Origin of the sequence: Pseudomonas sp. AP42 (genome assembly GCF_001728935.1) — a bacterium.
Taxonomy (GTDB): domain Bacteria; phylum Pseudomonadota; class Gammaproteobacteria; order Pseudomonadales; family Pseudomonadaceae; genus Aquipseudomonas; species Aquipseudomonas lactis.
In genome coordinates, this window is sequence record NZ_LYSO01000029.1 from 1 (window position 1) to 56052 (window position 56052).

Genomic DNA, 56052 nt, shown 5'->3' on the forward strand with positions numbered 1-56052 from the left:
CACACAATCCGTTGACTGTGAGGCCGTCTTCGCAGGCAAGCCAGCTCCCACATTTGGACTGCGGTGCGTCAGGTAGATAAGCATCGGCTATCAGGCCGTCGCGGGAGCAAGCTCCCTCTCCACAGGTTCAGCGTCATACCCAAGTTGTGTAGATACCTATGCGCCGATGAGGCCATGACCTTGCAGGCGCTCTGCGATGAACCCTTTATCCTGACTGAAGCCGGCTCGTCGGAGCTGGTGTTGCTCAGCACGTTGGAGGCGGTCAGCCGGGGCGATGGTTTGTGTGTGGTTGCGCAGGCTCCCCTGCCGGAACATGCCGGCTCGCATTATGTGGCGTTGCCATTGGCACCGCGGGTACCGCGTCGGATCGGGCTGGCGGTGCTGGATCGGCGTCAGTCTTCCCCGGCTGCCCTGGCATTCATCGCGCTGGCACAAGGGCTGTACCCCTCGCCTACTTAGTTACCGGCCTATGCGCTGCGTCCTCTCCTGCGTCGCGCCATTGTCATCCAATGTAGTGAAACGCAGCGTCGGCGTACCTCGCCACGGTACAACCCAACCCGGCATGCTCAACTCGACCGTTGAGCGCGGAGCCAGCATCGGTGGGTTTTCGTGGCGGTATGCGACGCCCTCAAGATTGAGCGCCACGCTGGACAAGGTCACATGAAAGGCACTCGGGTTGCGCACCCGCAGCACCGGGCGGTCGTCTGCCAGTTGCCATTGCAGCGCCGCCACGGCATCTTCCGCCCTGCCTGGCAACGCGTTGGGGCGCAGGAACAGTTTGATGCGCGTGCGAAACGCCAATTGCAGTTGATGGCTCGCCGCGTCAGTGGGCCGGATCCCCAGCACATTCAGCCAATACACCACTTCCTGGGGATCGGTCGTGGCAGTCTGCGGAACCGGATGATAGATCACTCGCAATGCGTGCGATTTGCCCGCCTCCATCCTCAGGATCGGTGGCGTGACGGTAAACGGTACGTCACTCAGTTCCGGCGACGTCTGAGGGTCGCCTTCATCGATCCAGACTTGCACCAGCCTCGGGCTGTCCGCCTCGTTGCGCAGGTTGAGAGTTACCCCCCGTGCGGTGGCCGGGTAAATGAGCCGGGTACGATCTATCACGATTTCGGCCTGCGCTTTCGCCATAGATGCCGACAGTGCCAGACCGAGCACGCAGTTCAATAACACTCGGATCATCACGCCGACTACCGATAGGCCAAAGTGAAGGTCGCCAACCCGTTGGCCGTGCCCGGGCGGACGATGGCGCCGGTTTGTATGTAGCGCGCGGTCAAGGGAATCTGGAAGGTGCCGTTGCCGGTGCTACCTGCCAACCATTGATTCGGCGTGCCGATAGCGGCGGCGTCGGGGCCGTAGCTGATCAGGCGATTGCCAAACAGCAGTTGCAGCGCCACGCCCTTGGCGGTGGAATTGGCGGTCAATGTCAGTTGGTCACTACGATTGGCCGGTTGGGTCTGGTCGGTCAAGGTCAACAGCACATCGCTGTCAGCGCCCCCGCCACCCGCGCATTGCAAGGTGATGGTGCGGGTGGCATTGCCGGCCACGCTGCCAATGCCCTTGAATGCACGGCTCTCCACCGCCCCCAGCGGGATCGCCACGGAGGGCGTGGAGACCGTGCAGGTTGGCTTGCTCGGCGGGCCTACTTCAATACTGCCGAAGTTGAACGCGTGGTGCGTCTCGCTGGTGTACAGGTACAAGCCCGCGAAGGTCTGCGGCGTAATGGTGCCGCCCTGGATCGGGCCGGTTACTACCAAGAACAAGCGTCCGCGCAAGCCCCACGTAGGCAAACCTGGATGGATCGGGCCACGTAACACTGTGACCCCGGTAGTCACGGTTTGCATCGGTCCGACGTCACGGTCCTGCGCCATAAACGCAAACCCGACACCTTGCACGCCGGTCAGATGAACCGGCATGACGACCCCTGAGTGGAAGAAGTTACGTCCCGTCCAGGGAATCTCCCGAGCAATCCGCGTGGACGACCAATAGCGAACAATAAGGTTGGGCGGATATGTGCACCTCAACCCGTGCGCTACCTCGACGGGGTAGCCATCCGGGTTTCCCAGGGCCTGGCCGACCACAGGGTTGGCGGGCACCGTAATGCGCGGCACCGACAGCACCGTCGGCGGCGCGGGCGTACACGTCGCCTTGGCCTGGACATGGGGCGCGCTGGCAAGGGCGATGCAGGTCACCATTACAAGCCCTACCAAACGTTGCCTACCGGGGCTGATCATCGGCTGCTGACCTCATCGTTGGCGGTGTTGGCGTGGCACCGGCTGACCAGTTGGTCGGCATTCTCCTGGCGGTGCCCCGGTGGCCGCGGTGGCAGACGGTATGGGATATAGCAGCGGTCACTTGCCGCCTCGGTCCACCGCACGGTCAGCGTGCCCTGGTCGGCCACGCCGCGCACAAACGCCTTGCCGGCTTGCCCAATCACCCCGACTTCCCTGCCCTGCTCGTCGAACACCTGAGCGGCAAAAGGCAGCGGCTGACCGTTGCGATGGGTCGCCTTGATCACCACCGCACGGCCACTGACGGTCTCGAACTTGACCAGCGACACTGCGCCTCCTGTCGGTACCACCGAGTGATTCGATTCCTTGAGCTCCACATCCATGGGCATGCCTTCGGGGTCGATATCCACGTCATTGGGATGGTAGGCCCGCAAGCTCGGCAACACGCCATAGCCGTATGAGTCGATGCGTACACCCCCGCCGATCTGCGCGCCCTGGGCATCCGGTGCATACACCAGTGCCGACGCTTCACCGAGGCTTTGCGAGAGGGTCACGCCACCGCCATGGGCAATCAGCCCGCCGTCGGCGCTCATGGACACTTGTGCGTTGTTGCCACTCTGGCCGTAACCGGCGCGCAGGTTGGCCGTGCTGCTGCGATACCCGGCGTAGGCATTGAAGCTGGAACCGGCCTGGCTCCCCGTGCCCTGGCTGCCGGCCAGGCCGTAGTGCCCCTCTGACGCCTCGCCGAGCAAGCCATTGATACCCACTTGCTGTTGACTGCCCTTTGACTCGCCGGTGTCGCGCGACAACGCGCTGCTGAGAGTCGGCGCCGATGTGCCCTGGCCCAGCGGCATCGACAGGGTCAGTGCCAGACGATTATCGACGCGACCGGGTTGCAACGCGCGGCCGAAAAAGATCGCGTCACTGTGGTCACGATCGCTGGGTGGGTCGGCGGCGCTAACCCTTGAGCGCTGCGCCGAAATGTTCCAGTTGAGCCGCTTCCAGCGTGATCCATAGCTGAGGGTGAAGGATGTCTGGCGACCTTGCCGGCTCGCCCAGTAGTCAACCGAACTGCCGTACAGGCTCAAGGTGCCTTCGCCCACTTGCTGGCTGATCGTCAGATCGAGACGGCTTTTCTGTCGGGCATAGCCCTCGATGTTCCCCTGCTGACGCGCCAGTTCCTGCACATTCAAAGCATCCGGCAGGCTCAGATAGCCGACCGTGGAGAAGCGGTAGGCGCCCAGCGCAAAATGGGTTCCGGAAAACGGCAGGTTCTTGTTGTAGGCCAGGCCCCAACTGTGTCCGCCAACCACCCCGTTGCCCTCGATGCGGGTGCGCGAGTGCGTGGTGTCCAGGGCAAACGCGCCGATGGGCGTACTCATCGCCAGCCCGGCCTTGCCCTGCAAGTATCCCTGGGAAACCGCGCTGCCGCCGTACAGGCTCAGGCCATCGGTAAGGCCATGTTGCAAGGTGCCCTGAAACACCATGGGGCGGGTCTTGCTGACCCCGCGTTGCTGCACTTGGCCCAACGTGGTGCTGTAGTGAGTGGCGCCCTGGCGCAATAACTGTGGGGCCACGGAATACGGCACGACAAAGGTGGTGCGGCGCCCGTCCACCTCGGTGACGCTGACATTGAGGTCGCCACCGTAGCCCGTGGGGTATAGGTCGTCGATGACAAAGGGCCCCGGGGCAACCTGGGTTTCGTAGATCGTGTAGCCGTTCTGGCGCACCGTTACCGTGGCGTTGCTGTCGGCGATGCCGCGAATCTGCGGTGCATAGCCTTGTTGCGACGGCGCCAGCATGCGGTCATCGATCGACAGGGTGATGCCCCGCACCCGCACGCCGTCGAGGACCTGGCCGTTACTGAAGCTGTCGCCAAGGGTCAGTTGCGAACGCCAGGCCGACAAGGGCCGTTGCAGGTACGTGGCGGTGTGTTGATAAGGCAACAGACCGCCACGGGAAGTCCAGGCCTGGCCGCCTTGGTGGCGCAGGCGCCAGTCGCCGAGGTTGACGCCGCCGTTGAGGCCCAGGTAACCCCGACCTTCCCCCGCCCCCGACGTCACCGCTGCGGCGCTGAAGGTGTAATTGAGCAGCGCAACGTCGAGCCCTCTGTCCCAGCGGGCCGGGTCAACGTAACCGCGCGCGGCACGGCTGAGGTGGGCTTGGGGAATACTGACGTCGAGTGTCAGGGTCTCGGTGTCGAGTTGGCTGCTGGCCAGGGGGATCCATTGGGTAAATTCACGGCACTGCGTGTCGGCGCTACGTTTGTCAGGTGGCAGCACGACTCCGAGTTGGGCAAGTTCCAGCGCGCTCACGCAAGGCTGGACATCGTCCTGCCCCTTCCGGGAGACAAAGCTGATTTCGCGGCGCCCCGCGGATTGCCCATTGAGCATCACATCCACACGGTAGACGCCAGGCGCCAATGCATTGCCCGTATTGAAACGCGAAATATCCACGGCAGTGGCAAGGCCACTGGTGAACGCCTCGATATCAAACAACAGTGGCGCGGCCTCGGCCGGCAAGCATAAGGTTGTGAACACACCCAGCGACACCATCAGCCGCGAGTTGCACAACAGCCAGACAAACACGGGATGCCCAGTAAATGGCAGGTAAACAGACATAATCAAAACTTCAGGGGCGCTCGCTGCGGCGCGGAGAATGCGCCGTAATCATTGATGTATTTGAAATGCACCTGGGCGTCGGCGGGGATCGTCGGCAGGCTGCCGCGTACAGGCAGTTCGAGGCTGGCACCTGGCGGCACCATGCCTTCTTGTACCGGTATCAGGTGGGCGTCAGGCCGAGGGCCCAGCGCCAGTGCCACCTCGTTGAAGGTCACGTGAAAGGCCGTAGGGTTGTGTACGCGCAGTACGGCTGCGCGCTCGGTGCGCCTCAGACTCCAGCGCAGTTGCGCGGGGGCCTGGTCTGCACTGCCAGGCAAATGACGGGGGCGAAAAAATACTTTGGTGCGGATACGAAAAGCAAACTGCAGGTGGTTTCCCTCAGGTGTTTGCTCGTCGAGCTCGGCCGCGTTGACGTTAGGGGGGATTTCCAAGGCATTGAGCCAGAACAATGATTCTCGATCTGACGGCAGCGGCTCCTGGGTGTAGACCAGCCGCACCCCCTGGCTTCTACCCGGGTCCAAGCGAAACACCGGAGGCGAGAGGCTGAACGGCACGTCGCTATGGGCGGGATCTGGAGTGGCATCGCCTTGATCCAGCCACACCTGGACCAGGCGCGGTGCCCGTTTATCGTCGTTGCTCAGGCGCAGGGTGATTTCACGGCGCTGCTGGGGGTAGATGTGCCGTGTGCCATCGATCACCACTCCCGCGTGGGCCGTGGACGGTAAGCCGGCGATGAGCGCAAAGGTGAGGCTCGCCAGTAATGTGCGAGAAAGCATGAGTCCATCCTTCAAGACAGGGCCTGGCGTATTGCCAGGCGCCCTGGCCTTGATCAGGGGAATGTCACGGAATACAGCACTTGCGTGCTGATCGGGCCGGCGGTCGCTGCCCCTGTGGCGAAGTACTGAGCCGCAAATGGCAGCGTCACCGCGCCGCCGTCAGGCACTGTCGCGGTACTCGAACTCAGGCCCAACCGCAGGTCCAGGGGCTGGTTGGTGACGCCGTCCACAATCTGTACTTCCACGAACTTTGCCGGTTCCGGCGTTGCCGGTGCCTGATTGACCAGGTTGCCGGTCGCCGGGTTGATCGCCGGGCTGCTGCTCTCGAATAACACCGCGACCACCGTGTCCTTCGGGCAACTGCCGACTTGGATAAAGAACGGCTTTACCCCCGCCGTCTGCCCGGCTGCCTTGAGTGCGCTGGCCTGGACCTTGTGCAGCGCAATGGCAAAGTCCGGCCCGGCGCCAGGTGCAGCGCCTGCCCCGCCACTGATGCTGCAGGTGGTGCCAGTGATCTCACCGGTCAGGGTGATAGTGCCGTCCGCCGCGAACGTCGGTAGAGCGACAACGCTGTTAGCCATCAACCAGGCAACGGCCAGTGCGATTTTTTTCATTGCTGCAAATTCCTGTGGAGTCGTTAAAAGGCTGCAAGGCGGCTTCCGAGATTCGAAAGGCACGCGCCGACCGTCCCGCCAAAATTGGGCTAGCACGGCACTGAGAGAGGCTGGAGGGGTACGGTCCTGAGTCTCTTACTTCTTGCAACGATGTTTATGTTGCCTAGATGAAATCCCCGCCACAACTGACCGAACGGCTAGGTCAACGCGCTCAAAACAACTGAGCAGGCCTGCGTATTGCCATCTATCATCGGCATATCTCACTCTTTTTCTCGTGACTGACCGCCCCTATGCCCCTGACCGTCAAAGGCCCACGAAGCCGAGCCGCACGCTATTTCATCAGTGCAACCAGCGGCGTGTTGCCCATCTTGCTGGGGGTTGTGATTCTGTATTGGCAAGCCGAGCGCACCCTTGAACAAAGCACGGCGCAAACCGCTCAAGAAGCGGTGCGCCAGTTCGACCTGATGCTCGACAACACCGCCATCGCTGCCCAGGCGTTGCTGCCGCTGGCCGGTAAACCGTGTGACAGCGCCGCCAAGTTGGCGCTACGTGAACAAGTCACGCGCCGGCCGTTTGTGCGGGCCACCACGCTGTCCTGGCAGAAAAACATCTATTGCAGCTCGTTGTTTGGCGGTCGCTACCAATCGCCCGTCAACCCCGACGACTACGTGGATGGGCGCCTGTGGTTGATGAAAGGCAACCCCGTCACACCCGATACCGCCCTGCTGGTGTACCGCCTGGTCCAAGGCGATCAAGGTGCGTTTGCCTCGGTTGACGGTTACCACCTCACCAACGCCTTGCGCTTGATCAGCCGTTACGCGTATTTGGTATTGCACGTCGGCCCGAACTGGCTGGGTGCCGACGGCAAAGTGCATCAAGGCGCGTTGCCGACATTTGCCGTGGCGCCACAGCGCCTGGCTTCCGAGCGCTATCAATACAGTGTCGAGGCCGGAATGCCCGAGGGTGAAGTCTGGCGCTATATGCAGGCGCGGTATCCGGCCCTGTTCAGCCTGGTGGTGTTCTTCGGGATATTGGCGGGGCTGCTCGCTCACTGGCTGCAAAAACGTTCGTCAGCGCCAACCCACGAGTTACAACGCGCCTTGGGGGCCAATGAGTTCATCCCCTATTTCCAACCGGTGGTACGCGGTGACACCCGCCAATGGGCCGGGTGTGAGGTGCTGATGCGTTGGAATCATCCCAAAGAAGGGCTGGTGCGCCCGGACCTGTTTATTCCCCTGGCTGAAGACTCCGGCCTGATCGTGCCGATGACCCGTGCCCTGCTGCGCCAGACTGCCGCGCAACTGGCGCCTCATGCCGCGCGCTTCAGCCCAGGCTTTCATATCGGCGTGAATATCACTGCGCGCCATTGCCAGGATATGGCGCTGGTGCAGGACTGCCGGGAATTCCTCGCCGCGTTCCCACCCGGCCAGGTCACCCTGGTGCTGGAGTTGACCGAGCGGGAGTTGATCGAACCCACCGAGACCACCCGCCGCCTGTTCGAGGCGCTGCATCAAATGGGGGTCATGATCGCCATTGATGATTTTGGCACCGGCCACTCCAGCTTGGGCTATTTGCGCAATTTCAATGTCGACTACTTGAAGATCGATCAAAGCTTTGTCGCCATGATCGGTGCGGATGCGCTGTCTCGCCATATTCTGGACAGCATCATAGAGTTGTCGGTCAAGCTGGATCTAGGCATTGTTGCCGAAGGCGTAGAAACAGCCCAACAGTGTGAATACCTCGTTGCCCAAGGCGTGGATTTCCTACAGGGTTACCTGTTTGGCCGACCATTACCCTGCGATGAATTCATTAAATCGTTGGGCATCGTGGAATAGCCTTGCGCGACCGATGATGAAAGATTGGTCTTTCTTTAAAAGACATGATTTACTCGGGCTGAATTAACTACTACAATTTTTTCTGCCTGTGCAGAACTCGCAGAAGGGTCTTTTTCGTTGACGTGGCTTAACGTTCTTGGCTTATAGCTTTGTCTGCAGTTGATATCAGCAACTACATTATTGGAGTATAGATTTTGTCCAGACTCGCCGAATTTCGCGCAGCAGAAAAAGCCCTTCAAGAGCAGCTTGCACAGCTGGAATCCTTGAAGAACGACGCTGGCCTGAAGAAAGAAATCGAATTTGAAGAAAAGCTCAAGACGCTGATGGGCAAATACGACAAGAGCCTGCGTGATGTGATCGCTATCCTCGATCCAGCGCCACGCAAAGGCGGCGCACCGGCCGCTGCCGCGCCTAAACAGCGCCGCGCACGGGTGGTCAAGGTTTACCACAACCCACACACCGGCGAGCTGATCGAGACCAAAGGTGGCAACCACCGCGGCCTCAAAGCCTGGAAAGAAGAGTACGGCGCTGCCACTGTAGACTCCTGGCTTCGCGGCTGAAACATGTACTAAAAAATAGCCCCGCATACGCGGGGCTTTTTTTGCTCTAACGGTTCGAAATCGAACTTAAATCAGCGTTCATGTTGTTCAAATTCGCTCAGCTTGAGCGGGTCAAAGTTTCAGACTGTTACGCACCAAACTGACTTCCTCCTTGCTCGCCTCGTACGCTTGCGCCTGGCCGGCGTATGAAAAAACATAGGCTTTGTCGACATCCAGCGCACCGACTAATGTTTGCGACAATACGTGTCGACCGTTCTCGGTAATCACACAGGTAGTTTCCAACGCGTCAAGCCGACTCAATGTCGTGGGGTGCATTTTGCTGCACACGCTTTGATAACCGCCACGGGCAAAGTCTTTCTGGATCGACTTGCGCATCTCCAGCAACACGCCAGCAAGATTAACTTTATGGCCGGCCTCAATTGGCGTTCCGGTCAACTCCATGACCATCAACGTCGCACCATTTTCATCATTCTTGATCGCTCGCTGCCGGGACACGGCTTGGGGTTTGGCAGGGGGCTCGCCGTCAGGCACGACTTCTTCGACCTGCCAACCGCTGGGCCAATGGACCTGCGGCTCGGCGGCCAGCACAAACGGGCTGCCCAACAACACGCACACAGCACTCAACAGCGGCCTACGAAACTCGATCATTGCGAAAAACACCCAAGGTTCCAGCGGCAAAGTGTGCGGCCCGGCGCGCGCTGACCGCAAGGGTTGAGCGCGCTTTTTCATTTGGCGCAGCCGGTGCGCCTTGCGTATCATGGCCCGCCTGCATGGAGGCAGGCCGCAAGCCAATGGACCGCTCATCTCACATTTTTTCTGGAGGGCCCATGAGCCTGCACGAATTGAACACCTTCCCGGGCGTCACCGCCCAACCCGACAACGCCACGGCGAACTTCGTGTTCAACCACACCATGTTGCGGGTCAAGGACATCACCAAGTCGCTGGACTTCTACACGCGCATCCTGGGTTTCTCCCTGGTCGAGAAACGTGACTTCCCGGAAGCCGAATTCAGCCTGTACTTCCTGGCTCTGGTGGACAAGGCCCAGATCCCGGCCGACGCCGCCGAGCGTACCCAGTGGATGAAGTCGATTCCGGGCATCCTCGAACTGACCCACAACCACGGCACCGAAAACGATGCCGACTTTGCCTACCACAACGGCAACACCGACCCACGTGGCTTTGGCCATATCTGCATCTCGGTGCCGGACATTGTCGCGGCGTGCGAACGTTTCGAAGCCTTGGGCTGTGATTTCCAGAAGCGTCTGACGGATGGCCGCATGAAGAGCCTCGCGTTCATCAAAGACCCGGATGCTTATTGGGTCGAGATCATTCAGCCGGCGCCGATGTAAGCGTATCGAGCATAAAAAAAACCCCATGATCGCTCATGGGGTTTTTCATTTTCAGCTCAGGATTTACGCCGGAGCAGAGGTACGGATCAGGTGATCGAACGCGCTCAACGAAGCCTTGGCGCCCTCGCCTACTGCAATCACGATCTGCTTGTACGGCACAGTCGTTACGTCACCGGCGGCGAACACGCCAGGCAGTGAAGTCTCGCCACGGGCATCGACAATGATCTCGCCACGCGGCGACAGTTCTACGGTGCCTTTGAGCCAATCTGTGTTGGGCAGCAAGCCAATCTGCACAAAGATGCCTTCCAGCTCGATGGTCTTGAACTCACCGCTGTCGCGGTCCTTGTAGGCAAGGCCGGTGACTTTCTGACCATCGCCTTTGACTTCACTGGTCAATGCGCTGGTGATCACATCCACGTTCGGCAGGCTGTAGAGCTTGCGTTGCAAGACAGCATCGGCGCGCAGCTTGCTGTCGAATTCAAGCAAGGTGACATGGCTGACGATACCGGCCAGGTCAATGGCCGCTTCCACGCCGGAGTTACCGCCGCCGATCACCGCCACACGCTTGCCCTTGAACAGCGGGCCATCGCAGTGCGGGCAGAAGCACACGCCGCGGGCCTTGTATTCCTGCTCACCGGGCACGCCCATCTCTCTCCAGCGGGCGCCTGTGGCCAGGATCAAGGTCTTGGACTTGAGGGTGGCACCGCTTTCGAAGCGAATTTCGTGAAGCTCACCGGCATTTTTCGCCGGTACCAGGCTGCTGGCGCGCTGCAGGTTCATGATGTCGACATCGTACTGACGCACATGGGCTTCCAGTGCGCTGGCCAGTTTCGGCCCTTCGGTTTCCTGTACCGAGATAAAGTTCTCGATGGACATGGTGTCCAGCACCTGGCCACCAAAGCGTTCAGCCGCCACGCCAGTACGAATACCTTTACGTGCCGCGTAGATGGCAGCCGAAGACCCGGCTGGGCCACCGCCCACTACCAGGACGTCGAAGGCGTCCTTGGCGCTGATTTTTTCCGCGGCTTTCTCGATACCGCTGGTGTCGAGCTTGGCGAGAATCTCTTCGAGGCCCATACGGCCCTGGCCAAAGTTGATCCCGTTCAAGTAGACGCTCGGCACCGCCATGATCTGGCGCTCATCGACTTCGGCCTGGAACAGCGCACCATCAATCGCGACGTGGCGGATGTTGGGGTTCAGCACGGCCATCAGGTTCAGCGCCTGGACCACGTCCGGGCAGTTCTGGCACGACAGCGAGAAGTAAGTCTCGAAGCTGAACTCGCCTTTGAGGGCGCGAATCTGTTCAATCACCTCGACACTGGCCTTCGACGGGTGGCCACCGACTTGCAGCAGGGCCAGCACCAGCGAAGTGAATTCATGGCCCATGGGGATGCCGGCGAAACGCAGGTTGATATCGGCACCCGGGCGGTTGATGGAGAACGATGGCTTGCGCGCATCATTGCCATCGGTGTTCAGGGTAATCAGCGTGGAGAGGCTGGTTACGTCCTGCAAAAGAGCAAGCATTTCCTGGGATTTCGCACCGTCGTCGAGGGAGGCGACGATCTCGATCGGCTGGGTGACCCGTTCCAGGTATGACTTCAACTGAGCTTTAAGATTGGCATCCAACATACGGGCGATTTCCTGTTCATTCGGTTTATTGCAGACAAAAAAACGCCCGAGCGAATCTCGCCCGGGCGTTTTGAGGGCGGATGCAGCTTACTTAAGTGCGGATACCCGCCCTTGATACGCGTTCACAGACTTAGATCTTGCCGACCAGGTCCAAAGACGGCGCCAGAGTGGCCTCGCCTTCTTTCCACTTGGCTGGGCAGACTTCACCTGGGTGGGCAGCAACGTACTGAGCGGCCTTGATCTTGCGCAGCAGCTCGGAAGCGTCACGGCCTACACCACCGTCGTTCAGCTCAACGATCTTGATCTGACCTTCTGGGTTGATCACGAAGGTGCCGCGGTCTGCCAGGCCAGCTTCTTCGATCAGCACGTCGAAGTTGCGGGAGATGGTCAGGGTTGGGTCGCCGATCATGGTGTACTGGATTTTGCCAATGGCTGGCGAAGTGTTGTGCCAGGCAGCGTGGGCGAAGTGGGTGTCGGTGGAAACGCTGTAGATTTCGACGCCCAGCTTCTGGAATTCGGCGTAGTTGTCAGCCAGGTCTTCCAGTTCGGTTGGGCAAACGAAGGTGAAGTCGGCTGGGTAGAAGAATACAACCGACCACTTGCCTTTCAGGTCAGCGTCGGTCACATCGACGAAGCTGCCGTTTTTGAAAGCGGTGGCTTTAAACGGTTTTACTTGGCTGTTGATGATAGGCATCGTTGACTCTCCGTCAGGGGTTAAGAAGTTGATGAGATGAATCCTACCGGCTCTTTCGGTCGATGGCTCATTGGCAAACCTGATGCTGACGATTGGCTTTCTCTATCAGGTGACTGTATTAATAGAAGAAATCTCAAATCAGCGGTTGGGTTGCCAGGGTCATGCCTAGAAACGGCGTCGCTTCAACATAGCGCATCGCGGATTTCATGTCGTTCCAGCCGACGTAACTCATCAGCGACTTCAAATCCCAGCCGCTGCGGTGCGCCCAAGTGGCAAAGCCCCGGCGCAGGGAGTGGCTGGTGTATTGCTCGGCGGGTATGCCTGCACGCTCAAGGGCTTGGCGCAATAACGGGATCACGCTGTTGGGGTGCAAGCCCTCCTCGCCCAGGTTGCCCCAGCGGTCAATGCCGCGAAATACCGGCCCGCGCACCAACGCCGAGGCACTGAGCCACTCGCTATAAGCCTGCACCGGGCACAGCCGCAGCAACGCCGGGGTCTGGTAAGTCTTGCCGAGGTTGTCGCGATCACTTTTGCTGCGCGGCAAGTACAGGCTGATGCCAGCGCCCGGCACGGCTTGCACATGCTCAATGCTTAATCGGCACAGCTCATCACTGCGAAAGCAGCGCCAGAAGCCCAGCAGAATCAGCGCAGCATCGCGCTTGGCCCGCAGCAAGCGTGGTTGGTCGTGATGCTCGCTGGCCTGTTTGGCTTCAATGTCCAGGGCAGCGATTACTTGCTCCAAATGCTGGAGCTGCAAAGGCTCGGCCTGTCGCTCACGCACCGGGTGCACGGCGCGGATGCCTTTGAGCACTTTGCGTACCACCGGCGCCTTCGTCGGGTCGGCAAACCCCTGACTGGTATGCCATTGCGCCAAGGCCGAGAGCCGCAGCTTCAAGGTATTCACTGCCAACACTCCCGCATGCGCCACCAAGTAACGCGCCACGCTGTCGCTGGTGGCCGGCAGGAACCCTCCCCAACTGACTTCGAAATGCTCGATGGCCGCACGGTAGCTGCGGCGCGTGTTGTCGCGGGTGGCGGCGTTGAGATATCGGTCCAGGTCGCTCATAGGCGTCTATTCGTACTGCTGACAGATGGATGGCGGAGGAAAACACAGATGACACGGGATAATACGCCAATATCCCATCTGTTAAATCATGAATTTCAACGAGTTTTTAACCATGTTATAGTATGTATATACATACCATGTACCACAGTACTAAATCGACGGAGACCCCATGGCTCGTGGCGGCATAAACAAAGCAGTAGTGCAAACGGCACGCCTGGCGATCCTCGCCCGTGGCGAAAACCCCAGCATCGATGCAGTGCGTATCGAAATGGGTAATACCGGCTCGAAAACCACGATTCATCGCTATTTGAAAGAGCTGGACGAAAGCGAAACGCGGCAAACCATCACCCAGGCGCCAATTGACGATGAGCTTGGCGAACTGGTCGCACGCCTGTCCCAACGCCTCAAAGAGAAGGCCCAGGAGCCGATCGACCTGGCCCTGGCGCAATTCGAGCAACACAAAGCCGCCCTGCTCGCCCAGGTAGAAACCCTGGAAGAAGCGCACACCCAGCTCAAACAGCAATTTGATATCCAGGCCGCAGCCCTCGCCGAAGAAAGCGCGGCGCTGCAAACCGCCAGCACCAGCCTGCAGACCGAGCAAACCCGTAACGCCGGGCTGAGCCAGGCGTGCAGCGATTACGAGCTAAGGCTCAATGACAAGGACGAGCAGATTCGCTCACTGGAAGAAAAACACCTGCACGCCCGTGATGCGCTTGAGCATTACCGCAATGCCATCAAGGAACAGCGCGAGCAGGAACAGCGTCGCCATGAAGGCCAGTTGCAGCAGGTTCAGGCCGAACTGCGTCAGGCACAGCAAAGCGCGCTGGTGCGCCAGGATGAAATCACCCAGTTGCATCGCGATAACGAGCGTCTGCTGAGTGAGCAGCGAGTGACCGCCAAGGAATTGAATGCGCTGCAGGAGCAAACTCGTCAGGACCAGGCGCTACAGCTGAAACTCAAGGAGCAGCTCAGCCAGATCGACAGCGAGCGCACCCTGCTCCAGGAACGCCTGCGCGTGGCCGTGCAAGACAGCCAATCACGCCAGGCTGCACTGCTGGAACACCAGCAGCACAACAAGGCGCTTGAGCTGGACCTGGTCAAGGCCCAGGCAAGCATCGAAGCCCTGCGCCTGGCGGCCGTCGTTGCAACGGCGCCAGAGGCAGCAGAGCCAACCTGATCAATCCGCCACAGGCGTGCGCATGGTGACGAATTCTTCCGCCGCCGTAGGATGCACGCCGATGGTTTCGTCGAAATGCTGTTTGGTCGCGCCCGCCTTGAGCGCGATCGCCAGCCCTTGCACGATTTCACCCGCATCCGGGCCGACCATATGGCAACCCAGCACTTTGTCGGTGTCGGCGTCGACCACCAGCTTCATCAGGGTCTTTTCCTGGCAATCGGTGAGGGTCAGCTTCATCGGCCGGAAACGGCTTTCAAAGACCTGCACGTTGTGGCCGTTCTTGCGTGCATCCTCTTCCGTCAGACCGACTGTGCCAATGTTTGGCAGGCTGAACACCGCCGTCGCGATATTGGCGTAATCCACCGCGCGGTATTGCTCGGGCTTGAACAACCGCCGCGCCACGGCCATGCCTTCAGCCAGCGCCACCGGCGTTAGCTGCACACGACCAATCACATCGCCAATCGCCAGGATCGACGGCTCGGCGGTCTGGTAGAGATCATCCACCGCGACGAAACCGCGCTCGTCCAGTTTGACCCCGGTATTTTCCAGGCCCAGGTTATCCAGCATCGGACGGCGGCCGGTGGCGTAGAACACGCAATCGGCTTCCAGCACGCGACCATCCTTCAAGGTGGCTTTGAGGCTGCCGTCGGCTTGCTTGTCGATACGTTCGATGTCGGCATTGAACTGCAAGTCCAGGCCGCGCTTGGTCAGTTCTTCTTGCAGATGTTTGCGCACCGAACCATCAAAGCCGCGCAAGAACAGGTCGCCGCGATACAGCAATGAAGTGTGTGCACCCAGGCCGTGGAAGATGCCGGCGAACTCAACAGCGATATAACCGCCGCCCACCACCAGCACGCGCTTGGGTAGCTCCTTAAGGAAGAATGCCTCATTGGAACCAATGGCGTGCTCGCGCCCCGGAATCTCAGGGATCTGCGGCCAGCCACCGGTGGCGATCAGGATGTGCTTGGCAGTGAAGCGCTCACCATTAATCTCAACCTGATGGGCATCGACCAGGCGTGCATGCCCTTCGTGCAATGTCACGCCGCTGTTGACCAACAGGTTGCGATAGATGCCGTTGAGGCGGTTGATCTCGCGATCCTTGTTGGCGATCAAGGTCGCCCAATCAAAGTTCGCCTCGCCCAGGGACCAGCCAAAGCCGCTGGCCTGTTCAAAATCTTCGGCAAAATGCGCGCCGTACACCAACAGCTTCTTTGGGACACAGCCGACGTTCACGCAGGTGCCGCCCAAGTAACGGCTCTCCGCCACAGCCACCTTGGCGCCAAAGCCAGCGGCAAAGCGCGCCGCGCGAACACCGCCGGAACCGGCGCCAATTACATACAGGTCAAAATCGTAGGCCATTTCACTCTCCTCGGCAGGACACCAGCATACCGACTTAGGTGGGGACGAGAAACGAAAAAGCCAATCGACATACCTTGCCACATTCAAATACGAGGCCCTAGAGAGCGCATTGTCACGACGGTCTTTAACGGCTAGTTAAAAACCGTAGGCGTCACCTGTCATTGTTGACAGTAGAAGGCTGATTGACGATCCGTAATGATACTTCGGTGCCGTAAACACTCACCGCATCCGAAATGAGGAAGCATCGCTATGATTTTCGGCTATCGCTTTACGCTTAGTTCAAGATTTTTTAGCCGACTCACGCTCATTGTGCTGGCTGCATGGATCACTTCCAGCCATGCCGACAGCATGCTTGTCTCAATTCCAAATCCTCACACCTCACCCGCTGCTGGAGTGGCTCCGCTGTTATCGGCCACTGCGCCGGGGTCAGATCGTTTCTTCGCTGTAGGTTTAATGAAGAAGACTCAAGGGCTCGCGTGGGAATGCACGGCGACATTGGTGGCTAGCAGCGAAACACCCAATGATACTCAGGCCGCGCTTATTCTCACTGCGGGGCATTGCAGTGTTGATCCTTTGTTGAGCATTGATAGCGGTGACAATGACGTCGTCATTGATAAACCCATGGCAGTTGGCTTTGCTTTTTCCCCCGCTTATTTTTTTGACAATGTTAATGAGCACCATTGGTACAGCATCAAACGTATAGTTTATTCAAGCATGAAAGGGTCGGACGTCGGGTTGCTGGAACTGGCTGCAACCTACGGCGAACTTCGCTCAAGAGGCGTGAAGCCGTTACTGTTAAAGAATTTTGATGCGTCCGACCGCGCCATTGAACTGGCACATATACCCCAGGGCGCTTTTCCTGGCGGATTTTTTCTGCGCCACTCAGTTTGCCAATCGCAGCCGCCCACGCCTCTTTTCGAAAGCGCCTGGCCTATCCGACCAGACCTTCCCTGGTATTGGTCCGACGCTCGTGCCAACGACTGTATTGGCGTATACGGCGGCTCCTCCGGCTCCCCGGTTTTTGCGAAAGATGGCAAGCGGGTAATCGGCATACTATCTACAGCGACCGACTCTTACTTGAATGGTTGTGGCTTCGCCCGGCCCTGCGAACTCGCGCCTGCCGGCACGGTAAGTCGGCCTGAGGCGGTATACACCCACTCGGTTGATCATATTCTTGCGGCATTTCGACCAGATAACACCTTGGACCTGAGCAACCTTGACCCGGGTACCGGGATAGCTATCGAACGCGTGGGCTCTTGGTCGACCCGCTCCGCAGCCCCCAACGAGCACGGTCAATTGCAACCGGCGTCTTGGGGCCTGAAGATCAGTAAAGGCTTCGAATGGATTCGCTACAAGAGCGGATCAGCCAGCTCAATTCAATGCGCACTGCCAAAAGGATATGGGGCGCCAGTCAGGGCGGTTGATCAACCCCTGCTTAAACTCCCCGTCGATCAAAGGGAGGGGGTTCAGGCGATATGCATCATTGGCAAACGCTTTGGACAGACGTCCTGGCAACCCATGAAGTTTGCGACCGTTAAATTACGCCAGCTGGATGACACAGCCCCGCAGAGCAAGCCGGAAGTCGACGTGTATGAACACAGCCCTGACGAATGGCAAATAACCACAGCCTCTCGGCTGAACGAAATTGTCCAGACGTATTATAAATACGGGGCGCTCGATTCAATTGACTGCAAGAATGAAAGCGGTTACGCCCTCGTGAGAGAGACGCTCATACTGCCAAAAGATCGGAACTGGCGTTATTGCGCCTACGGAAAAGACGAGGCCGGCAATAAAACGCTTATTATCACCAGGGACCTCAAAATCGAAACAGCGAAACATTAACCCGCCATTCATCTGCTGGCATCGACACTCTTCGCTTTAGAGGTCAAAAGCAGAACGCGTGCGCCTAACGCATGAAACAAAATGCCCCGAACAATCGGGGCATTTGTTTAGGTCGCTGAAACGACCTGCTGGAGCAACGGCTTACATGAATCAGTAAGCCTTGCCCGTTTTGTAGAAATGCTCGTAGCAGAAGTTGGTCGCTTCGATGTAGCCCTCAGCACCGCCGCAGTCGAAACGTTGGCCCTTGAACTTGTAGGCAATCACGCAACCGTCTTTGGCTTGCTTGAGCAGAGCGTCGGTGATCTGGATCTCGCCGCCCTTGCCTGGCTCGGTCTCTTCGATCAGCTTGAAGATGTCCGGGGTAAGAATGTAACGACCGATGATCGCCAGGTTCGACGGTGCATCTTCCGGTGCTGGCTTCTCGACCATGTCACGTACGCGGATCAGGCCATCGCCAATATCGTCACCGGCGATAACACCGTACTTATTGGTTTCGGTAGGGTTGACTTCCATCACCGCAACGATGGTGCAACGGTATTTCTGGTAGAGCTTGACCATCTGGGTCAGCACACCGTCGCCTTCCAGGTTGACGCACAAGTCATCCGCCAGGACCACGGCGAACGGTTCGTCACCGATCAGCGGGCGGCCGGTAAGGATGGCGTGGCCGAGGCCTTTCATTTGAGTCTGACGGGTGTAGGAGAACGAGCACTCGTCGAGCAATTTACGGATACCGACCAGGTATTTTTCCTTGTCGGTGCCCTTGATCTGGTTTTCCAGCTCATAGCTGATGTCGAAGTGGTCTTCCAGCGCGCGCTTACCACGACCCGTGACGATGGAGATCTCGTTCAAACCGGCATCCAGAGCCTCTTCCACACCGTACTGAATCAGTGGCTTGTTCACCACTGGCAGCATTTCTTTGGGCATGGCTTTGGTCGCTGGCAAGAAGCGAGTGCCGTAACCGGCTGCTGGGAACAAGCATTTCTTGATCATATGAGTCCTTACAAAGGGCTGTGCGTACGGAATTCGGCGCAGTCTAATCAGGCCGCAGTCACCTTACAATGGGTCCTGCTGGCGTTGCGATGTCATCATAGAGAAAAAATGTCGGCGTAAGTTCCGCTGATCCTGCAAAGCGCATCACCAACGGTCGATCAGAACCCGACTTGGCCCCTTGTTTAAAGGGCTGCAATGGTTTTAGCACGCTTTTGCCCCCCTGGCACTGACCTGCAACAACTTGCGCCCTGCCCCGGCAATTGGCGTTATCATGAGCACCTTGAACCAAGACCACGAGATTGCCAACAGATGTCAGAACCCAAAGGTGTAAACGGCTACCTGATCACGAAGCGAGCAGACGGCTGGCACTTGATCAATTTTCACGGCGACAGCGTTGCCGGCGTATTCGAGACCGAAAGCATGGCGATTGCCGTAGCCGAGGTGTTTGTGGATGAGGCAGGCCATGCATCGAGCAAGCGGCCGAAAACCAAGTAAGCCTCGTTGCTCTGCGAAAGCCCCGTCAAGCGGGGCTTTTTTGTGGCTGTTGACCTGCCAGCCTCACGGCCTCTGCGCCCGTAACCCGGTTAGTTGTTTCGCGCCATTAATGTCTATTGATTTTCACTGTATGCCATCCCATTCTTACAGCTATAACCTCAACTAAATTATTCACATTTAGCAGCGTGTAGTTCATTTCTTACAGCCAAAATCAAAGTTTTGGCAAAGTGCCACATTCTTCCTATACGTCGCGATACTGCCTGCCCACATCAATAAGCGAATGTGACGACTTACTTTTTCAAGCCGCCATCACACAATTGCTTCCGCCTCAACCGTGCGCCCAAATGGCAATACAACTAATTGGAAAGTTTTAACTTCTGATTGGTACTCGACTGGCGATCAGCCGAGTTTGCTGCCGGCCACTCTTGAGGTGAAACGTCAGCCCACGCCAACAGGTGGCGGGGCTCTTCCATGACATTTTTATGTGGGCATCTGCAAATGAAAACTACGTTCAAAACTGCACTGTTAACCATCGGCCTGTTCGCGGGTTCCATGTCCGGCGCTCAGGCGGCAGATGGAACGGTTACCTTTCTGGGATCGGTCCACTCGGGTGCCTGCTCCATCAAGCCTGAATCGGTAGATCAGACCATTCATCTGGGCGCCATCGCCAAGCATCAATTGCAGGCAGGCGGTAAGTCCGAAGCTCGCCGTGTGCTGATTGAACTGGAAGGTTGCGACCTGACAAATCTGACTGATAACACCGTGACCACGACGTTCACGGCTGCGCCATCAACTGACGTGCCTGGCGCAATCGGCACCGTCGGTACCGCAGGCCGCGTCGGCATCATGATGACCCATGGCGGCAGCCCTATCCAACTGGGTGTGGCAACCACGCCCCAGGCCATTTCCACCGGTGACAACACGCTGGAATTCGGCGCCTTTGTTCAAGGCGCGGCGACCGGCGACATCGTGCCGGGTGACTTCAGCGCGGTCACCAATTTCACCTTGGCTTATCAGTAAGTAGCCCCCCCGCCACCTCAGGGTGGCGGGGGGAACGGGTGGGAGAAAACGGTGAAAAAACTCATAAGTCTGGCGATGAGCTCGTCACTGGCGGTGGTCATCAGCCCTTGGGTGTTCGCGCAGGAGACTGCGCAAGGTGAAGGGGTCATCACGCTCGGTGGCAGGGTCGTTGACTCCGCGTGCGGGTTGGAACTGACCAGTGCCGATCAAACCATCGAGATGCCCGCCGAGCCCATTGGGCGGCTGTTGCGAAATGCGTTGGGCGAGCCACACCCCTTTGATTTGCGCCTGGTCAACTGCTCATTGACGCGCCCGGACCCTTTACGGCCGGGTGCAACGCTACCTGACTGGGAGCATTTGCGGGTCACGTTCGACGGCCCGCGCGACCGCGACGGTCGCTCTTTTGCTGCCTTCGGCGATTCACAGGGTGTTGCCTTTCACATCTGGGATTCGGCCGGCCAGGAGAGCGTGCCGGGCGAGCCGATGGCGCCGCATCCCTTGGCCGAAGGCGACATGACACTTCACTACACGTTGCGGCTGGTGGGCAACGGGTTGCCCTTGGCGCCGGGCGCTCACCGCGTCGCCGTGCGGTTCAAGTTGGAATACTTTTGAACATTGATGGGTTGCTTTCATGCTGAATGCGTCGAAGATCAAACATACGCTGCGCCCCACGTTGGTTGGCGGGCTGATGTCACTGGCAGGCACAGCCTTGGGTGCCGGGGATATCGAATTCAATACCGACGTTCTTGACCTGAATGATCGCACCAATATCGATTTGTCGCGGTTTTCGCGCAGCGGTTTCATTCTGCCCGGCACTTACACGATGCTTGTGCAGATCAACGGCCAGGCGCTTTCCGAGCAGTCGGTGGCGTTTTATCCCCCTGATGATGACCCGAAGGGTAGCCAGGCCTGCTTGTCCGCAGCGCTCGTGGCGCAACTGGGCCTGAAGGCGATCGAAGCAGCCAGGCTCACAAGGTGGAAAGGCGACGAGTGCCTGGACCTTCAAGGCTTGCCAGGTGCCGAGGTAAGTGCAGACCTGGCCACCTCCACATTGAGCATCAACCTGCCCCACGCCTACCTTGAGTACAGCGCCCTCAACTGGGATCCGCCTGCACGCTGGGATGAAGGCGTACCGGGACTGTTGATCGACTACAACCTGACGGCGCAGTCCAACGCCCAGAAAAACGAGCGCACCCGCAACCACCTCAGTGGCAACGGAACGCTGGGGGCCAATGCCGGGGCCTGGCGCCTGAGGGCCGACTGGCAGGGCCGTGTCGACAGCGCAAGGGACCGTTCCGCCGGGGAACAGAAGCTGGAGTGGAGCCGCTACTACGCTTACCGCGCCATTCCTGCCTTGAGGGCGCGGCTGGTAGTTGGCGAAAACTACCTGTATTCGGACCTGTTCGACAGCTTCCGCTTTACCGGTGCTGCGTTGACGTCAGACGAAAGTCAGCTGCCCCCCAACCTGCGCGGTTACGCACCTGAAGTGGTGGGGTTGGCCAAGACCAACGCCAGGGTGGTCGTCAGCCAGCAAGGGCGCGTGCTGTATGAAACCCTGGTGGCCGCCGGCCCCTTTCGTATCCAGGACCTCAATGATGCCGTCACCGGTACGCTGGATGTGCGGGTAGAGGAGCAAGATGGTTCGGTACAGACCTTCAAGCTCAACACCGCAGGCGTTCCTTACCTGACGCGCCCTGGGCAAGTTCGATACAAGCTGGCGAGCGGGCGGCCTTCGGATCTCCAATATGGCGCTGACGGCAACTTTTTTGGCACGGGGGAGTTCTCCTGGGGCGTGAGCAACGGCTGGTCGTTGTTCGGCGGCGCCATCACCGACAACAACTACCGGGCCGCCACTATCGGCGCTGGCCGCGACCTGTTGGCATTGGGCGCGTTATCCCTGGATGTCACCCAGTCCCGGGCTGAGGTGTGGAATCAAACGCTCTCGGGTAAATCCTACCGCCTGCAATATTCGAAGAACTTTGAACAATACGACAGCCAGGTCACCTTCGCCGGTTATCGGTTCTCCGATAAGAACTTCTTGAGCATGAGTGAATATTTAGACGCTCGTCATTACGGCAGGAACGGGGAACTGGCGGGCCGCGGACAATACGACGAATTCGGTCAATATGCCGGTGAATTCAAACCTATTGGTGGCAGCAAAGCGCTGTATACAGCGACCGTTAACAAACAATTTCGCGACTTGGGCGCCACGGTCTACGCCAGTTATAACAAACAAACTTACTGGTCGCGACCGGCTACCCAGCGCTGGAACTTGTCGGTGTCCCGCTACTTCAATGTGGGCACCGTCAAAAACATGAGTTTGTCGCTCAACGTTTATCGCACGTTGGATTACAACTACAAGGATAACGGCATGGCGCTGACGGTCAGCCTGCCGTTGGGACGCAGCGGCACGCTATCGCTGGACGCCAGCCGGGCCGCTGGCAAGAACGGCTTTTCAACGCGTTACAGCGACCGCCTTGATGAGCGCAACAGCTACCAATTGACCGCCAGCGATAATTCGGCCAGTGGCTATCTGAGCCACATGGGTGATCAAGCGGACCTGACACTCGCCGCCAGCCGGCAACAAGACAGCCGCACCAGCCTCAGCCTGTCAGCCCGCGGCGGTGGCACGCTCACCTCTCACGGCGCAGCCCTGCATCGCACCAACAGCATGGGCGGCACCCGTTTGATGGTGGATACCAGCGGCGTGCCTGACGTGCCGGTGCGGGGTTACGGCTCGCCGACCCGCAGCAACGCCTTCGGTAAAGCGGTGATCGCCGACCTGAGCAGCTACCAGCGTACGGCAGCCAGCGTCGATCTGGAGAGCCTGCCGAGCAATGTCGAAGCCACTCAATCTGTCACCCAACTGACCCTCACCGAAGGCGCCATCGGTTATCGCGCCCTGGACGTGATTGTCGGTGAAAAAGCCATGGCGGTGCTGCGCCTGCCCGATGGCAGCTCGCCGCCCTTCGGTGCGACGGTCCAGAACGCCAAGCAGCAGGACACCGGCATCGTGAATGACGGCGGCAATGTCTACCTCAGCGGCATTCAAGCCGGTGAACAGATGGTCGTCAGTTGGGGCGGGAATGAGCGCTGCACCCTCACCCTTCCCGACGTCTTGCCCGCTGACGGCCTGAGCAACGCCCTGCAACTGGACTGCCGAGTCGCAGCCACCGATCAACCCTTGTCCGCGCCGGCAGAACTGACCGGCAAGCACCCCGTCACGGAGACCACATCCTCATGACCCTGTACAAACGCATCACCCTCTCGACCCTCACCCTGCTGACGCTCGCCGTGAGCCACAGCGGCCACGCTGCAATTGGCCTGGACCGTACCCGCGTGATTTTCGACGGCAGCAAGGACGCCGCCAGCGTGAACATCACCAATAACAACACCCAATTGCCGTACCTGGCCCAGGGCTGGATCGAGAATGAAGAGGGCCAGAAACTCACCACGCCCTTGATCGTGCTGCCCCCGGTGCAGCGCCTGGAACCGGGCAAACAGAGCCAGGTAAAAGTCCAGGCGCTGCCGGCGGCCAAGTCGTTGCCCCAGGATCGAGAGACGGTCTACTACTTCAACCTGCGGGAAATTCCGCCACGCACCGATAAGGCCAACACCCTGCAAATCGCGCTGCAGACCCGGATCAAACTGTTCTACCGGCCTCAAGCCATTACGCCCAGCCAGCAAGACCTGTCCAACCCCTGGCAGGAAAAGCTGACCCTGACCCGGCAAGGCGAGCATTACCGGGTGAATAACCCGACGCCCTACTACGTGACCCTGGTGGATGCGCGCAGCACCAAAGAGGGCAAGACCGTGGCCGGTTTCGAGCCGGTGATGGTGCCGCCCAAAGGCACGCTGATCCTCGGCCCGACCGCCAAGGCCCTGGGCCCTACCCCTCACTTGGCCTACGTCAATGATTACGGCGGCCGTCCGCTGTTGGCCTTCACCTGCAGCGGCGAGACGTGCAAGGTCAACCTGCAAGCAGCACTGCCCAAACAGTAAGCCTGTCGCTGGAGTCAGCCATGAAGTCTCATTACATAACGGCATTGGGCGGCCTGTTACTGGCCTTTGGAGGGAGCGCGCAGGCCGAGGATATCGAGGGCATGAATGGCGTGCTGAATATTTCCGGCTCCATGCACGAAACCCCGTGCAGCCTGGAAATGACCTCGCTGCATCAGACCATTGAACTGGGCGACGTCTCCACCAGCCAGTTACGTCGGCCTGGTGATCAGGCCAACCAGGTGGCCTTCCAGTTGCGCTTTACCGAGTGCAACCGCACCGCCGGCAGTATCCGCAGTGAACGCACCGGCAACCTGACCTGGAGCGCCTTTCAACCGGTGCTGTCGGTGGCCTTTATCGCGCCTGCCGATGACGACGATTCGCGCCTGGTCAAAGTGCAAGGCATCACCGGCCTGGGGCTGCAACTGACCGACGCCCTGGGGCGGGACGTACAACTGGGCCAACGTGGCGAACCGCTGTTCTTGCCCCTGGGCGGTAACACCAAGACCTGGAACGTTCGGCCTACGCGCACCGCTGCGCCATTGACCAGCGGGGCATTCCGGGCCGTGGTGGATTTCAGGCTCAATTATGAGTAAGGGCAGAACAATGGCTAAGTCATACGGCCCCTGGGCCGTGTTAATGGGCAGCGGTTTGCTCTGGGCGTTCAGCCTGGGTGCGCAGGCCGAGACCAACCTGACCATCCGCGCGGTGATCATTGCGCCGCCGCCGTGTGTCATCAACAGCGGCAGTACGCTCGACGTGCCTTTTGGCAATGACCTGCTGACCTCGCGAGTCGACGGGGTCAATTATCGCCGTGGCGTGCCGTACACCGTCACCTGCAGCTCCCCTTTCAGCAACGCGCTGACCCTGGAACTCAGGGGCACCGGTGCTGCATTTGACAGCCGCGTGCTGGTCACCCGCAAGCCGGATCTTGGGGTAAAGCTGTTCATCAATGGCGCCGATTGGCCGCTGAACACGGCGGTGAACTTCACCTATCCCAACGTGCCGGTGGTGCAGGCGGTACCCGTCAAACGCCCGGGCAGCACGCTGACCGGAGGCGCATTCGATGCGGCCGCCACCCTCGTGGTCGATTATCAATGAAGAGGAATGACCAATGATCTGTTGGCCGCAGCGAGCGTTGCTCGCCTTGTGCTCCCTCGGCCTGTGCAGCGTTGCATCGGCCAACCTGACGTTTAGCGGCACGCTCAACGAGCCTCCCCCGTGCACGATCGATGCGGGCAACACCATCGAGGTGGATTTTGGCGATGTCGGGATCAAGCGCGTCGACGGTATGCAGTACCGAAAAGGCGTGGGCTACACCATCAGCTGCGGCACCGACACGCTTCCATGGGCGCTGAAGTTGAGTGTCAACGGCACGGCAACCACCTTTGACGGTGCGGCGGTACAGACAAGCGTACCGGCGCTGGGTATTCGGGTTTTCCAGAACAACCTGCCTTTTTCACTCAATACGCCACTGGATATCAGCCTGTCATCACCGCCCGTATTGGAGGTGGTGCCGGTCAAACAGCCCGGCGCAACCCTGGCGCCCGCAAGGTTTAGCGCGGTGGCCACGCTGTTGGCCGAATACCAGTAGGAGTCGAATCAATGGGACATTTACACCGTGCAGCGCTGGTATTGGCCTTGAGCCTGGCCGCCGACGCCCAAGCAGCGGACAACCTGAGTTTCAAGGGCAACCTGGTCCAGGAGGCCTGCACCCTGCGACCGGGCGACGAGGCCGTCACCCTGGAACTCTGGGACGTTACCAGCAAGCACCTGTATATCAACACCCGTTCACAGGGCAAGGACTTCAGGCTGCACCTGGAGAACTGCGACACCACCATTGGCGCCACGGTCAGCATCACCTTTGGCGGCAGGGAAAACACCGCGTTGCCCGGCATGCTCGCGCTGGATGGCGGCAGTGGCGCCTCAGGCATCGGGGTGGGCATAGAGACGCCGAGCAACAAGCCACTGCCGCTGAATTCGCCCAGCGATGCGCAGGTACTGATAGATGGCAGCAATGTGATCGCGCTTAAAGCCTTTGTGCAGGGCGAGCCGCAAGCCATCAGCGATCAGACCATCGGCCAAGGCGCGTACAGGGTGACCTCGACTTTTACGTTGGACTATCCGTAGCCGTTGCTGGCCTGAAAACGGCCTGGGCAAACCTTAATTATCTTCCGGATGATCACTCACAGTGACGTTCGGACAGAGGCGCAATGAGAGATCAAAATGAAACGACTCTATGGAGCAATAGTGCTTCTCGTCCTGCTGGGTGTGACGACCACCGCGCGAGCAGCGGATTGCCGCGTTAATGGCGGAAATTGGCAATATGTTGGCGACGGCGGGATCCTGAACCTGGAGGTCCCCGTCAACGTGAGTGTCGGCTCGGACAACACCCGTATCCTTCTCGAAGGCGCGTGGCTGGAATGCCGATTTACGCCCTCACCTGCCCACCCTACGCGTATAGATTTTTGGGGAACATCGGCGCAAGCCGGCGCCCCCTGGGTGCCCGGGCCGAAATTCAACAATCAAGGTACCGGCCTACGCATAAACGGCGCGTTTTATAACACTCCAGTGCCGTTTAACATCCGGATCGCGACCATGCCTAACAACTTTGTGGCGTATCCCATCTTTGTAACCCCCTATATCCTGCTGCGCAACGACCCCAGCAACCCGATCAGCGTGGTAATAGGTGACATTCTGGGCGCGCTGAATCTGCACCAGACGAATAATTACAGCTTTGGAAGCACGCGGCTCGTCCTCACGTACAAAGCCGCCAACAACTTCGGCATCTCGCCGTCAACCTGCACCATCAACAATAACAACCCCATCGAGATCAACTTCGGCAATGTGCAACAGCGGGCGATCGGCACCGATCCCCTTACCACCTCGGTTCGTGCCAACCGCAGGCTCACCTATTCATGCCCCAATGGTGGGATCAACACCGACATCACCATCACCTACAAAGGCATTTCGACGTCGTTCGACGACAGGCTATTGGTGATGAGCAACCCGAACGTGGGCACCGCCCTCGTGCGTGCGGGCTCAGCGGTGAGGGTCAACGGTTCATTCCGCACCCGCATCACCAACAGCATGGGAGGCGATGATGTGACCTTTTCGCTCGTACGACGAGCAGGTGACTTCCCTGCTGCCGGGGCAATCAGTGGAAGTGGCGTGCTGGTAATGGGCGTGCCATGACTGTCACCCACTGACTTACAGGGTGTGCAAGCGCAGCACGGGTAACCTGCCACTGCACACCCGATGGCAGTTCGCTATAATCGCCGCCAACGCCCCACGACAGTGTCAGCGCCCTCTATTCCCTCTCGACGAAGATCCCTTATGAACAAAATCCTGGCACTGACCGCGGTACTGGCACTCGCCGGCTGCACCACCGCTTCGGACACCTTGCTTAAAAATGGCGAACAAGGCTTGACCATCGATTGCTCGGGCGAGGCCAATTCATGGGCCAGTTGCTACGAGAAAGCGGACGCATCCTGCGCGGGCACCGGTTACCGCATCGTCGGCACCAACGGTACGCCGGCGCTCAAGGAAAGCGACAAGACCCTGGGCCAGGACGTGGGCAACTTCAAAGGCCGCAGCGTGGTGGTGGTCTGCAAGTAACGCTGCTACAGGTGCACTTCAGCGAACTTGATCCCCAGTCCACGCAGGAGTTCGATCAGGTCATCCAGGCGCGCGAACGATTCGACCTCATCCTGCTCGTCCACCAAGAAGTAGCTGCGCCCGCCGCTCTTCTTGAAAAATACGATCCACTCGCCCAAATCGGCGGGGTTCTGGATGACATGGGTGGCCGAAATCTGCCCTTCGGCATGGCGGGCTTTGACGTGTTCTCGTTTCATAACGGGCTTTCCAGAAAAACAAATGCCGCTCAAACCCAGGGTTTGAGCGGCATCTTTGTAGTGAATGCCCGACAGTTTAACGGATGCAGGCCGTCCCTGCAGGGTGATGGCTTTTTTTATCGGGTTTGAGGGGTGGGCCTGTGGCTCAACCGGAAATGCACTCTTCCCCTGCCTTCTTCACGTCGCCCGGGCGGATGGGCACATTGGACATGCTTTCATAAAGCTTGATGCTGCTACCGCTGGAGCGGTCTTCGATTTCAAAAATTGCCGAAGGGTCTGCCGAGAATTTCTGCGGCACGATCACCTGAATGCCATCTTTATGGGGCTCGATCTGCGGCGGCCGACGGGTCGCCTCCAATTTGCGCACCACACACGCCGCATATTCCTGCGGCTTCTTCCCTGAGATGACCACCAATGTTGGCGGGGTCTGCTTGATATCTGCAACCGAAGCACACCCACCTATTGCCAAGGCCAGCACCAACACACTCCACTTCATACAAAAACCTCCGATAAAGACCCTACGACAGCGGGGATGGTAATTTTCTCCCACCAACGTAGGATTTATCTGTGATAACTCGGTAAATAACTGTTTTAAATTGTCGAAGTCGTCGACGACGGCCCGATAATAAACGCGCTGGGGCTGATAAACTCCATCTTAACCTACGTATCGTTCTGATTTTTCAGAAAAAGCCCTTCTGGAGACACCCCATGAAATTCATCCACCAGCGTGAGCACCTCAACGAGGGAGACATTGTCGTCATCGAATGCTCGCAGACCTGCAATATTCGCCTGATGAGTGATGCGAACTTTCGCAGCTTCAAAAATGGCGGCCGCCATACCTACCACGGCGGCGCATTTGATAAATTCCCGGCCAAGATCACCGCACCGAGCACCGGCTTCTGGAACATCACCCTGGATGTGGTGACCCGTCGCGCCATCAGCGTGACCCGCAAGCCTGCGTTGTCCCACAAGATCCGCATCGTTCGTCGCACCAGCAGCAAGCTGAGCTGACCCGAACACCTGACAGGAAAAAAGCTGTGACCACCACAACCAAATACGTCATCAAGTACAAGCTCAACGGCGAACGCCGCTTTGAATTTGCCCAGCTGCACAGCAACAGCGTCGAAGAAGCCAAGCAAGCCTTGGCGAAAATTCATGATGCCAGCGACGAAATCACCGAAATCAATGTGAGCAAGGCGCTGTAAGCCATGCCGGGCCCTACCGCCGATTTGTTTGCCGATGATGCCCTGCAACAGCCTGCCGGGCGCGAGCAAATTGGCGAAGAATCCTACGTACTGAAGGGCTATGCCCTGCCCTGGATCGAGCGGTTATTGCCTGAACTGCGGCGTGTCCTGGCTCAATCACCGTTTCGGCAGATGGTCACCCCCGGCGGTTTTACCATGTCGGCGGCGCTGAGCAGTTGCGGTGAGCTGGGCTGGACCACCGACGCCCGTGGCTATCGCTACAGCCCACTCGACCCACGCAGCCAGCAACCCTGGCCCGTCATGCCCGACACATTGCGCCAACTGGCGGTGGCAGCGGCTACCGAGGCCGGTTTCAGCGGTTTTCAACCCGATGCCTGCCTGATCAACCGTTACGTACCGGGGGCGAAAATGTCCCTGCACCAGGACAAGAACGAGCGCAGCTACAGCGCGCCCGTGGTCTCGGTGTCCCTGGGGCTGCCAGCGATTTTCCTGTTCGGTGGCCATGCGCGCAGTGACAAAACCCAGAAGGTCTCGTTGTTCCATGGTGATGTAGTGGTGTGGGGCGGCGTTGATCGCCTGCGCTTTCATGGCGTGATGCCGATCAAGGACGGCGTGCATCCGATCATGGGCCCGCAGCGCATCAACCTGACCTTTCGCACCGCTGGCTAATTTGACCGCAAGCTTCGGAGTGTCGATTGCGCGCAGCAGGCTTAATCTGCTCCTGAACCGTCAAGAGTGCAGGCCATGAATAACGAACACGATCCGCGCTGGGCTGCCATTATTGCCCGTGATGCCAAGGCTGACGCGCTATTTGTCTACGGCGTGAAAACCACTGGTATTTATTGCCGCCCCAGCAGCGCTTCGCGTTTGCCGCGCCCGGAAAATGTCGAGTTCTTCGACACGCCGGCGCAGGCCGAGGCTGCCGGTTATCGCCCGAGCAAACGCGCTGCCGGCGACCAGACCCAATTGGCCGCACACCATGGACAGCTAGTGGCCGAGGCCTGCCGGCAAATCGAACAGGCCGAAACCCCGCCTAGCCTGGACATGCTTGCCCGATGCGCCGGGTTGAGTCCGTTTCACTTCCACCGCGTGTTCAAAGCCAACACCGGGTTGACCCCCAAGGGTTACGCCAGCGCCCTGCGTTCGCGCAGAGTGCGCGACGGCCTCAAGGGCCAGCATTCGGTGACAGACACCCTGTACGACGCGGGCTTTAATTCCAATAGCCGTTTTTACGAAGCCGCCGACCAAGTGCTCGGCATGAAACCGCGAGACTACAAAGGCGGCGGCGCCAATAACACCATCCGCTTTGCCGTTGGGCAGTGCTCGCTGGGGGCGATTCTGGTGGCGCAAAGCCAACGTGGCGTGTGTGCGATTTTATTGGGCGATGATCCGGGCAAACTGGTGCGCGACCTGCAAGACCAGTTTCCCAAGGCTGAGTTGATCGGCGCGGATCAGGTTTTCGAACAACTGGTCGCCCACGTCGTCGGCTTTGTCGAGGCCCCTGCCCTGGGCCTGGATTTGCCCCTGGACCTGCGCGGCACGGCCTTTCAGGAACGGGTGTGGCAGGCGTTGCGAGAAATCCCTGCGGGCAGCACTGCCAGTTATGCGCAGATTGCCGAGCGTATCGGCGCGCCCACCTCCTTTCGCGCGGTGGCCCAGGCTTGTGGTGCCAACCACCTGGCGGTGGCGATTCCCTGTCATCGCGTGGTGCGCAGTAATGGTGAGCTGTCGGGCTACCGCTGGGGCGTGGAACGTAAGCGTCAGTTGCTTGAGCGCGAAACCCAGCCCCACAAAATGCCGCTGTCGTCCAGTGAATAAAACAGACTGGCCGGGTGCCGATTGCCCTGCTAAAACAGCGAAAAGCCCGACTAACGCTGGAGACGCACCCGATGAGCACCTGGCCAGACACCCGCATTCTTGACCTGTTGGGCATTGAGGTGCCGATCATCCAGGCGCCGATGGCTGGCGCGACGACCACCGCCATGGTCATCGCCGCCCAGCAAGCCGGCGCCCTGGGCTCCATGCCCGCCGCAGCCTTGAGCCTGGAGCAACTGCGCGACGCCTTGGCCCTCATTCGCCAGGCCAGCAACGCGCCGCTCAACGTCAACTTCTTCTGCCATCAACCGCCCGATGGCGATGAAGCGCGGGACCAGGCTTGGAAGGCCTTGCTGCAACCTTACTACCATGAACTGGGCGTCGACTTCGATGCGCCAACCCCGTTGTCCAACCGCGCGCCGTTCAACGACGCAGCCTGCCAGGTGGTGGAAGAATTTCGGCCAGAAGTGGTGAGTTTTCACTTTGGCCTACCAGAGAAGTCCTTACTCGACCGAGTAAAAGCCACCGGTGCCAAGGTGCTGTCATCGGCCACCACCGTCGAAGAAGCCGTGTGGCTGGAACAGCACGGCTGCGACGCGATTATCGCCATGGGCCTTGAAGCCGGTGGGCATCGTGGTCTGTTTCTCAGCGATGACCTCAACAGCCAGATCGGCTTGATGGCGCTGTTGCCACAGATTGTCGACGCGGTCAGCGTGCCGGTGATTGCCGCCGGCGGAATCGGCGATGCGCGTGGCATCGTTGCGGCCCTTGCCCTCGGCGCTTCGGCCGTGCAGATCGGCACGGCCTACCTGTTCACGCCCGAAGCCACTGTAAGCGCCTCCCATCACCACGCGCTTCGCCATGCCCAGGCCAGCGAAACCGCGCTGACCAACCTGTTTACCGGCCGCCCGGCGCGGGGCATCGTCAACCGCGTGATGCGTGAACTCGGCGCCATCAACCCGGTGGCGCCGGCGTTTCCTAAAGCCGGTGGCGCGTTAATGCCGCTCAAGGCCAAGGATGAAGCCGGTTTCAGCAACCTGTGGGCAGGCCAGGCCCTGAGGCTGGGCAAAGACCTGTCCACCTATGACCTGACACGCCAATTAGCCGAGCACAGCTTGAGCAAACTCACCCGCGGCTGATCTGAGCAGCAACTTGGCACTGTACCGGCAATGGCCAACCGCTATATATTCCCATACATAGCGGTAAGCCCTCTTTCCTACACCCTGCCGTACACCTTTAAGGAGTTGCTTCATGATGACCCGCGTTTCGCGCCTGGCCCCCCTGCTTGCCGCCTTTGCCTTGGGTACGGCCCATGCCGATGAAGTGCAGGTGGCCGTGGCCGCCAACTTCACCGCCCCGATCCAGGCGATTGCCGCCGACTTCGAGAAAGACACCGGCCATAAACTGGTCGCGGCCTACGGTGCTACCGGGCAGTTCTACACCCAGATCAAGAACGGTGCGCCATTTGAGGTGTTCCTCAGCGCCGATGACACCACCCCGCAAAAACTCGAAAGCGAAGGCGCTACCGTCAAGGGTTCACGCTTTACCTACGCGGTCGGCACCTTGGCGCTGTGGTCGGCCAAAGACGGCTATGTGGATGCCAAGGGCGAGGTGCTGAAGAAAAATGAGTTCAAGCATTTGTCCATCGCCAACCCCAAGGCTGCACCCTACGGCTTAGCCGCCACCCAAGTGCTGGCCAGAGAAGGCTTGACTGACAAGGTCAGGGACAAGCTCGTCGAGGGCCAGAACATCACCCAGGCTTATCAGTTTGTTTCCACCGGCAACGCCGAGCTAGGCTTTGTCGCCCTCTCGCAGATCTACAAGGACGGCAAAGTCACCAGCGGTTCGGCGTGGATTGTCCCGGCCGCCATGCATGACCCGATCAAACAGGACGCCGTGATCCTCAACAAGGGCAAGGACAGCGCCGCCGCCAAGGCCCTGGTGGACTACCTCAAAGGCCCGAAAGCGGCTGCCGTTATCAAATCCTACGGTTACGAGCTGTAAATGCCCCTGTCGAGTGCTGATTTTTCTGCGATCTGGTTGACCATCAAGCTGGCCGCACTGACCACCCTGATCCTGTTGATCATCGGCACACCGATTGCCCTGTGGCTGTCGCGCACCCACTCCAAGTGGCGCGGCCCCATCGGCGCAGTGGTCGCGCTGCCGTTGGTGTTGCCGCCAACGGTCATCGGCTTTTACTTGCTGTTGGCCATGGGGCCCAACGGCTACGTCGGCCAGTTCACCCAGTGGCTGGGCCTGGGCACCCTCACCTTCAGTTTCGCCGGGCTGGTGATTGGCTCGGTGATCTACTCCATGCCCTTCGTGGTGCAGCCGTTGCAGAATGCGTTTTCGGCCATCGGCACGCGCCCGCTGGAAGTGGCCGCGACCTTGCGCGCCAACCCGTGGGACACGTTTTTCACGGTGATCCTGCCGCTGGCACGCCCTGGGTTTATCACCGCCTCGATCCTGGGCTTTGCCCATACCGTCGGTGAGTTCGGCGTGGTACTGATGATCGGCGGCAATATCCCGGACAAGACCCGTGTCGTCTCGGTGCAGATCTACGACCACGTCGAAGCCATGGAATATGCCCAGGCCCATTGGCTGGCCGGCGCCATGGTGGTGTTCGCGTTTCTCGTGTTGCTGGCGCTCTACTCCAGCCGTAAAACCAAAATGGGCTGGAGCTGATCGCAATGATGGATATACGCCTGCACCTGAAGTACTCCGCCTTCACGCTGGATGTGGACCTGCAATTGCCCGGCCGTGGCGTGAGCGCGCTGTACGGGCATTCTGGCTCCGGCAAGACCACGTGCCTGCGCTGCATCGCCGGATTGGAACGCGCCGAACACGGTTTTGTGCAAATCAACGACGAGGTGTGGCAAGACAGCCGCAAAGGGCTGTTTGTGCCGCCGCATAAACGCGCCCTGGGCTATGTGTTTCAGGAGGCGAGTTTGTTTCCTCACCTGTCGGTGCGCGCCAATCTGGAGTTCGGCCTCAAACGTATCCCTCGTCTGCAACGGCGCGTGGACATGGCCCAGGCCACCGAACTGTTGGGCATCGGACACTTGCTTGAGCGTCATCCGCAACACTTGTCCGGCGGCGAGCGCCAGCGCATCGGCATCGCCCGCGCCTTGCTTACCAGCCCCAGGCTGTTATTGATGGATGAACCGCTGGCGGCCCTGGACAGCCAGCGCAAAAGCGAGATATTGCCTTACCTGGAACGCCTGCACGACGAGCTGGATATCCCGGTGCTCTACGTAAGCCACGCCCAGGACGAAGTGGCGCGCCTGGCTGACCATATCGTCTTGCTCAGCGACGGCAAGGCCCTGGCCAGCGGCCCTATCGGCGAAACTCTGGCGCGTCTCGACCTGCCCCTGGCGCTGGGCGACGATGCCGGCGTGGTGATCGCAGGCAGCGTCGTTGCCTACGATGCGCACTATCAGTTGCTCACCCTGGAACTGCCCGATTGCCCGTTGCAGATGCGCGTGGCCCATGCCCCGCTGGCGGTGGGCAAACCGCTGCGGGTCAAGGTCCAGGCGCGGGATGTGAGCCTGAGCCTGCAGGCCGAAGAACACAGCAGCATCCTCAACCGCTTGCCGGTGACCGTCACCCAGACTATTGGCGCGGACAACAGCGCCCACGTGCTGGTGCGCCTCGACGCCGGCGGCACGCCCTTGCTGGCACGCATCACGCGCTTCTCACACGACCAGTTGCAACTGCATCCGGGCCAGACGCTGTGGGCGCAAATCAAGGCGGTGGCGGTACTGGCTTAAGCATTTGGCACGACCGCAGGGCGCTGCGGTCAATCAGACATACCGGCCTGATTTGTTGCCAAGGAACCCGCCCCATGCCTGACTCTTCGTTACCCGCCGACCTGCCCCGCGACCTGCATTATGTGGATGACACCCAGCCCGGCATCCGCCGTAAAAAAGTGCGAGGCAAGTTCCAGTATCTGAACGCCAAGGGCGAGCGCATTACCGACGCGGACGAAATAAAACGCCTGAACGCCTTGGCGGTGCCGCCCGCCTACACCGACGTGTGGATCTGTGCCGACCCTCGCGGCCACCTGCAAGCCACCGGCCGGGACGCCCGTGGCCGCAAGCAATACCGTTACCACCCACGCTGGCGCGAAGTGCGCGACAGCGACAAATATTCGCGCTTGCAGGCCTTTGGCGCCGCCTTGCCCAAGTTGCGCAAACAGCTCGAAGCGCAAATCGCCGAGCCCGGGTTTACCCGCGAAAAGGTATTGGCCACGGTCGTGATGTTGCTGGACGCCACGCTGATCCGCGTCGGTAATACCCAATATGCGCGCGAAAACAAATCCTACGGCCTGACCACCCTGCGCAACCGCCATGTGGACATCAAAGGCAGCGAGATCCAGTTTCAGTTTCGTGGCAAGAGTGGCGTGGAGCACCAAGTCAGCGTCAAGGATCGACGCCTGGCCCGGGTGGTCAAGCGCTGCATGGAATTGCCGGGGCAAAACCTGTTCCAGTACCTGGACGAAGACGGTGAGCGGCATACCGTCAGCTCCCAGGACGTCAACGACTACCTGCACCGTCTGACCGGCGAAGATTTTACCGCCAAGGACTACCGCACCTGGGCCGGCACGGCGATGGCGCTGGCGGTGTTGCGCGAATTGGCGTGGCAGCCTGAATCCGACGCCAAGCGGCATGTGGTGGCGATGGTCAAGGATGTCGCCCGGCAGTTGGGCAACACGCCGGCGGTGTGCCGCAAGTGCTATATCCATCCGGCGGTGCTCGAGCATTTCAGCCTCGGCCAATTGTCGAAGCTGCCCAAGCCGCGGGTGCGCAAAGGCTTGAAAGCCGAAGAAGTCGCGCTGGCGATGTTCCTGGAAAAACTCGCCGAAGACTTGCCGCGAAAAGTTAAGGTGGGTTAGGCTCTGCCTCCCTTCTGACTCACGGGATGACCGCCGACGTGAACATCTAAGCCTTCCAAAATGTATCTGCAACGAGCCGCCTGGCGCGCTTGTTGGCCTGTTCGACATTTTTTTGGAGGTGCTGATGACTGACGTCAAACGGCTGCCCGCGCTTGTTTCCCTGCAACACCTGTCTTTCCAGTTCGCCAATGGCGAAACCTTGCTGGCCGACGTTAACCTGTCCATTGATCAAACGCCTACCGGTATCGTCGGGCGCAATGGACGGGGCAAAAGTATCCTGGCGAAGTTGATGGCCGGCGTGCTGCTGCCCTCCTCCGGCACGTTGAAAAAACCGGCCCATGTTGCCTATGTGCCCCAGGCCATCGCGGTTCAAGCAGGGCAAACCATCGCCGATATCACCGCAACTGCCGCGGCCTTGGCTGCCCTTGAGCGTATGGCCCGGGGCGATGCACGCGTCAGTGACCTGGCGCTGATCGACGACCGCTGGGACCTCGCCGAACGCCTGCGCCAGGCGCTGGATGCAGCGGGTTTGCCAACCCTCAGTGCCAGTACCCCGGCCGATCAACTCAGCGGCGGCCAACTCGCCAGGGTTGCGCTGATCGGGGCGTTGTTGGCGGCGCCGCAGTTGCTGATTCTGGATGAACCCAGCAACCACCTTGACGCTGCCGGGCGCGATTGGCTGTTGCATGTGTTGCGCGATTGGCGCGGCGGGCTGGTGGTGGTCAGCCATGATCGGCAACTGCTCAACGCCATGGGCCGCATCATCGAGCTGTCGCCTCTGGGCATTCAGGCCTATGGCGGCAACTACGATGCCTATCGCCAACAACGCGATACTCACCAGCAGGCCGCGATTGCCGCGTGGGAACAGGCGCGTCTGGCCCGCAGCCGCGAACGTCGGCGCCTGAAAAAAGACCACGACGACCTGCAGCGCCACGCCGCACGCGCACGTAAACAGGCCGAGACCGCCAACGTCGACCGTTTTACCAAGGCCCGCTGGAAAAGCGCAGCCAAGGAGATTGTCAGCACGGTACGCAGTGCCCATCACGATCACAAAAACCAACTCGACGCCCAAGTGCGCCAAGCTTACGAGCGCGTGGCGGATGAGACGCCCACACTGCTCGCATTACCAGGCTCAACCGTCCCGAATGGCCGCCAGGTGCTGGTGCTGGAACAGGCGCAATTACCCTGGCTTGATCCCCTGGCACCCGCCAGCTACCTGACGCTCAACCTGACAGGCCCGGCTCGCGTTGCCGTACGTGGGCCGAACGGTTGCGGCAAATCGACCTTGCTCAAACTGCTTGCGGGCCATTGGCGGGCGGTCAGTGGCAAATGCAGCGTCGCGGTGCCCAGCGCCTATATCGATCAGCACCTGGCGCTGCTGGACGACCGACGCAGCCTGGTCGAACAACTCAACTTGCTCGATACGCCATTGGCCGAAGCCGAACTGCGCACACGCCTGGCGTTGTTGCAGCTGGACGCGCTGCGGGTCACGCAGCCGGTAGGGCAACTCAGCGGCGGCGAGCGTTTGAAAGCCGCGATGGCGGTAGCCTTGTGGCGTGAAACACCGGCGCAGTTGCTCCTGTTGGATGAGCCCACCAATCACCTGGACCTGGAATCGGTGCTGGCGTTTGAGCAGGCACTGAAGGGGTTTACCGGCGCGCTGCTGGCCGTATCACACGACGAGGCATTCTTGCAGGCGATCGAGCCGACTCACCATTTGACGTGGCGCGCCACCGGCTGGCAACTGGAGCGTGTCTGAGGTCATTGCGCGGACAGGCAAAGCGCCCTACGGTAGTGGCCGGATAATCTCACCGAGGAAACCAGCCCCATGCTGCCTTCGTCCCGCAAGCCTTACACCAATGCCACGCTCGCCCATCGACAGCGCTGGCGCGGGCGGGTGGGCTTGATGCTGGTGGCCTGCCTGTCGGTGCTGGCGGGCATGACCGATGCGATCGGTTTCATGGCCAGCGGCGATTTCGTCTCGTTCATGAGTGGTAACACCACGCGCCTGGCGGTGGCCATCAGTGCGGGCGACCTGGGGCTCACTGGGCGGCTGGTGTTGTTGGTCGCCACCTTCGTGGTCGGCAATGCCTTGGGCGTATTGGTCAGCCGTTTCAGCAAGCGCCATGCGCTGCCCTTATTGCTGTGCATCGGTGCCTTGCTCTGCGCTGCGGCGTTGTGGCCTGCCACCGACACCTTACCCGCGTTGCTCGCGGCCATTATTGCCATGGGCATGCTCAACGCGGCCGTCGAAGAGGTGAACGGGCTGCCGGTGGGACTGACCTACGTTACTGGGGCGCTGTCACGTTTTGGTCGCGGGCTGGGCCGCTGGTTATTGGGCGAGCGCCGCAATGGTTGGCGCGTGCAACTGATTCCGTGGGCCGGGATGTTTATCGGCGCGGTGATAGGCGCCCTGCTGGAACAGCAGATGGGCCTGCGTGCACTGTGGGTCAGTGGTGCGTTGGCCGGAGCTTTAGGGGTGGTGACACTGTTGATTCCGCGACGCTGGCACTTGGGTTTCATGCCCCGGTGAGGTTGGGGTGGAGGAGCTCGTTCGACGTTTAAGCCTCGACATCCGTGTACCGGTAAAGAGCCATCACGTCGAACGAGCACGTGAATCATAGGCCAATGCCCAGCGGCTGTCCCGCCAGGCATTTCGGAATATGACTAAGGCAACCGACTTACAGACAAGTGGCCAGTGCTGCCAGGCGACGTTTGGCCGGCATAGTGTCCTGTGCTGCATAGTAGTTGACCGTAGAACCCGCGCCGGTGCTGAGTACATCGACAAAGTAATCGCCACCGGTGGTATACACCGTAAAACCACCCGCCTCGGTCGCTTCCTTGAAGCCACCTGCGTCGACGCCGAACACGCTTTCATCCTGCCAGCCGAATTGGATGCACTGGGCAACTACCAGGGTGGCTTTATCTGACGCCAGGGTTTTGTAAGGGCTGCCTGCGCGCGCCTCTTTCATCTTCGAACCGGCGCAACCGGCCAGGGCCGCCAGTATCAATGCGCCCATTACCACTTTGTGCATGGCATTGCTTCCTTGGAAAAACCGTGACTCTACCATTGTGCCGAGGCCAACTGACGCGCCCATGAACTTTGTTTCACTGTGAAGAGCCAACACGCCGCCTATAGTGGCCAGGCTCATTTTTTAGAAGTCTCCCTTCTGCCCGCCACCCCGCGGGCTTTTTTTTGCCCGGGTGTCAAAACCACCAACGCAGCAGATAGAACAGCGCCATGCTCAATAGCACGGTGGTCAACACGCTGCGCGTCCAGTACATCAACGCCACGGCGCAGATGCCGGCCAGCAGGTAAGGGTTGGTCGGGCTCAGGTTGAGCTGATGGTCCGCCAGGAAAATAATCGGCCCGCAGATCGCGGTGAGCATGCCCGGCACGGCGAAGCCCAGGAATTCACGCGCGCCGCGATTGAGCCGTACCGGCAAGCGTGGCTCGATAAACAGGTAACGGTTGAAGAACACCACCAGGCCCATGGCCACAATCATCAGGTAAATCATCGTTGCCCCACTCCCAGCCGTTTACAGGCAAACCCCGCGCTCATCCCCAGCACGCCCGAGACAACCACCGCAGATTCCCAGTGCAGATAACTCAACCAGACCGAGCTCAGCAGTGCCACGGCAACGCATACCACCGTGGGCACGTCGCGCACCACGGGGGTGATCAAGGCAATAAAGGTCGCGGCAATCGAGAACTCCAGCCCCAATTGATCAAGGCCGGGGATGCTTTTGCCCAGCACAATGCCGGCGAGGGTGAAGAGGTTCCAGATCAGGTAAAACGTCAGGCCGACGCCCAAGGCGTACCAGCGATTGAAGGTCTCGCGGTCGTAGTGGTTGACCAGGGCGAAGAACTCATCGGTCAACAAAAACCCCAGGCTCATGCGCCAGCGGGTGTTGAGCGAAGACAGTGTAGGACGCATGTGCATGCCATAGAGCAGATGCTGGGATGTAAGCAGCAAGGTGGTCAGCACGATGGAAATCAGGCTGGCACCGCTCTTGACCATGCCGATGGCCACCAATTGTGCGGCACCGGCAAACACAATGGCCGACAAACCTTGGGCTTGCAGCGGGGTAAATTGCGCGTCGATGGCCATGGAGCCGGCCAGCAACCCCCAGGGCGCACAGGCCAAGGACAAGGGAATGACGGCGATGGCGCCGCGGGTGAAGGCGTAATGAGGTAATGCAGTGGGCATGGAAACGGCTCATCGACAGACAGTCGACAAGCATGCCAGCACCAGCGAAGGCGTGTCTTGAACGATCTTGCTCAGGCGAGCTTGACCGACACCTGCTCCACCGAATCCCGGGCCTCGCGCAACTCGTAGGCATCCTGGTTCAGCCGGTGGATGGTATTGAGCAGGCGTTGGCGCAGCACTTCATCGCCGAGTTTTTCCACGGCGCGCATCAGGTCGAACGCCGCGGTTTCGTTATTTTCCGCGACGGAATCCAGGGTCTTGCGCAGGTTGCGGGTGGCTCGGGTCACGCGGGGTCTTCCTTCATCAGCAATGGGCAGGCACGTTAGGACATTTGTGTTTCATTTTAATTTCAAACAGTTGTGGTGGTTTCACAGGCGTTTGATCCATATCAACTGAAACAAGATTTGACCGACATATATGGAAATACATATATTCGAATATCTCTGCTTGAAAAGTCCTTGACCGTGTCAGATCTCTTCTCCCCTCCCATCCTGTTCAAGTGCCTGGCCGATGCCACCCGTACACGGGTGACCTTATTGATCCTGCGCGAGGGCGAACTTTGTGTGTGTGAGTTGATCCATGCCTTGGACGACAGCCAGCCAAAAATCTCCCGCCATCTCGCGCAATTGCGCAGTTGCGGCCTGCTGGTGGACCGTCGTCAAGGGCAATGGATCTACTACCGCATCAATCCGGCACTGCCCGCCTGGGTCACTCAGGTGCTGGACACCACCCTACAAGCCAACCAGCCATGGTTGCAGGACGACGCACTGCGTCTGAATGCAATGGGCGACCGACCACAACGGGCCAGCACCTGCTGCTGAGCCATCGGAGCGTTTATTCATGCTTGTCGCAATTGCGATTTTCCTCGTCACCATCGTGCTGGTCATCTGGCAACCCAAGGGCCTGGGCGTCGGCTGGAGTGCCACCCTGGGCGCGATCCTGGCGCTGGCCTGCGGAGTGATCAGCCTGGCGGACATCCCGGTGGTGTGGCACATCATCTGGAACGCCACCGGTACCTTTGTCGCGCTGATCATCATCAGCTTGTTGCTGGACGAGGCAGGCTTTTTCGCCTGGACGGCCCTGCATGTGGCGCGTTGGGGCCGTGGACGCGGGCGGCGGTTGTTTGCTTATATGGTGCTGCTGGGTGCGCTGGTATCGGCGCTGTTTGCCAATGACGGTGCGGCGTTGATCCTGACGCCTATCGTGATGTCGATGCTGCTGGCCTTGCGCTTCTCTCCGGCGGCAACCCTGGCCTTTGTCATGGGTGCGGGGTTTATCGCCGACACGGCGAGCCTGCCGCTGGTGGTGTCGAACCTGGTGAATATCGTCTCGGCGGACTATTTCAAGATTGGCTTCAATGAATACGCCGCGGTAATGGTGCCGGTGAACCTGGTCAGTGTCGCCGCCACGCTCGCGGTGCTGCTGTGGTTTTTCCGCCGGGATATTCCGCAGACCTACGACCCGGCCGATCTGGATGACCCCGCCAGTGCCATTCATGACCGTGCGACCTTTCGCGCCGGCTGGTGGGTGCTGGGTATTCTGCTGGTTGGCTGTTTTGCCCTGGAACCGCTGGGCATTCCCATCAGTGCGATTTCGGCGGCCTGTGCGGTGTTGCTGCTGGTGATTGCTGCCAAAGGTCATCAGATTTCCACGCGCAAAGTCCTCAAGGAAGCCCCGTGGCAGATCGTGATTTTTTCCCTGGGCATGTACCTGGTGGTGTATGGCCTGCGCAACGCCGGCCTGACTGACTATCTGGCGACCTGGCTCGACACCTTCGCCAGCTACGGTATATGGGGCGCGGCCATGGGCACCGGGGTGCTGACGGCGCTGCTCTCCTCGGCCATGAATAACCTGCCGACCGTGCTGATTGGCGCGTTGTCCATCGAGTCCAGCCATGCCGTGGGCGTGGTCAAGGACGCGATGATCTACGCCAATGTGATCGGCAGCGACCTGGGCCCCAAAATCACCCCCATCGGCAGTTTGGCCACTTTGCTGTGGCTGCATATCCTGGCGCGCAAAGGCATCACCATCACCTGGGGTTACTACTTCAAGGTCGGGATCGTGCTGACCTTGCCCGTGCTGCTGATCACCCTCGCCGCCCTCGCCTTGCGCCTGAGCCTCTAAAGGAACGCCCCATGAAAGTCCTGTTCATGTGTACCGCCAACAGTTGCCGCAGCATCTTGTCCGAGGCGATGTTCAACCACTTGGCACCGTCGGGCTTCGAGGCGGTCAGCTCTGGCAGCTTCCCCAAGGGGCAGGTGCTGCCACGCAGCCTGACCACGTTGCAGGCGGCGGGCATCAGCACTGACGGCCTGTACAGCAAAGGCAATGACGCCTTTGAAGACAGCCCGCCGGATGTGGTCATCACCGTGTGCGATAAAGCGGCCGGTGAAGCGTGCCCGGTGTATTTCGGCCCAGCAGTGAAGACGCATTGGGGCTTGGAAGACCCTTCCGTGGTACAGGGTGATGAGGCGCAAGTAGAAGCGGCATTCAAAGCCACCCTCGACATTATCGCTGCACGCTGCGAGGCATTTTTTGCGCTGCCCTTTGCGAGTTTGTCGCCGGATGAATTGAAGGCTGAAGTCGACCGCATTGCCTCAACACCACAGCCTTTGTAGGAGCGAGCTTGCTCGCGAAAAACCCATAGGCACTGCGTTCATTCAGGAAACGCGCGTTATCGTTGACGCTTTTCGCGAGCAAGCTCGCTCCTACAGGGGGCGCTGATTCTGTGGGCAATGCATGGCCAATGTGGGAGCTGGCTTGCCTGCGAAAGCGGTGGTTCAGTTAAAGATTCAGTCGCTGACATACCGCCATCGCGAACGTTCCTACAGAGGACGTGGTATCCCCCTCTCGGACTGACGTATGCTCTGGCACTTTCTCGAAAGGAGCTGAGCATGCTGTCGATCTTTGTTTATGCGCTGGTATTCGGCTTCGTATTTTGCCTTTCCCCCGGCGCCGTACTGGCAGAGACCCTGCGCCGCGGCTTGCTCCATGGCTTCACACCGGCCTTGCTGGTGCAATTCGGCTCGCTGGTGGGCGACGCCGTCTGGGCCGTGATTGGCCTCACCGGTATCGCACTGCTGATCCAGCATGATGCAGTGCGGGTACCACTCACAATCATCTGCGCGCTGTACCTGGCCTGGTTGGGCATCCGCAGCCTGATTGATGCCTGGCAGTTGCCCGCAACCGACAACGCCCCTGCCAGCTCAGGCAAAAATGCGTTGGCGGTGGGCGCGGCGATTTCCCTGGCAAACCCGAAAAATATTGTCTACTGGGGCGCCCTGGGCAGCGCCCTGTCGGGGATTGTCGGTACCACCCCCAGCCACGGGCAGACCCTGATGTTTTTTGCCGGCTTCATGTTGGCGTCGGTGCTCTCGTGTTTTCTCACTGCCGCCTTGGTAAACCTGCTGCGCAAAAACGCATCACCGACTTGGCAACGCGTGAGTTATGCGGCCTGCGGTTTAGTATTGATCTATCTGGCGCTACTCGCCGCGCAAGGTATATGAAGTTATTCAACCTACAACTTACGCGCGGCTCTTATCTGAACGAACTCTGAACACCGGATAATTTAATTAATCATACGTTGACATTCACTGACGCCCTGAGTAGATTGCCCGTGCCCGCAACTGGGGCCTTTTTTAAACCTCACAAAAGAAGCCAATGGACACAGTATCTAGTCGCTGTCCGAGCACCGCCTCTGCGGGCATCGGGCGCCAAACCCAGAATATGACAGGACTCGCGTTCCAGGTCCGGTAAGCTGCGCTAGAGCTTGATGCTCCACCGTAACTGCCTCACCGGTCGCCCGTCCGGTCCCGAGGTGTGTTATGACCTTCCAACTCCTTGTTTTGCCCGATCCACGCACCCTGGCCGCAGCCCTGCGCGCCAAGCTGTGCCGAGCACCCGTGGGCTTTTCGCCAACCCGCTCGACCTTTGCCATACCCTCCCCTCAAGTACGCCCGGCCCCGCCGCTGGCGCACTGGCGTATCTGCCCTGAAAGCGGCCACCTGATGCAGCACTGGGATCACGCCGACCCTCTAGACCCACAGAGACCCCAGGTTTTCAACCTGGCGCAAGCGCGCTTGCTGTTCGGTCTTTACCTGAGCGCTCGCGCCGCCTGAGCTGGCTGGAAACAACAACTTTCTTATTGATGACCCTGGAGTTCGTTATGAACAGGTCCAGTAGTAGCCCGCTGCACGTTAGTTAACTAACGCGCTGTTAGCGGGCCCTTCATAAGTTACATGAACACTTTATTTAAACCGATCGCGAAGTCCGCGGCTCGGCATGCTTTCGCTCGCCTGTCTGCAGGTAAGTACCGGGTATGTTTTGTCGAGAATTGGCGACAGGAGTACAGACAATGAGCGCCGTAAAAAACACGCCTCTGCACAAGAAAAATGGCACCACCGCCGACACCAAACTGTCGATGCGTGCCGCCCGCGAAGCCCACAATGGCCTGGCGGCCACCCTCGCCAATGTACGGGCCACCCAGGACGGCCTGACCGAGTTGGACGCCTCGGCGCGCCTGCAACGGGAAGGCTATAACGAAGTCGCCCATGACAAGCCGCCGCACGCGATCATCCAGTTCCTGCAGGCACTGAACAACCCGTTCATCTACGTGCTGTTGACCCTGGGCGGCATCAGCTTTGTGACTGACTGCTGGCTGCCGATGCAGGAAGGCGAAGAAGCCGACCCGACCAAGGTCGTCATCATCATGACCATGGTGTTGCTCAGCAGCCTGCTGCGTTTCTGGCAGGAACACCGCTCGGCCAAATCCGCAGAGGCCCTCAAGGCTATGGTACGCACCACCGCCACCGTGCTGCGCCGCGAGCAGGTTGGTGCTCAGCCCACCTTGCGTGAAGTACCGATGCGTGACCTGGTGGCCGGCGATATCGTGCAGTTGTCTGCCGGCGACATGATCCCCGCCGATATCCGCCTGATCGAGTCCCGCGACCTGTTTATCAGCCAGGCTGTGCTGACCGGCGAAGCCTTGCCGGTGGAGAAGTACGACACCCTGGGCGATGTCACGCAAAAATCCGCCTCCACCCTCGCTGCCGACCAGGGCAACCTGCTGGACTTGCCGAACATTTGCTTCATGGGCACCAACGTGGTCAGCGGTCGCGCCAAAGCAGTGGTGGTGGCAACGGGGCCGCGTACTTACTTTGGTTCCCTGGCCAAGGCGATTGTCGGCTCGCGGGTGCAAACCGCCTTCGACCGGGGCGTGAACAGTGTCAGCTGGCTGCTGATCCGCTTCATGCTGGTGATGGTGCCCATCGTGTTCTTCCTCAATGGCTTCTCCAAGGGCGATTGGGGCGATGCCTTCCTGTTTGCCCTGGCAGTAGCCGTCGGCCTTACCCCGGAAATGCTGCCGATGATCGTCAGCGCCAACCTGGCCAAGGGCGCTACGGCCATGGCCAAGCGCAAGGTGGTGGTCAAGCGCCTCAATGCGATCCAGAACTTCGGTTCGATGGACGTGCTGTGCACCGACAAGACCGGCACCCTCACCCAGGACAAGATCATCCTCGAGCATCACGTCAATGCCTTCGGCCAGCGCGATGACGCCGTGCTGTCCCTGGCCTGGCTCAACAGCTTTCACCAGAGCGGCATGAAAAACCTGATGGACCAGGCGGTGGTGCAGTTCTCGGAACAGAACCCCAAGTTCCAAGTGCCGTTTGCCTACAGCAAGGTCGATGAATTGCCGTTCGACTTTGTTCGTCGTCGCCTGTCGATCGTGGTCAAGGATGCCGCCGGTGACCAGTTGCTGGTATGCAAGGGCGCGGTGGAAGAGATGCTGAGCATTGCCACACATGTCATGGAGGCCGGCGAAGCCTTGCCCCTGGATGACCGCCGTCGTGACGCCTTGCTGGCACTCGCCAATGACTACAACGAAGACGGTTTCCGCGTCCTCGTAGTGGCGACCCGCAATATCCCCAAAGCACTGGCACGCCAGCAGTACACCACCAGCGACGAGCGCAACCTGGTGATCCAGGGCTTCCTGACCTTCCTGGACCCACCGAAGGAAACCGCAGGCCCAGCCATTGCGGCGCTGCAACAGATTGGCGTGGCGATCAAAGTGTTGACCGGTGACAACGCCGTGGTCACTAGCAAGATCTGCCGCCAGGTTGGCCTGGAGCCCGGCCAGCCGCTGCTGGGCGTGGAAATCGAAGCCATGGACGACGCCACCTTGCTGCGTCGCGTGGAAGAACGCACGGTGTTCGCCAAACTCACGCCACTGCAAAAATCCCGCGTGCTCAAGGCCCTGCAAACCAACGGCCACACCGTCGGATTCCTCGGTGACGGTATCAACGATGCGCCGGCGCTGCGGGATGCCGATGTGGGTATTTCGGTGGACAGCGGTACCGACATCGCCAAGGAATCGGCCGACATCATCCTGCTGGAAAAGAGCCTGATGGTGCTGGAAGAAGGCGTGCTCAAGGGCCGCGAAACCTTCGGCAATATCATGAAGTACCTGAACATGACCGCCAGCTCCAACTTCGGCAACGTGTTCTCGGTGCTGGTGGCCAGTGCGTTCATTCCGTTCATGCCGATGCTGGCGATCCACCTGCTGCTGCAGAACCTGATGTACGACATCTCCCAACTGGCCCTGCCTTGGGACAAGATGGACAAGGAATACCTGGCTAAACCGCGCAAGTGGGATGCCAAAAACATCGGCCGCTTCATGATCTGGATCGGGCCGACCTCATCAATCTTCGACATCACCACTTTTGCCCTGATGTGGTACGTGTTCTCGGCCAACAGTGTGGAAATGCAGACGCTATTCCAGTCCGGCTGGTTTATCGAGGGGCTGCTTTCGCAAACCCTGGTGGTGCATATGCTGCGCACCCGCAAGATCCCGTTCTTCCAGAGCACAGCCGCCTGGCCGGTGTTGATGATGACCTGCATCGTGATTGCCCTGGGCATCTACGTGCCGTTCTCGCCGCTGGGCACCCTGGTGGGTCTGCAACCGCTGCCGATGGCGTACTTCCCATGGCTGGTAGGCACCCTGCTGGCTTACTGCTGCGTCGCCCAACTGATGAAGACGATCTACATCCGCCGCTTCAAGCAGTGGTACTGACCTTCCTCGCCGTTCAAACGCTGGTGGCCGCCCGGTCGCCAGCGTGCAATACAAGGATTTGCTCATGCGCGTGTTGATCTGTGCCGGTCGTCATTACGCCGACACCAAAAAGTCCCGCCACGTGCTGGACGCTTACCACCGCCTGCACCCGGTGCAGGTATTGATCCACGGCGGCAACCAGTTTCTCGGCAGCGAGATCGAGGAATGGGCCCGGGAAATCGGTATCGACGTGGTGCGTTACCCGCCCAATTGGCAGCGCCACGGCAAACAGGCAGAACGCCAGCGCAACCACTTCATGCTGGCCGACAGCCGCCCCGACCTGATCATCGCCCTGCCCGGCGGTGACGATACCTCGGAGCTGGTCTGCCAGGCCAAAGCCAGCGGCATTTCGGTGCTGACCGTAGAAAGCTGAATTCAAGCGAGGTGCATCATGCACAAAAAATACACGCCGGCGCGCCGCGACGGGTTTACCAAATATCGCGCACGCCACGCTCGCCACACCCTGCTGTTACTGCCGCCAGCAAAGCGCCGTGCATTGCAGCGCAACTTGATCTTTATCGGCATAACGCTGGGCCTGGTCTTTGTCGTCGCGTTGATTTCAAAAGCGCAAGCCGCAGGCGGCGCTTATGTGGTTGATGACGGTGCGATCAACGCGCCGGGGGAATGCAACCTCGACGCCTGGTACAGCGCCCAGCGGCACGCGGGGAGTACCCACAACAGCAACGTGTCGCCCGCCTGCACGTTCAGCGCCATGCCTGCCGTGCAATGGGGCGCCGCGTTGTCACGCGCCACGGATGCAGGCAAAGGCGAGACGCAGATCAGCCCGCAAGCCAAGGTGCAGGTGCTGTCGCGGCAAGACTTGGGCTTGGAACTGGCGGTTGCTGTCGGGGCGCATGTCGCGCTGGATCGCCATCACGGGTTTGATGGCGCAGACCTGAACATCCCACTCACATGGCAACCCCTGGCGCCCCTGCGGCTCAACCTGAACGCCGGCTGGAGCCACGCCTACAACGAGGGTGATCAACAGCATCGCCTGACGTGGGGCACGGGGTTCGAATATCAGTTGGCAGACGCGCTCACATTGATTGGCGAGCGCTATGGCCAGGAAGGCGGCGAACAGGCCTGGCAGGCTGGGCCGCGTTTGCACATCGGCGAATTTGTCGACGTGGACGTGCTAGTCGGGCGCAGCCTGATTGGCGATCGCGCCCAGTGGCTGACCACTGGGGCGACGCTGAGGTTCTAGGCTTTGGCCTGCTGCTCCAGATGCACCTGCAATTGCGGATCGATTTGCAACTGACCGGCCAGGTCGTCGAGGTAATTACGCTCGGCGTCCTGTTGGTCATCGACCAGCATCACGCTCGCCAGATAAATCTCCGTTGCGATTGCCGGGTCATTGGCATACTCGGCAAAATCGGCGGCATCCAGAGGCTTGGCAACTTCGGCGTCGAGCCACTGCTGCAATTGTGGGTCGTCGGTATGACGGCCGATCTCGGCGGAAATCATCTGCTGCTCTTGTGCATCGATTTCGCCATCGGCCTTGGCCGCCGCGATCAACGCACGCAGTACGCCGTGGCTATGGGCTTCGGCTTCAGGCCCTTCAAGCTGGTCAACGGTCTGGATAGCTTGCTGCGGTGCCGAAGCTTGTTGGCGTTGCCAGGCTTGGTACGCCTGGAACGCCGCCATGCCCAGGGACGCCAGCGCCGCGTAGTTCATCCCACCGCCGCTACGCGTCTGGGAGGTGCCACCTGCCGGAGCGCCGCCCAACAAGCCACCCAGGCCACCGAGTAAACCACCCAAACCGCCGCCAGCCGAAGATGCACTGCCGGTGCCGGCGCCCTTCAACAACCCACCTAGCAACCCGCCCAGGCCGCCGCCCGAAGCGCCGCCGCCTTGCTGCCCTGCACGCAACAGTTGTTCCAGTAGATCGCTGGTATTCATGGTGTCGCCCTCCGGGGCGCAATAGTGGCGTTGATCAAACATAGTCCTCCCCTGATGGAACACCATGACCGTCGGGCGGGCAAGCTTTATGATGGTGCCATCACGCCGACAAGGGAGAACAGCGGTGAACCGCATCGAGCATATTGCGTTGATGGCCACCTACAACCAATGGATGAACCGCAAGGTCTACGACGCCGCCGGCACCCTGACACAAGCGCAGTTGACTCTGGACCGCCAAGCGTTTTTCGGTTCGATCTTCGGCACCTTGAACCACCTGATGCTGGGTGACACCGTCTGGCTCAAACGCTTTGCCGAACACCCGGCCAACTTTGCGGCCTTGGCGCCGCTGAACGGGGTGGCCACGCCCAGCGACCTCGAGCAAGTAGCCTTCCCCAGCCTTTCCGAACTAGCGGCCCATCGCGCCTGGCTGGATCAACTCATCATCGATTGGGCCCACAGCCTGCAAGAGCCCCACCTCGACCAACGCCTGCGCTATCACAACATGCGCGGCCTGGCCGCCGAGAAGCCCTTCTTCGGTTTGCTGGTGCACTTTTTCAACCACCAGACTCATCACCGCGGCCAGGTGACGACACTGCTGAGCCAGGCGGGTGTGGACGTGGGGGTCACCGACTTGCTGGCACTGATTGACTGAAGGCCGACGGTCAATGTGGGGGCTTGCCTGCGATGGCGGTGTAACAGGTTCAATACCTGTGACTGACACATCGCTATCGCAGGCAAGCCAGCTCCCACAGTTGCCCTATATTGCCCACAGCATCAGTGCTGTCACTTCACCTTGCTGCTCAAGGTCTCCACGCTGCGCTTCAAATCATCCAGGCTGCGCTTGAGACCGTCGAGCTCGCTTTTCTGCCGCTCTATCGTGCTCTTCTGCTCATCCACCGTACGCTTGAGACTCGACAGCTGACTGTCACTGCTACTGGCACTCGAACCGTCCTTGCGCTTGAACTCATCAAACGCACGCTCCTGCCCCTCTACTTTGCTTTTCAAACTTTGCAGTTCGCTTTGACTCTGTTTTTGCCCAGCTTGCAGCGCCTCGACATCCCCCACGGACACACCCGACGGCTTCAACACATAGGCACCGCCCACGTCCATCGAGCCGGCCGTCAACTTGTCTGAAGACGACGCACTAAATTCGCCCCACTGCACCGCACTCCCCGCCTGCGCCGAGCTGAACGCGCCAGTGCCCAACAACCCCGCTACACCTGCGGCCATGATCCAAGCCTGCTTACGGATACTGAGCATCAAACGACTCCCTGCGAAATGCCGAAATGGCATATCGCTATGACTGTCATTTATGGGGCTTGTTCCTGGGTTGCGAGCGTTCATCAGGACTTGGCACAAAGGCCATGTAGATCACTGATCTGCCACGTTTTTTTCTGCGCATCTTTATGCGGGAAAACCGGCTGGGAGGTTGCGCTGAAGCGGCTGGATCTATATATTCCCAACCCTGTTACACCGCGCTACCGCCCGAATGGCGAAACTGGTAGACGCATGGGACTTAAAATCCCCCGCTCGTAAGGGCGTCCCGGTTCGATTCCGGGTTCGGGCACCATAGATATCAAGGGCTTGCCAGGGAAACCTGAGCAGGCCCTTATCTTTTCTGCTCCGCAATTTCTTCCCCGATGTCCTGCGGACCGCCCGCCCAAAAAACATCCTACAGCTCGTTAGCTCAAGGCGCGTCACATCCAAGCCTCGAGTACTGTGCGCACATACAATACCAAGGTGAGTCAGCAGAAGTGCTTGATTGCATAAAGGGCGGCAACGCTGTGGGAAGCGTTAAAAATCAGGATTCTAAAATTACTACTCCGATTAGCTAACCTCACCGTATACTCTTGTACTTCTAACCCACAATTCAAATGGACTTGCACATGAACGACATCTACAAAATACTACTCGCAGCAGCCGTTGGCTTTCTACTTTCACCGCTTACTGAAATATTAAAAAGCAAGCTCTCAGCCCGACAACAAAAATCAAAACTGGAAACAAAACTCAAAACATTCGAAACCATCTTATGCAGAGCCATACCCTCAATAACCGAAACAATCAAAAACCGAGAAAATTTCATTAGGTCTCCTGAAAAATACGTAGGAACGTTATTTATAACTCCAAATTTTATTTTCCCGAAAATAGAGTCAAATATAGATAACGCATACGATATGTTATCGAGCTCCCAGCAGCGCGGACTTTTAGATCTGGAATCACAAGCAGCTCATATAAAAAACATGCTGAAAAAGCTGCACTCGATTGAAGACGAATGCAAGTCAACAATATACAGAAAAGTAAATATAGAAAAAATAATAACCCAAGAATCCGAAATCCGAGATATTGAAAAAGAACATTACACCCGCGCTATAGCGTGTGAAAAAGCAATTTTATACACCGCTGCGTGCATGCTAGGAACATTGAGAAGATCAATTAATAATGACCCAAGCCTCCCCAAAGACATTGACACCATAAAAAATGTAAGCAAAGAGCTTGACATTAATATTGATCTCAATTGGTGGCACCAGTTTCGCGGCCAACAATCTGACGCCTAACATAAAGCCCGACAAGTGTGTTGACGTAGGACCGGCACGCCAGAGTTCTTCGTCACCCTCACTACAACTGGATTAGCCCTCATCAATTCAAAGATGGGTTGGCGCCAGCGCGGGCCGAGGAGGAACTTAACATTACGCCTAGGACTAGTTGACCACGGCCATTAAAATCCACCCCCTTTTGCCCCTCTTTTATCCATGCGTTGTAGTTCTCCCGGCGAGGGAGCGAAGCATTCAATAAGATTTATCGGCAGAACAATCAGATAAATCTTATATATTTTTCGCAAAATTCATGCGATTAATCCAGAGGATAAAGGACCTAATGAAAAGGGATATCAATTGCTAGTCATTACGAGAACGCTCAATAAAAGCCTATACATCGGCGGCGAAATCCAATTAAAAGTAATCAAGGTCGTGGGCGAAAGCGTGTCTCTAGGAGTTAGCGCGCCCAAGAACATGCGAATTGTTCGTTCAGAGCAAGAGAGAAAATCCTCTGATAACGGTTCTATCACTTTTGGTACGGAGGCTTTGAAATAGGTCAACCCCAACCGCACTGTATCAACGCCGGATCGGCTAGCAGTTTAAAGAGCACATGGGCATTGCTGTTTTTGGCGTGCTGCTGAATGCGCTGCTGTTGATGGCTGACGATTTGACGTCTACGATTCGCACGAGCTGTACTTGTTCGAGTGATGTGTGTTCGCAAAAAAAAGGGGAAAGATTTATTTTCCAGAGGCTCATTCGTTATATCTAAAAGGACTCGCCAAACCTATAAATAAATCTGTCCTCTTTCTTTTTCCTTCTGACAGATTGCTATAAAGCGATAAGCAAGAAAAAACCCCACAGCATCAACGATCCTGTGAGGTTTTATCACCGGCTTTACCGATCCGGCATCAAACCACGCTGATCATCTCGGCACTCAACTGCGCCGCATTGAACCCCACCAGGGTGACACTGCTGTCCCCCGCCAGAATTACGCTGTCACTGCCATGCTGGGTGGTGGCTCCGAGCACAGCATCCGCGTTGGCAAACAGCGACTTGGCGAACACCAGCAGGTCCTGCCCGTTCTGGTGAATGTTGAAGTCGCTGATCACGTCGTGGCCGAACCCGCGTTGATCGAAAACAAACAGGTCGCTGCCCACGCCACCGCTGAGTTGGTCATTGCCCAGCCCGCCGATCAAGACGTCATTGCCGCTGGCGCCATACAGCGCGTCGTTGCCCGTGCCGCCCAGTAGCGTGTCGTTGCCCTCGCCGCCGTGCAGCAGGTCATTGCCGGCGCCACCGTCGAGCCGGTCATTGCCGTTCTGGCCGAATATCAGGTCACGCGCGGCGGTGCCTTTGAGGGTGTCGGCCAATTGGCTGCCTTCGATGGATTTGGCATACGCCTTATCGGCGCCGAACAGGCCTTCGAAGTCGAGTTTGCCACTGGTCACCGTATAGGCCGGCGTGAGGACCTCGCCAATGCCACCGAAGAGCCCGCCGAACACTGGCACGTGGCCGAGGCTGTTGGCCAGGCCGGTTTCGAACTCCACGTGTTCTACGCCGTGCAATTCCTTCAGGCCGTATTGGCCGCTGCTGTCGTTGAGAAACAACGTGCCATCGCTGAGCTTCACCGCTTCGTAGGAAGACGCGGTGCCTTTGAGGAAGACTTTGTCGTTGCCCTCACCGCCGGCGACAATATCGGTACCGGTACTCACGCGGAAACTGTCGTCACCCTTGAACCCGTCCAGGAAGTCATCGCTGCGCCCGTCCTGCAGCTTGTCCGAACTGTCGGTGCCCAGCAGGAAGGCCGGTGTGCCGTAGTGGTTGGAGGTGGCGGTCTGTTTGTCGCTGACCCAGGTAAAGCTGCGGCTGATGGCGTCGAGGTTGCTGATGACGATGGTGCTGTCGCGTTCGATGTAATCGTAGAAAGTCGATTGGGCGATACGCTGGATAGGGTTGATGAAAATGCCTTCCAGGTGCGCGGCCCACCCTGACAGGTTGGCAATCGAAAACGGACCATTGGGCCAGGTTGGCAGCGCGTAGATCGTGTCGAACAGCACGATGTTGTCGGTGGTCGAGGTGTAACTGGCGTCACTGCCTTGAAGCGCGTCGATGATGGCGCTGCCCACGTCAGTCTCTTGGCCCGTGAGGCGGTGGACCACATCGTTTTCAAAGCCGAAGTTGAAGATTCCGTCGCTGTTGCTGGATTTGGGCGACTCCATGCCAAAGTAATCCGAATCCTTGAAAAAACCGTCTGCCAAAGTGTCCTTGCCGATATACATGCTGTTGGTAACCGAGCCACCCTGGCTGTAGCCAGTTACCAATACATCCTTGCCGCTCAGGTTGTGGCCGGTGGCGTAATCCTTGATTGAATTGAGCAGGTAGTCGTAGCCGTTGATATAAGAGTTATCGATCATCGCCGGCCAACCCAGCAGATCAATTGGCGAGTTGGTGCCGGCAATGGAAAAACCCATTTTGACTAATTGGCCGCTGTCATCGTATTGACCAAACACTCTGGCTTGAGAACCAAAGACGCCGTCGCCGGTAAAACTTCCAGTGATGTCGGTGTGACTGCTATCAACCTGCAGTTCGCTCGCGCCGATCTCACGCCAGCCCTTGGGCAGCGCGAAGGTATTGCCCTCGCCCAGCACAAGCCCCGGAATGTTGTAGAGCGCGCCTACTGTGGCAACACCACTGGTGTAAGTGGCGAGGGTCCAGGCATCTGAAATCAGGACGCGGGCGTCTTGCCCCTTGTAATCGAATATAGCCATGTCAGTACTCCTTGAGCCCAGCGATCAACACCGAAAGTCAACGGTAATACCTGATGCGTCGGGCTAAACAATATGCATTGAAGTTGTTGTTGTGCATTCTGTTCAGGCTGCTTCGTTGCTTAATATCGAGGTTGACCATTAAGGAAGCTCGTCAACACTAGCCTAGAAGTGCCGCCTTAAAGTGACCGACTATCGGAAGGTAAGGGTATGTACTTAGGGATATAGACGACAAAAGCGCCATAAGCGCTGTTTGTCGAACAAGAAGTGAAGTTCCGTGTTGTTCGTGACTAATGAGTCAAAGACAATTAAGCCCTTATAGCAAGTTGTGAACTGCAATAAGGGCTCAAGCAGTTCAGGTTTCTCTGGAACTCAGGAAGAATAAACCTCAGCACGTTGGCATACAGGCTGCTTGAACCTGGGCAATTGCTGACGGGCCAGTTGTGCCTGCACGCCCGCGACCGCTTCAAGCACTCTTTGCGCCCAATGCTCATCCTGCGGGTCAACCACCACCACGCGAAAGCCGTGGTCGTTGCCCTCAAGGCGCACGCCCTCGGAATCGTCCACGTGCAAATCAATATCGAAGGCCGGCGGAAATTTCGAGGGGGTGTTCGACAGCCCATGCACCGTGAGGGCGTGGTTATGCCGCTCGCTATTGACCACGCCGTCTACACGGATGCCGTACAGCATCAGCCAACGCCTGATGTAGGAAGGCGCCCTGCCAGATGAGGTGTAGACCCAGATACTGCAACCCTGGCGCCGCAGCTCCCGCGTCAACGAACGAGTACCGATACGCAGCGGTTCTCCCCACCAACGATGAACGCAGGCCGGCAGCCAACTGCTCTCGACATCAGCGTGGTCAAGTTGGCAAGCCAGCGTGTCGTCAATATCAAAGGAGATGCGTACGCGCGGGCGCTTGGCGACACGCGTGAGGACCGCTTGCTGGACGGCTTGCACGGCTCGGCTGGCGAGTGTTGGATACCAGCGCATTAATGGCCTCCCTGATAGATAGGCTGTGGTGTATCGCTCAAGAAAAACGCCTTGGGATCCGGGGCCTGTTCCTCCAGGAAGGCGGCGTACTTTTTCTTGATCTTGGGCAATTCATACAACGCCTTGACCCCATGTTTGGCCGAGTTGCGGATCACCGAAGAAGGATTGAAGTAACCCTCGGCATTTTCCAACGTCAGCACAAACGGTGGCAACCCGGCACGCATCAGCAGATAGCTGACGATCAGCGAGCCACTGCGGTTGTTACCTTCGATGAACAACTGCGGCTTGCTGAGGATGCGCACATACACGCCGGCCGCACGCTTCCATACCGATTCACTGCGATACGCGCAGTACCAGTTGAACAAGTCCTTGATACCGCCTTCAACGTTGTTGAAGAAGTGCTCCTCGGTGGCGGCCAGGTGCTGCGCGTATTCCACGCGGCGCGCCGGGTCGCTACCGCAGAGCACGGTGGCGTTGATCTCCAGCATCAGGTCCAGATGATGAAGGTCAA

60 protein-coding genes, 1 tRNA gene and 1 pseudogene (1 of these 62 only partly in view) are annotated in these 56052 nt (G+C 59.0%); 40 read left to right on the forward strand and 22 right to left on the reverse strand.

The genetic code is table 11. The features are described 5' to 3' along the window. Window positions 1-156 precede the first annotated feature (156 nt). Window positions 157-459 (forward strand): annotated as a pseudogene (locus tag A7K61_RS13170) (LysR family transcriptional regulator substrate-binding protein); the annotation flags it as partial. Here the strand turns inward: A7K61_RS13170 and A7K61_RS13175 are convergent. The 5 genes from A7K61_RS13175 to A7K61_RS13195 all read right to left on the reverse strand — a co-directional run bounded on the left by A7K61_RS13175 (window position 460) and on the right by A7K61_RS13195 (window position 6251). Beyond that, entirely contained in the window at window positions 460-1116 is a 657-nt protein-coding gene (locus A7K61_RS13175; protein WP_171905473.1) for a molecular chaperone, read from the reverse strand. 83 nt (window positions 1117-1199) lie between these two features. After that, window positions 1200-2204, reverse strand: coding sequence for a fimbrial protein (locus A7K61_RS31340; RefSeq protein ID WP_161952163.1), 1005 nt, complete (start codon window positions 2202-2204; stop codon window positions 1200-1202). Between the two features lie 35 nt (window positions 2205-2239). Continuing rightward, the gene (locus tag A7K61_RS13185) at window positions 2240-4861 is read right to left on the reverse strand and encodes a fimbria/pilus outer membrane usher protein (protein ID WP_069557733.1); all 2622 of its coding nucleotides are present in this window, start codon (window positions 4859-4861) and stop codon (window positions 2240-2242) included. A 2-nt stretch (window positions 4862-4863) separates the two neighbouring features. After that, the gene (locus A7K61_RS13190) at window positions 4864-5637 is read right to left on the reverse strand and encodes a molecular chaperone (protein WP_047710905.1); all 774 of its coding nucleotides are present in this window, start codon (window positions 5635-5637) and stop codon (window positions 4864-4866) included. Between the two features lie 53 nt (window positions 5638-5690). Continuing rightward, window positions 5691-6251: a fimbrial protein gene (locus A7K61_RS13195; protein WP_069557734.1), complete on the reverse strand. Its 561-nt coding sequence runs from the start codon at window positions 6249-6251 to the stop codon at window positions 5691-5693. A 290-nt stretch (window positions 6252-6541) separates the two neighbouring features. Here A7K61_RS13195 and A7K61_RS13200 point away from each other — a divergent pair, with 290 nt between their 5' ends. Together A7K61_RS13200 and A7K61_RS13205 are read left to right on the forward strand one after the other, a co-directional pair. Further along, window positions 6542-8086, forward strand: coding sequence for an EAL domain-containing protein (locus A7K61_RS13200; RefSeq protein ID WP_047710906.1), 1545 nt, complete (start codon window positions 6542-6544; stop codon window positions 8084-8086). Between the two features lie 194 nt (window positions 8087-8280). Then, window positions 8281-8646 carry a histone-like nucleoid-structuring protein, MvaT/MvaU family gene (locus A7K61_RS13205; RefSeq protein ID WP_003191298.1) on the forward strand — a complete coding sequence of 122 codons (366 nt, stop codon included), beginning with the start codon at window positions 8281-8283 and terminating at the stop codon, window positions 8644-8646. 111 nt (window positions 8647-8757) lie between these two features. On the opposite strand, the gene A7K61_RS13210 is transcribed toward A7K61_RS13205, so the two are convergent. Beyond that, window positions 8758-9294, reverse strand: a complete 537-nt coding sequence (locus A7K61_RS13210; protein WP_044274033.1) for a DUF4946 domain-containing protein — start codon at window positions 9292-9294, stop codon at window positions 8758-8760. Window positions 9295-9473: 179 nt separating this feature from the next. Between A7K61_RS13210 and gloA the strand changes: the two genes are divergently transcribed. Beyond that, the gene (gloA, locus tag A7K61_RS13215) at window positions 9474-9995 is read left to right on the forward strand and encodes a lactoylglutathione lyase (RefSeq protein WP_003191301.1); all 522 of its coding nucleotides are present in this window, start codon (window positions 9474-9476) and stop codon (window positions 9993-9995) included. Window positions 9996-10058: 63 nt separating this feature from the next. On the opposite strand, the gene ahpF is transcribed toward gloA, so the two are convergent. The 3 genes from ahpF to A7K61_RS13230 form a co-directional block, all read right to left on the reverse strand. Then, the gene (ahpF, locus tag A7K61_RS13220) at window positions 10059-11624 is read right to left on the reverse strand and encodes an alkyl hydroperoxide reductase subunit F (RefSeq protein ID WP_069557735.1); all 1566 of its coding nucleotides are present in this window, start codon (window positions 11622-11624) and stop codon (window positions 10059-10061) included. A gap of 130 nt (window positions 11625-11754) precedes the next feature. Continuing rightward, entirely contained in the window at window positions 11755-12318 is a 564-nt protein-coding gene (gene ahpC / locus A7K61_RS13225) for an alkyl hydroperoxide reductase subunit C (protein WP_003191303.1), read from the reverse strand. 133 nt (window positions 12319-12451) lie between these two features. After that, entirely contained in the window at window positions 12452-13384 is a 933-nt protein-coding gene (locus tag A7K61_RS13230; protein WP_069557736.1) for a site-specific integrase, read from the reverse strand. A gap of 169 nt (window positions 13385-13553) precedes the next feature. On the opposite strand from A7K61_RS13230, the gene A7K61_RS13235 reads away from it, so the two are divergent. Beyond that, window positions 13554-14561, forward strand: a complete 1008-nt coding sequence (locus tag A7K61_RS13235) for a DNA-binding protein (RefSeq protein WP_044273905.1) — start codon at window positions 13554-13556, stop codon at window positions 14559-14561. Here A7K61_RS13235 and gorA read toward each other — a convergent pair whose 3' ends face one another. Next, window positions 14562-15920, reverse strand: a complete 1359-nt coding sequence (gorA, locus tag A7K61_RS13240; RefSeq protein ID WP_044273907.1) for a glutathione-disulfide reductase — start codon at window positions 15918-15920, stop codon at window positions 14562-14564. Window positions 15921-16169: 249 nt separating this feature from the next. Here gorA and A7K61_RS13245 point away from each other — a divergent pair, with 249 nt between their 5' ends. Next, window positions 16170-17762, forward strand: a complete 1593-nt coding sequence (locus A7K61_RS13245) for a serine protease (protein WP_044273909.1) — start codon at window positions 16170-16172, stop codon at window positions 17760-17762. Window positions 17763-17912: 150 nt separating this feature from the next. Here the strand turns inward: A7K61_RS13245 and galU are convergent, their stop codons facing one another. After that, entirely contained in the window at window positions 17913-18752 is an 840-nt protein-coding gene (gene galU / locus A7K61_RS13250) for a UTP--glucose-1-phosphate uridylyltransferase GalU (RefSeq protein ID WP_003173830.1), read from the reverse strand. Between the two features lie 309 nt (window positions 18753-19061). On the opposite strand from galU, the gene A7K61_RS13255 reads away from it, so the two are divergent. The 11 genes from A7K61_RS13255 (at window position 19062) to A7K61_RS13305 (ending at window position 27884) form a co-directional block, all read left to right on the forward strand. Further along, the gene (locus tag A7K61_RS13255) at window positions 19062-19247 is read left to right on the forward strand and encodes a hypothetical protein (protein ID WP_003191311.1); all 186 of its coding nucleotides are present in this window, start codon (window positions 19062-19064) and stop codon (window positions 19245-19247) included. Between the two features lie 498 nt (window positions 19248-19745). Continuing rightward, window positions 19746-20267, forward strand: coding sequence for a fimbrial protein (locus A7K61_RS13260; RefSeq protein ID WP_032897213.1), 522 nt, complete (start codon window positions 19746-19748; stop codon window positions 20265-20267). 51 nt (window positions 20268-20318) lie between these two features. After that, window positions 20319-20879, forward strand: a complete 561-nt coding sequence (locus A7K61_RS13265; RefSeq protein ID WP_069557737.1) for a fimbrial protein — start codon at window positions 20319-20321, stop codon at window positions 20877-20879. Window positions 20880-20898: 19 nt separating this feature from the next. Then, window positions 20899-23511, forward strand: coding sequence for an outer membrane usher protein (locus A7K61_RS13270; RefSeq protein WP_139129488.1), 2613 nt, complete (start codon window positions 20899-20901; stop codon window positions 23509-23511). Then, window positions 23508-24269, forward strand: a complete 762-nt coding sequence (locus A7K61_RS13275; RefSeq protein WP_069557738.1) for a fimbria/pilus periplasmic chaperone — start codon at window positions 23508-23510, stop codon at window positions 24267-24269. The genes A7K61_RS13270 and A7K61_RS13275 overlap by 4 nt, the downstream gene beginning before the upstream one ends. Before the next feature lie 20 nt (window positions 24270-24289). Beyond that, complete coding sequence (locus tag A7K61_RS13280) at window positions 24290-24862, forward strand: fimbrial protein (RefSeq protein ID WP_044273917.1); 573 nt, start codon at window positions 24290-24292, stop codon at window positions 24860-24862. 10 nt (window positions 24863-24872) lie between these two features. Further along, window positions 24873-25367 (forward strand): fimbrial protein, encoded by a 495-nt coding sequence (locus tag A7K61_RS13285; RefSeq protein WP_069557739.1) that lies wholly within the window; start codon window positions 24873-24875, stop codon window positions 25365-25367. Between the two features lie 13 nt (window positions 25368-25380). Then, a complete protein-coding gene (locus A7K61_RS13290) occupies window positions 25381-25860 on the forward strand; it encodes a fimbrial protein (RefSeq protein WP_069557740.1) in 480 nt (159 codons plus the stop codon). Window positions 25861-25871: 11 nt separating this feature from the next. Continuing rightward, complete coding sequence (locus tag A7K61_RS13295) at window positions 25872-26396, forward strand: fimbrial protein (protein ID WP_032897202.1); 525 nt, start codon at window positions 25872-25874, stop codon at window positions 26394-26396. A 96-nt stretch (window positions 26397-26492) separates the two neighbouring features. Continuing rightward, window positions 26493-27461 carry a fimbrial protein gene (locus A7K61_RS13300; protein WP_047710912.1) on the forward strand — a complete coding sequence of 323 codons (969 nt, stop codon included), beginning with the start codon at window positions 26493-26495 and terminating at the stop codon, window positions 27459-27461. 141 nt (window positions 27462-27602) lie between these two features. After that, window positions 27603-27884 (forward strand): hypothetical protein, encoded by a 282-nt coding sequence (locus tag A7K61_RS13305; RefSeq protein WP_032897198.1) that lies wholly within the window; start codon window positions 27603-27605, stop codon window positions 27882-27884. A 5-nt stretch (window positions 27885-27889) separates the two neighbouring features. Here A7K61_RS13305 and A7K61_RS13310 read toward each other — a convergent pair whose 3' ends face one another. Then, entirely contained in the window at window positions 27890-28120 is a 231-nt protein-coding gene (locus A7K61_RS13310; protein ID WP_032897196.1) for a hypothetical protein, read from the reverse strand. A 145-nt stretch (window positions 28121-28265) separates the two neighbouring features. Then, window positions 28266-28616, reverse strand: coding sequence for a hypothetical protein (locus A7K61_RS13315; RefSeq protein WP_003191317.1), 351 nt, complete (start codon window positions 28614-28616; stop codon window positions 28266-28268). Window positions 28617-28828: 212 nt separating this feature from the next. Here A7K61_RS13315 and A7K61_RS13320 point away from each other — a divergent pair, with 212 nt between their 5' ends. From A7K61_RS13320 to A7K61_RS13365, 11 genes are all read left to right on the forward strand, one after another. Further along, window positions 28829-29131, forward strand: coding sequence for a DUF1883 domain-containing protein (locus tag A7K61_RS13320; protein WP_003191319.1), 303 nt, complete (start codon window positions 28829-28831; stop codon window positions 29129-29131). A 26-nt stretch (window positions 29132-29157) separates the two neighbouring features. Continuing rightward, window positions 29158-29325, forward strand: coding sequence for a hypothetical protein (locus tag A7K61_RS33160; protein ID WP_164545329.1), 168 nt, complete (start codon window positions 29158-29160; stop codon window positions 29323-29325). Between the two features lie 3 nt (window positions 29326-29328). Then, entirely contained in the window at window positions 29329-29994 is a 666-nt protein-coding gene (alkB, locus tag A7K61_RS13325; RefSeq protein WP_044273920.1) for a DNA oxidative demethylase AlkB, read from the forward strand. A 75-nt stretch (window positions 29995-30069) separates the two neighbouring features. Beyond that, window positions 30070-31143, forward strand: a complete 1074-nt coding sequence (ada, locus tag A7K61_RS13330; RefSeq protein WP_069557741.1) for a bifunctional DNA-binding transcriptional regulator/O6-methylguanine-DNA methyltransferase Ada — start codon at window positions 30070-30072, stop codon at window positions 31141-31143. Window positions 31144-31214: 71 nt separating this feature from the next. After that, window positions 31215-32279, forward strand: coding sequence for a nitronate monooxygenase family protein (locus A7K61_RS13335; protein ID WP_069557742.1), 1065 nt, complete (start codon window positions 31215-31217; stop codon window positions 32277-32279). 112 nt (window positions 32280-32391) lie between these two features. Then, on the forward strand, window positions 32392-33144 hold the full coding sequence (gene modA, locus A7K61_RS13340; RefSeq protein WP_069557743.1) for a molybdate ABC transporter substrate-binding protein: 753 nt from the start codon (window positions 32392-32394) through the stop codon (window positions 33142-33144). Beyond that, complete coding sequence (gene modB / locus A7K61_RS13345; protein ID WP_044273925.1) at window positions 33145-33825, forward strand: molybdate ABC transporter permease subunit; 681 nt, start codon at window positions 33145-33147, stop codon at window positions 33823-33825. Between the two features lie 5 nt (window positions 33826-33830). Then, a complete protein-coding gene (gene modC / locus A7K61_RS13350) occupies window positions 33831-34910 on the forward strand; it encodes a molybdenum ABC transporter ATP-binding protein (protein WP_047710916.1) in 1080 nt (359 codons plus the stop codon). Between the two features lie 74 nt (window positions 34911-34984). Beyond that, window positions 34985-36034, forward strand: a complete 1050-nt coding sequence (locus A7K61_RS13355) for a DNA topoisomerase IB (RefSeq protein ID WP_069557744.1) — start codon at window positions 34985-34987, stop codon at window positions 36032-36034. 124 nt (window positions 36035-36158) lie between these two features. Further along, window positions 36159-37793 carry an ABC-F family ATP-binding cassette domain-containing protein gene (locus tag A7K61_RS13360; RefSeq protein WP_069557745.1) on the forward strand — a complete coding sequence of 545 codons (1635 nt, stop codon included), beginning with the start codon at window positions 36159-36161 and terminating at the stop codon, window positions 37791-37793. A gap of 69 nt (window positions 37794-37862) precedes the next feature. Next, a complete protein-coding gene (locus A7K61_RS13365) occupies window positions 37863-38567 on the forward strand; it encodes a YoaK family protein (RefSeq protein WP_069557746.1) in 705 nt (234 codons plus the stop codon). A 148-nt stretch (window positions 38568-38715) separates the two neighbouring features. Here A7K61_RS13365 and A7K61_RS13370 read toward each other — a convergent pair whose 3' ends face one another. The 4 genes from A7K61_RS13370 to A7K61_RS13385 form a co-directional block, all read right to left on the reverse strand. After that, window positions 38716-39069: a hypothetical protein gene (locus A7K61_RS13370; protein ID WP_069557747.1), complete on the reverse strand. Its 354-nt coding sequence runs from the start codon at window positions 39067-39069 to the stop codon at window positions 38716-38718. Between the two features lie 172 nt (window positions 39070-39241). Then, a complete protein-coding gene (locus A7K61_RS13375; protein ID WP_047710921.1) occupies window positions 39242-39553 on the reverse strand; it encodes an AzlD domain-containing protein in 312 nt (103 codons plus the stop codon). Next, complete coding sequence (locus tag A7K61_RS13380) at window positions 39550-40245, reverse strand: AzlC family ABC transporter permease (RefSeq protein ID WP_047710922.1); 696 nt, start codon at window positions 40243-40245, stop codon at window positions 39550-39552. Before A7K61_RS13380 ends, A7K61_RS13375 begins: the two co-directional genes overlap by 4 nt. Before the next feature lie 71 nt (window positions 40246-40316). Beyond that, window positions 40317-40532, reverse strand: a complete 216-nt coding sequence (locus A7K61_RS13385; RefSeq protein ID WP_003191339.1) for a hypothetical protein — start codon at window positions 40530-40532, stop codon at window positions 40317-40319. A gap of 177 nt (window positions 40533-40709) precedes the next feature. Between A7K61_RS13385 and A7K61_RS13390 the strand changes: the two genes are divergently transcribed. The 8 genes from A7K61_RS13390 to A7K61_RS13425 all read left to right on the forward strand — a co-directional run bounded on the left by A7K61_RS13390 (window position 40710) and on the right by A7K61_RS13425 (window position 48557). Next, window positions 40710-41066: a metalloregulator ArsR/SmtB family transcription factor gene (locus A7K61_RS13390; protein WP_069557754.1), complete on the forward strand. Its 357-nt coding sequence runs from the start codon at window positions 40710-40712 to the stop codon at window positions 41064-41066. A gap of 19 nt (window positions 41067-41085) precedes the next feature. Further along, window positions 41086-42369, forward strand: coding sequence for an arsenic transporter (locus A7K61_RS13395; RefSeq protein ID WP_044273936.1), 1284 nt, complete (start codon window positions 41086-41088; stop codon window positions 42367-42369). Window positions 42370-42380: 11 nt separating this feature from the next. Next, window positions 42381-42863: an arsenate reductase ArsC gene (locus tag A7K61_RS13400; RefSeq protein ID WP_044273938.1), complete on the forward strand. Its 483-nt coding sequence runs from the start codon at window positions 42381-42383 to the stop codon at window positions 42861-42863. A 276-nt stretch (window positions 42864-43139) separates the two neighbouring features. Then, entirely contained in the window at window positions 43140-43751 is a 612-nt protein-coding gene (locus A7K61_RS13405) for a LysE family transporter (RefSeq protein WP_044273940.1), read from the forward strand. A gap of 318 nt (window positions 43752-44069) precedes the next feature. Beyond that, the gene (locus A7K61_RS13410) at window positions 44070-44363 is read left to right on the forward strand and encodes a hypothetical protein (RefSeq protein ID WP_069557748.1); all 294 of its coding nucleotides are present in this window, start codon (window positions 44070-44072) and stop codon (window positions 44361-44363) included. A 236-nt stretch (window positions 44364-44599) separates the two neighbouring features. Beyond that, window positions 44600-47314 carry a magnesium-translocating P-type ATPase gene (gene mgtA, locus A7K61_RS13415; RefSeq protein ID WP_069557749.1) on the forward strand — a complete coding sequence of 905 codons (2715 nt, stop codon included), beginning with the start codon at window positions 44600-44602 and terminating at the stop codon, window positions 47312-47314. A gap of 64 nt (window positions 47315-47378) precedes the next feature. Then, the gene (locus tag A7K61_RS13420) at window positions 47379-47726 is read left to right on the forward strand and encodes a DUF2493 domain-containing protein (RefSeq protein WP_005788155.1); all 348 of its coding nucleotides are present in this window, start codon (window positions 47379-47381) and stop codon (window positions 47724-47726) included. An 18-nt stretch (window positions 47727-47744) separates the two neighbouring features. Further along, a complete protein-coding gene (locus tag A7K61_RS13425; protein ID WP_069557750.1) occupies window positions 47745-48557 on the forward strand; it encodes a hypothetical protein in 813 nt (270 codons plus the stop codon). On the opposite strand, the gene A7K61_RS13430 is transcribed toward A7K61_RS13425, so the two are convergent. Continuing rightward, window positions 48554-49252, reverse strand: a complete 699-nt coding sequence (locus A7K61_RS13430) for a tellurite resistance TerB family protein (RefSeq protein ID WP_069557755.1) — start codon at window positions 49250-49252, stop codon at window positions 48554-48556. The two genes, A7K61_RS13425 and A7K61_RS13430, sit on opposite strands and share 4 nt — an antisense overlap. A 124-nt stretch (window positions 49253-49376) precedes the next feature. On the opposite strand from A7K61_RS13430, the gene A7K61_RS13435 reads away from it, so the two are divergent. Continuing rightward, window positions 49377-49904, forward strand: a complete 528-nt coding sequence (locus A7K61_RS13435; RefSeq protein ID WP_069557751.1) for a DinB family protein — start codon at window positions 49377-49379, stop codon at window positions 49902-49904. A gap of 131 nt (window positions 49905-50035) precedes the next feature. On the opposite strand, the gene A7K61_RS13440 is transcribed toward A7K61_RS13435, so the two are convergent. Continuing rightward, window positions 50036-50512, reverse strand: coding sequence for a hypothetical protein (locus A7K61_RS13440; RefSeq protein WP_060764279.1), 477 nt, complete (start codon window positions 50510-50512; stop codon window positions 50036-50038). 223 nt (window positions 50513-50735) lie between these two features. Between A7K61_RS13440 and A7K61_RS13445 the strand changes: the two genes are divergently transcribed. From A7K61_RS13445 to A7K61_RS34220, 3 genes are all read left to right on the forward strand, one after another. Continuing rightward, window positions 50736-50822 (forward strand) — tRNA-Leu (locus tag A7K61_RS13445). 316 nt (window positions 50823-51138) lie between these two features. Then, a complete protein-coding gene (locus A7K61_RS13450; protein ID WP_044274061.1) occupies window positions 51139-51807 on the forward strand; it encodes a hypothetical protein in 669 nt (222 codons plus the stop codon). 336 nt (window positions 51808-52143) lie between these two features. Then, the gene (locus tag A7K61_RS34220) at window positions 52144-52341 is read left to right on the forward strand and encodes a carbon storage regulator (protein WP_161952164.1); all 198 of its coding nucleotides are present in this window, start codon (window positions 52144-52146) and stop codon (window positions 52339-52341) included. A gap of 353 nt (window positions 52342-52694) precedes the next feature. On the opposite strand, the gene A7K61_RS13455 is transcribed toward A7K61_RS34220, so the two are convergent. The 3 genes from A7K61_RS13455 to A7K61_RS13465 all read right to left on the reverse strand — a co-directional run. Next, window positions 52695-54554 (reverse strand): calcium-binding protein, encoded by a 1860-nt coding sequence (locus tag A7K61_RS13455; protein WP_032897164.1) that lies wholly within the window; start codon window positions 54552-54554, stop codon window positions 52695-52697. Window positions 54555-54923: 369 nt separating this feature from the next. After that, entirely contained in the window at window positions 54924-55541 is a 618-nt protein-coding gene (locus A7K61_RS13460; RefSeq protein WP_069557752.1) for a hypothetical protein, read from the reverse strand. After that, window positions 55541-56052, reverse strand: partial view of a hypothetical protein gene (locus A7K61_RS13465; RefSeq protein WP_032897161.1) — the 3' portion only. The gene runs 187 nt beyond the window's last position; only the last 512 of its 699 coding nucleotides appear in the window; its start codon lies beyond the right edge, outside the window — the gene reads right to left on this strand; it ends in the stop codon at window positions 55541-55543. Before A7K61_RS13465 ends, A7K61_RS13460 begins: the two co-directional genes overlap by 1 nt.

Bases quoted from the DNA above. Each gene is read 5' to 3' on its own strand.
- A7K61_RS31340 (WP_161952163.1), bottom strand. From the start codon at position 2,204: ATGGTGACCTGCATCGCCCTTGCCAGCGCGCCCCATGTCCAGGCCAAG.
- A7K61_RS13185 (WP_069557733.1), bottom strand. From the start codon at position 4,861: ATGTCTGTTTACCTGCCATTTACTGGGCATCCCGTGTTTGTCTGGCTG.
- A7K61_RS13190 (WP_047710905.1), bottom strand. From the start codon at position 5,637: ATGCTTTCTCGCACATTACTGGCGAGCCTCACCTTTGCGCTCATCGCC.
- A7K61_RS13195 (WP_069557734.1), bottom strand. From the start codon at position 6,251: ATGAAAAAAATCGCACTGGCCGTTGCCTGGTTGATGGCTAACAGCGTT.
- A7K61_RS13200 (WP_047710906.1), top strand. From the start codon at position 6,542: ATGCCCCTGACCGTCAAAGGCCCACGAAGCCGAGCCGCACGCTATTTC.
- A7K61_RS13210 (WP_044274033.1), bottom strand. From the start codon at position 9,294: ATGATCGAGTTTCGTAGGCCGCTGTTGAGTGCTGTGTGCGTGTTGTTG.
- gloA (WP_003191301.1), top strand. From the start codon at position 9,474: ATGAGCCTGCACGAATTGAACACCTTCCCGGGCGTCACCGCCCAACCC.
- ahpF (WP_069557735.1), bottom strand. From the start codon at position 11,624: ATGTTGGATGCCAATCTTAAAGCTCAGTTGAAGTCATACCTGGAACGG.
- ahpC (WP_003191303.1), bottom strand. From the start codon at position 12,318: ATGCCTATCATCAACAGCCAAGTAAAACCGTTTAAAGCCACCGCTTTC.
- A7K61_RS13230 (WP_069557736.1), bottom strand. From the start codon at position 13,384: ATGAGCGACCTGGACCGATATCTCAACGCCGCCACCCGCGACAACACG.
- A7K61_RS13235 (WP_044273905.1), top strand. From the start codon at position 13,554: ATGGCTCGTGGCGGCATAAACAAAGCAGTAGTGCAAACGGCACGCCTG.
- gorA (WP_044273907.1), bottom strand. From the start codon at position 15,920: ATGGCCTACGATTTTGACCTGTATGTAATTGGCGCCGGTTCCGGCGGT.
- A7K61_RS13245 (WP_044273909.1), top strand. From the start codon at position 16,170: ATGATTTTCGGCTATCGCTTTACGCTTAGTTCAAGATTTTTTAGCCGA.
- galU (WP_003173830.1), bottom strand. From the start codon at position 18,752: ATGATCAAGAAATGCTTGTTCCCAGCAGCCGGTTACGGCACTCGCTTC.
- A7K61_RS13255 (WP_003191311.1), top strand. From the start codon at position 19,062: ATGTCAGAACCCAAAGGTGTAAACGGCTACCTGATCACGAAGCGAGCA.
- A7K61_RS13260 (WP_032897213.1), top strand. From the start codon at position 19,746: ATGAAAACTACGTTCAAAACTGCACTGTTAACCATCGGCCTGTTCGCG.
- A7K61_RS13270 (WP_139129488.1), top strand. From the start codon at position 20,899: ATGCTGAATGCGTCGAAGATCAAACATACGCTGCGCCCCACGTTGGTT.
- A7K61_RS13275 (WP_069557738.1), top strand. From the start codon at position 23,508: ATGACCCTGTACAAACGCATCACCCTCTCGACCCTCACCCTGCTGACG.
- A7K61_RS13280 (WP_044273917.1), top strand. From the start codon at position 24,290: ATGAAGTCTCATTACATAACGGCATTGGGCGGCCTGTTACTGGCCTTT.
- A7K61_RS13285 (WP_069557739.1), top strand. From the start codon at position 24,873: ATGGCTAAGTCATACGGCCCCTGGGCCGTGTTAATGGGCAGCGGTTTG.
- A7K61_RS13290 (WP_069557740.1), top strand. From the start codon at position 25,381: ATGATCTGTTGGCCGCAGCGAGCGTTGCTCGCCTTGTGCTCCCTCGGC.
- A7K61_RS13295 (WP_032897202.1), top strand. From the start codon at position 25,872: ATGGGACATTTACACCGTGCAGCGCTGGTATTGGCCTTGAGCCTGGCC.
- A7K61_RS13300 (WP_047710912.1), top strand. From the start codon at position 26,493: ATGAAACGACTCTATGGAGCAATAGTGCTTCTCGTCCTGCTGGGTGTG.
- A7K61_RS13305 (WP_032897198.1), top strand. From the start codon at position 27,603: ATGAACAAAATCCTGGCACTGACCGCGGTACTGGCACTCGCCGGCTGC.
- A7K61_RS13310 (WP_032897196.1), bottom strand. From the start codon at position 28,120: ATGAAACGAGAACACGTCAAAGCCCGCCATGCCGAAGGGCAGATTTCG.
- A7K61_RS13315 (WP_003191317.1), bottom strand. From the start codon at position 28,616: ATGAAGTGGAGTGTGTTGGTGCTGGCCTTGGCAATAGGTGGGTGTGCT.
- A7K61_RS13320 (WP_003191319.1), top strand. From the start codon at position 28,829: ATGAAATTCATCCACCAGCGTGAGCACCTCAACGAGGGAGACATTGTC.
- alkB (WP_044273920.1), top strand. From the start codon at position 29,329: ATGCCGGGCCCTACCGCCGATTTGTTTGCCGATGATGCCCTGCAACAG.
- ada (WP_069557741.1), top strand. From the start codon at position 30,070: ATGAATAACGAACACGATCCGCGCTGGGCTGCCATTATTGCCCGTGAT.
- A7K61_RS13335 (WP_069557742.1), top strand. From the start codon at position 31,215: ATGAGCACCTGGCCAGACACCCGCATTCTTGACCTGTTGGGCATTGAG.
- modA (WP_069557743.1), top strand. From the start codon at position 32,392: ATGATGACCCGCGTTTCGCGCCTGGCCCCCCTGCTTGCCGCCTTTGCC.
- modB (WP_044273925.1), top strand. From the start codon at position 33,145: ATGCCCCTGTCGAGTGCTGATTTTTCTGCGATCTGGTTGACCATCAAG.
- modC (WP_047710916.1), top strand. From the start codon at position 33,831: ATGATGGATATACGCCTGCACCTGAAGTACTCCGCCTTCACGCTGGAT.
- A7K61_RS13355 (WP_069557744.1), top strand. From the start codon at position 34,985: ATGCCTGACTCTTCGTTACCCGCCGACCTGCCCCGCGACCTGCATTAT.
- A7K61_RS13360 (WP_069557745.1), top strand. From the start codon at position 36,159: ATGACTGACGTCAAACGGCTGCCCGCGCTTGTTTCCCTGCAACACCTG.
- A7K61_RS13365 (WP_069557746.1), top strand. From the start codon at position 37,863: ATGCTGCCTTCGTCCCGCAAGCCTTACACCAATGCCACGCTCGCCCAT.
- A7K61_RS13370 (WP_069557747.1), bottom strand. From the start codon at position 39,069: ATGCACAAAGTGGTAATGGGCGCATTGATACTGGCGGCCCTGGCCGGT.
- A7K61_RS13375 (WP_047710921.1), bottom strand. From the start codon at position 39,553: ATGATTTACCTGATGATTGTGGCCATGGGCCTGGTGGTGTTCTTCAAC.
- A7K61_RS13380 (WP_047710922.1), bottom strand. From the start codon at position 40,245: ATGCCCACTGCATTACCTCATTACGCCTTCACCCGCGGCGCCATCGCC.
- A7K61_RS13395 (WP_044273936.1), top strand. From the start codon at position 41,086: ATGCTTGTCGCAATTGCGATTTTCCTCGTCACCATCGTGCTGGTCATC.
- A7K61_RS13400 (WP_044273938.1), top strand. From the start codon at position 42,381: ATGAAAGTCCTGTTCATGTGTACCGCCAACAGTTGCCGCAGCATCTTG.
- A7K61_RS13405 (WP_044273940.1), top strand. From the start codon at position 43,140: ATGCTGTCGATCTTTGTTTATGCGCTGGTATTCGGCTTCGTATTTTGC.
- A7K61_RS13410 (WP_069557748.1), top strand. From the start codon at position 44,070: ATGACCTTCCAACTCCTTGTTTTGCCCGATCCACGCACCCTGGCCGCA.
- mgtA (WP_069557749.1), top strand. From the start codon at position 44,600: ATGAGCGCCGTAAAAAACACGCCTCTGCACAAGAAAAATGGCACCACC.
- A7K61_RS13420 (WP_005788155.1), top strand. From the start codon at position 47,379: ATGCGCGTGTTGATCTGTGCCGGTCGTCATTACGCCGACACCAAAAAG.
- A7K61_RS13425 (WP_069557750.1), top strand. From the start codon at position 47,745: ATGCACAAAAAATACACGCCGGCGCGCCGCGACGGGTTTACCAAATAT.
- A7K61_RS13430 (WP_069557755.1), bottom strand. From the start codon at position 49,252: ATGAATACCAGCGATCTACTGGAACAACTGTTGCGTGCAGGGCAGCAA.
- A7K61_RS13440 (WP_060764279.1), bottom strand. From the start codon at position 50,512: ATGCTCAGTATCCGTAAGCAGGCTTGGATCATGGCCGCAGGTGTAGCG.
- A7K61_RS13450 (WP_044274061.1), top strand. From the start codon at position 51,139: ATGAACGACATCTACAAAATACTACTCGCAGCAGCCGTTGGCTTTCTA.
- A7K61_RS13455 (WP_032897164.1), bottom strand. From the start codon at position 54,554: ATGGCTATATTCGATTACAAGGGGCAAGACGCCCGCGTCCTGATTTCA.
- A7K61_RS13460 (WP_069557752.1), bottom strand. From the start codon at position 55,541: ATGCGCTGGTATCCAACACTCGCCAGCCGAGCCGTGCAAGCCGTCCAG.